Here is a 42,645-nt window from a genome sequence, read left to right on the forward strand (position 1 = left end):
CGGCGAGGCCGGTGTCGAGATGCTCGGCCAGGGGGCCTTCGACGCCGTCCTCATGGACTGCCAGATGCCCGTCATGGACGGCTACGAGGCGACGCGTGCGATCCGCGCTCTCGACGATTCGATCTCGAGGATCCCGATCATCGCCCTGACCGCGAACGCCATGGACGGCGACCGCGAGAAGTGCCTGGCGGCCGGCATGGACGACTACCTGAGCAAACCGGCCAAGGCCGACCAGCTGCGTGAGATGCTGCAGAAGTGGATTCCCGTTCGCTCCGCGGCGGGCTCGGACCCACGGTGAGCCGACGACTCCCCGCGGCAGGTATCAGACACACCGGTGACGAACGAGAGAGGGCGGAACCCTTGCGGCTCCGCCCTCCCTCTTCTCGCTGGCCGACCGGGCCACATGGTGTGGACGTGGTCACCGGTCGCCGTTCCTTCGAGCGGCGGACACTCCCTGCCCGAGGTCGCCGCGAGCCGACCGGGGCATCTCGTCCGGACGATGCCACCCGGCGGCATGGGTGGAGGAACAGATTCAAGCTAGAACCGGCGGCGCGTCCGGTCGATGAAGCGAATGCACCGTTTTGGGGCGCCGCCGTGCGTCAGCGCCGCCGCGTCAGCGCGACGCGGTGACCAGGCGCTCCCGCAGGTCCGTCAGCGCGTCCCGCTCGCCGGGGCGCATGGAGCCGGCGTCGATCGTCGATCCGTCGAGCGCGAGGGTGAGACGCCCACCGGGTCCGATCGTCCGCGTGGAGCCGTCCGGCAGCTTCGCCTGCACGTCCCCGTCGAGCACACAGATGCACACGGTGCCCGGCGAGTTCATCACGCTGAAGGCCGTGCCGGTGATCTCGAGCGTGGCCGCCTCGGTGTGAAGTGCGTACCGGGCCCCCTCGAACTCGGGACCGGTCGCGACCCGGAACGTACCGTCTCCCAGCACGTCCGAATCGATGGTCCGCGCGAACCAACGGCCGGGCGGCGTGGGAATGGTGACGTCGGTCCCTCCGTTGATCTGCAGGGCCATGGCGTCGGTCACGACCTCCATCTGTCCGCCTTCGGGCATCTGTACGCGGCAGCCCGGCTGGATCGCCGCCTGCAGCGGAGAGAGGTCGTCGCACGGCACGCGCGCGCCGTCGACCATCACGTAGTCGGTCCCGGCGGCGTGGACCACGGTCCAGTCGGCCGAGTAGTTCAGCACTCCGATCATGATCGCGAGGGCCGCGGCGACGGCGACCGGCGCAGCCCACGTGAAGATGCGACGCCCGGCACGGCGTCGTCCGCCGGCTCGGCGCGCCGGGCGCGCGGACTTCTGGAACTCACCGCGTACGAACTGCTCGCGCATGGCCGCCCGGAAGTCGGGATCGGCCTCGGCGACGGGAAGTGAACGCACGGCGTTGCGGCCGGCGCGCTGGGCGTCGGTCCACTCGTCGTGGGAATCGTGGTGCGTGTCGTTCATGCGTCCAACATCTCCCGCAGGATCTCACCGAGCGCCTGCAGTGCTCGCGAGTACCGCTTGCGGATCGCGGCGTGGCTGGATCCGAGGATCTCGGCCACCCGATCGTGGGTGTGGCCCTGGTAATCGTGCAGCACGATCACCTCGCGGGCCGATTCCGGCAGCCGCATCAGGGCCTCCTGGACCAGGGCTTCTCGCTCGCTGGCGAGCGCTCCCTGCTCCGGATCCGGACCACCGTCTCGCAACACATGGGCCAGTTCCGGCTGGTCGTCGATCGACGCGGACTGTCGCTCCATGCGGTCCGAGGCCGATCTCCACCGGTCCCGTGCCACATTGTACGTGATCGTCGTCAGCCAGGGCCCCGGATCCCGATCCGGGTCCAGACGATCGATCGCGCGGTGGACCTTCAACAGCACGTCCTGGGTCGCGTCCTCGGCCGCCGCTCGGTTCCCGAGCAGGCGCACGGTCAGACCGTACACGTACGGGAAGTAGCGGTCGAAGAAACGGCCCAGTGCGTCGGGGTCGCGGTCGCGCACTCGCAGCAGCTCTTCGCGCGGCGGGGGCTCGATGTCGCGTCCCGGCGCAGCCGGTCCGGCCTCACGTGTCTCGTCACGTTCTACGGATTCGTGAGACGAGTGTGTCGGGTCGGGTGACGAGGTCACGGGCTTCCAGGGGGCTCGTACCGACGGGGGTACGTGAAGGGACTCCATGGATTCTCCAATGTATCACGCAGTCGCAACGTGTCGACGCCGACAGTCGTCCTCGGACGCGTTACGGTTCCTGGGCCCTCTGCTCTTCGACTTCCACCCCTGTCACCCGATGACTTCGATGGAGGACCATTGATGCCCGGCCCCGCCGGCTCGCTCGCACGCCGTCTCACCGAACCCGTCCGCAGATACACCCGTTGGCTCCACACCGGCTGGCCCGCCGGTACCGTCGAGAAGCTCCCCGAGGCGAACGAGGACGGTTCCACACGCGTCCCGGGCCTCTACCTGGTGGGCGACCTCACCGGGATCCCGCTGTTGAAGTTCTCGGCCGACACCGGCGCCCGCGCGGTGCGCACGATCGCCGACGACCCCGACTTCCTGCCCACGCGCGACCCCGACGACGATGTCCGCGACCTCGTGATCATCGGTGCCGGCGTGGCCGGCATGTCGGCCGCACTCGAAGCGCGCGAGGCCGGTCTGGACTTCGTGGTCCTCGAGGCCAGCGAGCCCTTCTCGACCATCGTGAACTTCCCGCGGCGCAAGCCGATCTACACCTACCCCACCGACATGCAGCACGCCGGCGACATGCGATTCCGCGCCGACGTGAAGGAGGACCTGCTCACCGAGCTGCGCGAGCAGACGATCGAGCAGGGGATCGTTCCGCAGCCCGGTCGCGCGACGCGCGTGCAGCGCTCCGGCGGACGTCTGCTCGTCGAACTGGCGAACGGCGAGCCCATCCGGGCCCGCCGCGTGATCGTGGCGATCGGCCGCAGTGGCGACTTCCGGAAGCTGAACGTGCCGGGCGAAGAACTCGACAAGGTCAGCAACCGTTTGCACGACCCCAAGGACTACTGCGATCGCGACGTCCTCGTCGTGGGCGGGGGCGACAGCGCGGTGGAATCGGCCGTGGCCCTGGCCGAATGCGGCGCCCGGGTCACGCTCAGCTATCGCCGGGATCAGTTGACCCGTCCCAAGCCCGACAACGTCGAGGCCCTGGATCGAGCCAGCGAGGAGCACGGCCTACGTCAGATGCTCGGCAGCCAGGTGAAGCGTATCGACGAATCGAGCGTCGAGCTCGAGACCGCCGACGGCACCGAGACCATCGACAACGACAACGTGTTCACCATGATCGGCCGGGATGCCCCCCTGGACTTCTTCCGTCGCAGTGGCGTGCCGATCCGTGGCGAGTGGCGCACGTCGACCAAGCTGTCGTTCGTGGCCATCCTTCTGGCGGCGATCTTCGTCTACCACTGGAAGACCAGCGCGGGAATCCCGATCTACTCGTGGTTCCAGGAGAACGGCTGGTTCCCCTTCAACATCGGGTCGCCGTCCGATCCTTCCACGTTCCTCGGCACACTCACGCTCAGCGCCAAGAGCCCCGGTTTCTACTACACCTTCGCGTACTCGTCCGCGGTGCTCCTCTTCGGTATCGCGCGCATCCGCCGGAGGAAGACGCCGTACATCACGGTGCAGACCCTCACGCTGACGGCGATCCAGGTGATCCCGCTGTTCCTGTTGCCGTACCTGGTCCTGCCGTGGATGGGCCACAACGGCTTCTTCGATTCGGGACTCGCGAAGACCGTGGCCGACAACCTCTTCCCGGTGACCGAATGGGACGCCCACGGACGCGAGTACTGGCGCGCCTTCGGTCTGATCCTGGCCTGGCCGTTGATGATCTGGAACGTGTTCACCGACCAACCGCTCGTGTGGTGGCTGGTGATCGCCTTCGCCCAGACCTTCGTGATCATTCCGGCCATGATCTATTTCTGGGGCAAGGGCGCGTACTGCGGTTGGGTGTGCTCCTGCGGCGCGCTCGCCGAGACCGTGGGCGACACGCTGCGCGAGAAGATGCCCCACGGCCCGGTGTGGAACCGGGTGAACATGGTCGGCCAGGTCGTCCTGCTGGCCGCCTTCGTGCTCCTGTTCTTCCGGATCGTCGGCTGGGTATGGCCCGACACTGCCGTCGGCGAAGCCTTCCGGGGCGCGTACATGGCGGGTCTCACGGGTCGCGGCGGCGACTGGTCCGACCTGGGCTTCCCGATGAATTTCCTGAACTACGCCTGGATCGTCGATCTGACCATGGCCGGGATCATCGGCGTGGGTTTCTACATGCACTTCTCCGGACGCGTGTGGTGCCGCTTCGGGTGCCCGCTCGCCGCACTGATGCACGTGTACGCCCGCTTCAGCCGCTTCCGGATCCTGGCCGACAAGAAGAAGTGCATCAGCTGCAACGTGTGCACGAGCGTGTGCCACCAGGGGATCGACGTCATGAGCTTCGCGAACAAGGGCGAGCCCATGGCCGACGTCCAGTGCGTCCGCTGCAGTGCCTGCGTCCAGAGCTGCCCCACCGGAGTGCTCGAGTTCGGTCAGATCGATCGGAAGACCGGGCGCGTGATCGCCGTCGACGCGCTGGGGGCCTCGCCGGTGAAGATGCGCGAGGGCCACTGACCGGTCGGTCCCGTGTCCGGCGGTCCGGATCGGGGGTCCGGCTGGGGTCGGCTCTCGCCCTGCCAACTATTGACTGAATGATCAGTTATGATATTCTACGGGACGTCCCATCGAGGAGCGTCCCGTGACCGAGTCCCGCCAGAGCCGCCGAACCCGTGATCCCGAACGCAGCCGACGGGCGATCCTCGACGCCGCCCGCGACGAGTTCGTGGCACACGGCTTCACCGGGGGCCGCACGGGCCGGATCGCCGAGGCCGCCGGAGTCCCACAGGGTCTCCTGTACCACTACTTCGACAACAAGGAAGGCCTCTTCGACGCGGTCATGGAGGACACCCTGGCGCCGTACTTCAACGGGATGCTCGACATGCTGCAGTCGGCCGAGGTCCCCGACCTGGACCTGCTCGAGGACTCGGTCCGTCGCTATTTCCAGTTCCTGCACGACAACCCCCACGTGGCCCGCCTGCTGGCCTGGTGGTTCGCCGATCAGGCCTGGGAGGGCAAGCCCCTCACCCGGAAGCAGGGCGTGGCCGAAGCCGTGGAACTGCTCGGCGCGGCCCGGATCCGCGAGGGCCAGGACGCCGGCTTCGTCCGGCGGGACCTCGATCCCGCCCTGGTGATCAAGACCTTCATCGACATGTGCGTGATGTGGCACATGAGCAAGGGCCGACACATGCTCCACACGGCACCCGGCGAGGAGCAGGCCGACCTCGACGCCCGTTATCTCGACCACATGGTCGACGTCTTCCTGAACGGCGTCGTCGCACCGGAGCACCGCCCGCGCTGACGCGCGGGGCCGACGGACCCCGATACCCGAGGCAGGAATCCCGAAGTATTGACTGATTACTCAATCCAATCCTGGGGCGCGCCGCGCGCCGGTACGGCGGAGGCGCCCCGGGGCCACTCGGGCCCGCCATCGAGACCCGACCCCACGCCCCCGACCGGAGCGAAGGAGCCATGAGACCCTCGACCGCCCCACGCACCCGTCGCGTCCTGTCGCCCGCCGCGATCCTCGTCGCCCTCGTCGTGACCCTGGTGGCGGTGCCGCGCTTCGTCACCGGTCCCCCGGATCCGTCCGATGGCAGCGCCGCGGCCCGGCCGACTCCCTCACCCGAGGACGCCGTCCGTGTCCGGATCCACGAGGTGCGTGCGCACACCGGCCCGGCCTCCGTCCACCCCCTGCGGGCGAGTGGAACGCTCGAGGCCCGCCGTCACGCTGTCCTGGCCTTCGCCGTGTCGGGCGTGGTCGACGCGGTCCTGCGCGACGAAGGAGACGAGGTCACGCCGGGAACCGCCCTGGCCCGCCTCGACCCCATCCCCTTCGAGAGTGCCGTCGAACGCGCCGAGGCCCGGGTCGACCACCTCGAGAAGAGCCTCGCCCGCAGCCGCCGGCTGCTCGACCAACGAGCGCTGAGCGACGAGGAGTTCGACGCCCAGGATGCCGAGCTCACGGGCGCCCGCGCCGAACTGCGACTCGCGCGGTGGAATCTCGACCGCTCCGTCCTGCGCGCACCCTTCGCCGGACACGTCCTCGCCCGGCACGCCGAAGAAGGCGAGGTCGTCGGAAGCGGTGTTCCCGCCTTCGAGCTGATCGAACTGCGCTCCCTGGAGGTGGAAGCCGCGCTGCCGGCGAGCGATCTCTCCCTGGTCGACCTCGACGGACCGGTCACTCTCGTCGCCCGCGACGACCCCCGTCTGCGCGCCACCGGCTCGGTGGAACACGCTCCGCTGCAGAGTGACACACGCTCGGGGTCGGTGCCGTTGCGGTTGGTGGTCGACAACGAACATCGCCGTCTGCTTCCGGGCATGGTCGTCCAGGCCACCTTCAGTCCACGCCCGCCCACCGCCGGCGGCGAGGAGCTTCGCGTCCCGCTGAGCGCGTTGCGCATCGACGACCAGGGCCAGGCCGTGTGGCGCGTCGACGCCCGAGGGCGGGTCGAACGCGTGGATGTCGAGGTCGGTCCGGTGCGCGGCGACCGCGTGGTGATCACCGGTGGCCTGCGGGCCGGGGATCGCATCGTCGACGAGGCCCCCGATCGCCTGCGCGCCGGCGATGCCGTCGTCTCCGTGGAGCGCGGAGGTGAGCCCCGATGAGCAGCACCACCCTCGCCGTCCGCAACTACCGCTTCGTCGTCATCTTCACCCTGGCCGCGCTCACCCTCGGAGTACTCGGTTTCGTGAAGATGCCACGACAGGAAGACCCCACCCTTCCGGCTTTCGGTGGGACCGTTCGTGTCGTGTATCCGGTGGGAACCGCAGAAGAGGTCGAGGACCGGATCGTCGAACCGATCGAGGAGGCGCTGCACGCGCTCGAGGAGATCGACACGGTCGAGGCCACCGCGGCCGACGGCGTGGCCGTGATCACCGGCGAGTTCCGCGACGACGTCGACAAGGACGAGGCCTTCGACCTCTTCGCCCAGGCCGTGTCGGGCGTGCAGGACGACCTTCCCGACGGCGTGACCGAACTCCGCGTGATCGAACAGAAACCCAGCGCCGTCGTCGCGATCCAGGCGGCGATCCACGGCCCGGACGCCACCGACGCCGAGCTGCGCCACTGGGCCGAGGAACTCGAGGACCGCTGGAACACACTCGGCGATGCGGGTGAGATCCGGATCGAGGGAGCGCGGGAACAGCAGGTGCACGTGATGATCGATCCCGATCGGATGGCGGCGAGTGGGATCGCCCTGGGTCAGGTGAGCGACGCCATCGCCGCCGCGAACGGTGACCTTCCCGGCGGCAGCGTGATGAGCGGCGTGCGCCGCCTGAGCATCCGGCCGAACCCGCGCTTCGAGACCCTCGACGACATCCGCACCACGGTGCTCACGGCGGTCGACGGGCGCCCCGTGCTGCTCGGTTCCTTCGCGACGGTCCGATGGGGGAGCGAGGATCCGCAATATGTCGTCCGGCACCAGGGGGAGCCGGCCGTGGTCGTCACCGCCAAGCTCAAGGAGGGCCGCAACGTCCTCGACATGACGGCCGACGCGCGTCTCGAACTCGACCGTCTCCGCGCCGATCTTCCCGACCACCTGACGGCGTCGGTCGTGGTCGACCAGAGCGACGACGTGTCGGCGCGTCTGCGAACCTTCGGCTTCAGCCTGCTGCAGGGTGGGGCGATCATCGTCCTGTTCGTGGCGATCATCGTGGGTTGGCGGGCGGCCGTGGTGGCGATCACCGCGATGACCCTGGCCGTGGGCATCTCCTTCTGGCTGCTCGACGCCTTCGGCGTGTCGTTGCAACAGATGTCGATCGCGGGGCTCGTGGTCGTGCTCGGCCTACTGGTCGACAACGCCGTGGTCGTGTTCGAGTCGATCCTCCACGAACGTCAGAAGGGCACGCCGGCGAACGAAGCGGCGATCCGTGGAACCGATCGCGTGGCCAGCGCGGTGACCAGCGCCACCGCGACCACGGTGGCCGCCTTCGTGCCCATGCTGTTCATGGCCGGCTCGGTCGGGGACTTCACCCGCGACATCCCGACGGTGGTCTCGCTCGTCCTGATCGTCAGTCTGGGGGTGGCGCTGTTCGTCACGCCGCTGGTGGCGATCCGGCTGTTCGGATCGCCGCGCGCGGCTCGCCCGGCCGGCCTGCAGCCGATCCTCGACCACGTCGCCCGGCGCGGCGCCTACGCGCGGACTCTCGACTTCGTGCAGGCGCGACCTCGCGTGACCGTGCTCGCGCTGCTCCTCGCCGCCGCGGGTCTGATCGGGATCGGCACGACACTCGGCATGAACTTCTTCCCGCGCGCCGACGACAAACCCCTGTTCCTGGTGAGGGTGAAGGCGCCGCAGGGAACCAATCTGTGGACCACGCACGAGCGTGCGATCGAGGTCGAACGTTGGATCCTGGACCATCCGCTGACGAAGTCGGTGACGACGAACGTCGGCGAGGGCAATCCGATGGTCTACTACAACACACTGCGTGACATTCCGCGGACGAACTTCGCCGAACTCCTGGTCACCGTCCCGCGGGACGCGAGCATGGACATTCCCGATCTCGCGCGACGGATCCGCGACCGCTTCGCCGGCGATCCGCGCTTCCGGGTCGAGACGAAGCTGCTCGTGCAGGGGCCACCCGTGGGACTGCCCGTGTCGATCCGTATCGACGGCGACGACCTCGAGCGTCTCCGCGAACACGCCGACGCATTGGCGGACGCGCTGCGCGAGATCCCGGGCGCGATCAACGTCTCGCACGACCTCAGACCGGGTGCACCACGCCTGGAGCTGCACACCGATCCGGTGAAGATCCACAAACTGGGCCTGAACTCGGCACTGGTGGCTCGGGAGATCCGATTGGCCATGGCCGGCGGCAGGGCGACCACGCTGCGCGTGAACGGCGAGGACCACGACGTGGTCGTCCGCGTGGCGGCGGAGGGCGCCGAAGGCATCGACGACCTCGAGCGGGTGCGGGTCCCGCTGCCCGGCGGAACGCCGGTTCCCCTGGCACAACTCACCCGACCCTCGTTGTCGAGCACCTACGCCCGGATCATGCACACCGACCTCGAGCGTTCGGTGATCGTGGGCGCCGACACCGACGACCGTCTGGCGACGGAGATCGTCGCCGACCTGTTGCCCGCGGTCCGCGGCCTCGACCTCGCTCCGGGCGAGAGCTGGGAAGTGATCGGCGAGGACGAGGAACGCGACGTGGCGTTCCTGTCGATGCTGCAGAACGTGGTCGTGGCCATGGGTCTGATCTACGGGATCCTCGTCCTGCAGTTCGGTTCGTTCAAACTGCCACTGGTGATCTTCACGTCGATCCCCGTGGCGTTGGCCGGTTCGGTGGCGGGGCTGCTCGTGAGCGGCTGGCCGTTCGGCTTCACCGCCTTCATCGGGTTGCTGGCCCTGGTGGGGATCGTGGTGAACGACGCGATCGTTCTCGTCGACCGGGTGAACCAGTACCGCCGCGACGGCGAGACCCTGGACCGCGCGGTCCGTCACGCGGCCCAGTCCCGTCTGCAGCCGATCATCCTGACCACGCTGACCACGCAGGCGGGTCTGCTCCCACTCACACTCTTCGGAGGCAGCATGTGGGGACCCATGGGATGGGTGATCATCGGAGGGCTGAGCGCGGCCACGTTGGTCACCCTCGTGCTGGTGCCCGCTCTGTATCTGATCCTGGAGCGCGGCGGGGAACGCCGTGCGCGCCTTCCCGAAGGTGCGGTGGCCACGGCCACGGTCGTGGCCGTACTGCTGATCACCCTGCCCGCTCCGGCAGCCGCACTGGATCTCGGCACGGTCCTCGATCGGGTGGAAGCGGCGAATCCCACGCTGGACGCGGCGCTGGCCGACCTCGAACACGCCGCGGCCGATCACCGGAGCGCACGGTCGGGCCGTTGGCCCCGACTCGAACTGCGTTCGGATGCCGCGCGCACGAACGAACCCACCGAGACCTTCGGCCTCCAACTGCTCGACGTGTCCGGACCGGCGGACCTGCTCGCCTTCGACCCCGATGCCGCGGTCGACGTGTGGACCTCGAGTGCGCGGGTCGACTGGTTGCTGTGGGATTTCTCGCGCGAGGAACTGATCGACGCCGCGGCCAAGAGCGAACGCGCACGGGAGCAGAGCCATCGGGCGGTCGCACGGCGGCTGCGCCTGGCCGCCGTCGTGCGGTACTTCGAGATCGTCCAGTGGCGGCAACGACTGGACGTGATCGACGCCACCCTGGAACTCGTGGATCGTGAACTCACCGACGCCGAGTTGCGTCTGGAGGCAGGGCGCACGGTCGAGGCCGATGTCCTGGGTCTGCGCGCGCGACGGTCCCAGGTCCGCGCCGAACGCGCATCGATCGAGGCGGCACGACACGCAGCCCGCGCCCGACTGGGCGAACTCATGGACGTCGACCCCGTCTCGATGGGCGAACCCGACGCCGACACGACCGTCCCCACCGCCCCGTGGTCGTCGCTCGACGAGGTGCGCACCCGTGCGCGCGAACGGCGACCAGAGGTTCGCGCGGCGCGTCTGGCCGCGTCCGCCGGCGACGATCGCATCGGCGCCGCCCACCGCGAACGGCTGCCGCGACTCGTCGCGAGCGCGCGCGCCGTGACGGTCGTGCCGGAGTTCGACACCGATCGCGAGGACGCATCGATGCAGGCGGCGATCGGACTCCGTTGGAGTCCGTTCCAGGGAGGTCGGATCGGCGCCGAGGTCGATCGGGCGCGTGCCGACCGTCGCCGTGCCGAGGCCGAGCGCCGCGCGGCCGAACTGGAGGTCGAACGCGAGGCGATCGAAGCCTGGACCCAGCGGGACGCCGCGCACCGCCGCCTGGAGGCGGCCGGAATCCAACGCGACGCAGCCGAAGAAGCCTACCGGATCGTCTCACTGCGCTTCGCCGAAGGCCGTGACACCCTCGCGCGCCTGTTCGAGGCCGAACGCGCCCTGACCGACGCACGCACCCAGGGGGTCCGGGCTCGGGCGGCGGTCCAGATCGCCGAGGCGAGACTCCGCTGGGCCGCGGTGGCTCCCCTCGTCCCCTGAGCGACGGGGTGGCGCCCGCCAGCACCGCGCGGTACGATCAAGGGCGACACCGACCGAACCCCCTCGTTGCGGTCGTGGGCACGTCGGATCCGGCCCTTCGCCGTGCCCTCCTGTTTCCTGCCGGCCCGGTCCCGGCATGTTCCCCACGCTTCGCTTCGGAGACTTCGAAGTCGATCCCGTCCGCCGTGTCCTGACACGCGAGGGACAGGCGATCGATCTCCGCCCCAAGAGCTTCTCGCTCCTGTGGTTGTTGCTGAACAACCGCGAACGCGTCGTGCCGAAGGACGAGATCCTCGAATCCGTGTGGCCCGACGGATCCGGGACCGAGGCGAACCTCACCGTGAACGTCGCGGCCGTGCGCCGGGCGCTCGGCGAGAATCCGCGCGAGCATCGCTACCTGCTCACGGTTCCCACGGTCGGCTATCGCTTCGTCGGTGAGGTGCGGACGACCGCCGCCGAGAGCCGGGTCCCCCTCGATCACTGCCGGACCTTCGGGATCGCCGAACTGCGCGTGGTGACCGACGGAGCCGAGGACGAACTCCACGAACTCGCACGACGCGCCACCGAGTCGATCGCAGGGACGATCGCGGCACTCCCCGGCCGATCGGTCCGACGGGTCCTGGCGCCGACCGACCTGAAGCACGCCTTCGCGACCACACCGTCCCCTGCGACCGCGGGAGACATCGAGGCCATGATCCTCGGCTCGATCCAGGTCGTCGGCAGCGAACTGAGCGTGGAGATCGCCATCTTCACCGTGGCCGACGGACGGCGCGCCTGGTCGGGCCGGATCGTCCATGCGTGGCGCGATCGGGACTGCCTGCCGATCCGGCTGCAGCGACTCGTGTTGAACGCACTCCGGACGCCGACCGCTCCGGGAGGGTGGGCCGAGCGCGGCAACGAAACCGACGATCGCGCCGTGCAGGCGGCACTCCAGGGGGACCTGCTGCTCGAGGGCGGTGTCCCCGATCTCGACCGGGCCAGCGCCTGCTACCGTCGCGCGCTGCTGCTCGACGAACGATCGATCGCGGCCCACGTCGGTCTCGGGGAGTCGCTGCTGCTGCAGTGGGGTGCCCACCAGGTCACCGATGTCTCGGTGCCGGATCGTGTGCGCGAGCTGATCGAGCGGGCGATCGAGAGCGATCCCCTGGATGCCCGCGCTCGGGCCGTGGCCGGGCTGGTCCGCATGACCCTGGACCACGACTGGAGCGCCGCACGCGAGCAGCTCCTCGCCGCCGTGGACTTCGGGCCCCACCAGGCGATCACGCACGACCACTACGCCCTGTTCCTGGCCGCGCGACTCCAACCCGAGGCCGCCCTGCACGCCGCACAACGCGCGCAGGAGCTCGACCCCGACTCCCCGCGGATCCAGTGTCACGTGGCCCTGATCCACTACTTCGCGGGCGATCTCGACGCCGCTCTCGCCGTCCTCGACGACGCGCTCGCGCGCCACGCCAACCCCGCCTTCGCCCGGGAACTCCGCCCCTGGTGCCTGCTCGGTCTCGACCGACCGGTCGATGCCCTCGAGGCCCTTCGGGACGCGGGACCCAACCTCGGACCCAGCGCCACGCTCGGCGCGGTCCGCATCGCCGCTCTGTCGCGCGCCGGCGACCGGAGCCGCGCCGCCTCCGAGATCCCTCGACTCGAGGCCGGAACCCCGGACGCCCCGCCCCTGCCCGCTCTGGCCGGGGCCGTCATCCGCCTCTCGATGGACGATCCGACCGGCGCCCTGCTCGACCTCGAGCGGGCGGCCGAAGCCCGGGCGCCCCTGGTGGTCTTCGCCGAGGCCGACCCCTTCTGGCGTCGCCTCCACGGACACGCCGAATGGCCGTCGTTCGCCCGACGTGTGTTCGGTCGCCGCCGCGCGACCGGCGTCTGAGCTCATCCGTAGACACCGACCGGACGAACTCGACTGGCGAGTCAGCAGATTCGAACGTACGTTTGAAACGAACGTTTGAACTTTTGTCCGAGCCAGAGTCCGGGACGACCATGAGCGAGACCAGGACGCGCGAACGAATCCTCGACGTTGCCGAGAAGTTGTTCTCTGACAACGGATTCGAGAGCACTTCGCTCCGCATGATCACCGCGGCCGCCGACGTCAACCTGGCTGCGGTCCACTATCACTTCGGATCGAAGGCGGGGCTGCTGCACGCGACGGCGCGGCGGCGGATCGATCCGGTGAACGCCGAGCGGATCCGGCGGCTCGAAGCCGCCGTGGACGCCGCGGGCGGGGGAACGCCTCCGGTGGAGGCCATCGTCGACGCCTTCGTGCGACCGGCGATCGAGGCGTTCTCGGAGGTGGACCGCACCTGCCTGCTCGGAATGCTCCGCCTCGTCCACGGGCGCGACGTCGACAAGGCCTTCTTCGAGGACACCTTCGGCGAAGTCGTCCAGCGCTTCTCGATCATGCAGGACGCCGCTCCGCACCTCGGTCCCGACGAGCTGCAGTGGCGCTTCCACTTCATGGTCGGCGCCGTGCTGCAGGCCTTCCACCACCGCGTGCTCGAAGTGCACCCCGAGATCGCCGACTGGGACCCCTCGAGCGTGGCCGATGCCATCGTCGCGTTCGTGGCCGCCGGCTTCCGTGCGCCGGCGACCCACGGCGCGGCGTCCCCGCTACCCCAGGAGAACGCTCCGTGAGACGCCTCGCCGTGGCCATCGGGCTGTCGAGCCTCCTCGGATGCACCGCACCGCCCCCGCCGTCGTCCGAACCCCTCGACCTGACCCTGCCCGACACCTGGGCCGGCGACGCGGTCGCCGACTCGGCCGGGACCGACCCCTGGTGGAACGATCTCGCCGACGCCTCGCTCGACTCGGTCGTCCGGGAAGCGCTGCGCGCCAATCACGATCTGGACGCGGCCGCGGCCAACGTCGAGGCCGCGCGCGCGGCCGCCACCATCGCGGGTGCCGACCGCTGGCCGCAGGTGAGCGCGAACGGACGCGGCAGCCGGACCAAGCAGATCTTCGTGGGACTGCCGATCGGATCGGGCGTGTTGAGTTCGCTGACGAACAGCTTCGCCCTGTCGCTCGACGCGACCTGGGAGATCGATCTCTGGAACCGCCTGGGCGAGCGGGAACGCGCCGCCCTGGCCGACCTGCAGGCGAGCCAGGCGGACCTGGCGGGCGCGCGTTTGAGCCTGGCCGGACGGGTGGTGCGCACGTGGGTCTCGCTCACCGAGCTCGGCCGCCAGCGCAGCCTGGCCGCGCGCACGCTCGAGGCGTTCCGCCAGACCCTCGAGATCGCGCAGGACCGATACGACCGCGGATTGATCAGCCCCGTCGACGTCCACCTCACCCGCACGAATGCCGAGAACGCCGCGGCCCTGCTCGCACTGCGCGAGAACCAGCTGCAGCAGACCAGCCGCCAACTCGAGGTCCTGCTCGGCCGCTATCCCGAGGGCGCGCTCCGCGGCGCGGACACCTTCCCCACGACCGTCGGAGACGTGCCGGCCGGCCTCCCGGCCGACCTGGTGCTGCGTCGACCCGATCTGGTGGCCGCCGAACGCCGGCTCGTCGCCAGCCGGGCCCGCACCGGAGAAGCCCGCCGCAACCTCCTTCCGAGGATCAGCCTCACCGGGAGTACCGGCACCACCAGCAACCAGCTCGAAGACCTGCTCGACGGCGATTTCGGCGTGTGGTCCATCGCCGGGTCGCTGCTCCAGCCGGTGTTCCAGGGCGGGCGACTGCGCGCGCAGGTCGCCGCGAACGTGGCCACCGAGGACGCCGCGCTGGCCGTCTGGGCGCAGTCAGTGCTGAACGCCCTGGCCGAGGTCGAGACCGCGCTGGCCGCGGACGATCTCCTGACCGAGCGCGAGCGCCACCTCGCCGCGGCCGTCGCCGCCGCGACCCGCGCGTGGACCCTGGCCGAGGACCGCTACCGCCAGGGCATCGGTGACCTGCTCAGCGTGCTCGAAGCCCAGCGCCGCGCGCTGACGGCGGAGAGCGAACTGATCGCCGTCCGTAGTGCCCGCCTCCTCGCGCGCGTGGACCTCCATCTGGCCCTCGGCGGTGGATTCGATCCCCGCCGTGGCCCCATGGCCGACTTCCTCGACGTGGCCACGGCCGACACCGATTCCGACAGCGAGTGAGACCGAAGATGAACCCGACCGTCCGCAAGATCGTCCTGCCCGTCGCCGCCCTGCTGATCGGCGCCTTCGGCGCCGCGGTCATCGTGAAGGCCCGGCCCGAGGCGAAGCGCGTGCGCCCGCCAGAGATCGTTCCCGTGGTCGAGGTGATGCGGGTCGAGCGCGGTCCGCACGTGCACGCGGTCGCGGGTCAGGGCACCGTCGAGCCCCGAACCGCGAGTGCGTTGGTCGCCGAGGTTCCCGGTCGCGTGGTGAGCGTGAGCGAGGACTTCGTCGAAGGCGGCTTCTTCGACCGGGGCGACGTGCTCGTCCGCCTCGACGACCGCGACACCCGGGCAGCCGTGGCCCAGGCCGAGGCCCAGACGGCCCAGACACGTGTCGCCCTCGAGCGCGAGAAGGAAGAAGCCCGCGTCGCGCGCGAGGAATGGGAACGCTTCGACCGTGAGGGAGAGCCGGGACCGCTGGTGTTGCGCGCGCCGCAGTTGGCCCAGGCGCGGGCGGCGCTGAACGCGGCCGAAGCCCAGGTCGAACGGGCCCGCCGGGACCTCGAGCGCACCCGACTGCGCGCCCCCTACGCCGGCCGTCTGCGCGAGAAACTCGTCGACGTGGGCGACTACCTGCAGCCCGGCGCTCGGGCGGCGGCGATCTACGCCGTGGACTACGCCGAGGTGCGCGTCCCGCTCTTCGACCAGGACCTCGCATTCCTCGATCTCCCCCTGGGCGTGCGCGGCGAGGACAACGACGACATGCGAGGACCGCGCGCCGTCGTCCGCGGCACCTTCGCCGGCCGGGAACACGAATGGCTCGGTCGGGTGCACCGCACCGAGGGCGAGATCGACCCACGGAGCCGCATGGTCCACGTCGTCGTACGCGTGGCGGATCCCTACGGGGCCGCGGCCGGTCAGGCCGGCGTTCCCCTCGCGGTGGGCATGTACGTCGACGTCGAGATCCAGGGAACCCGTGTCGACGACGTGGCCGTGATCCCGCGGAGCGCACTCCTGTCCGGCGACCGCGTCGGCGTCGTCCGGGACGGACGCCTCGAACTGCGCGACGCCGAGGTCGTCCGGTCCACGCGCACGTCGGTGGTGCTCTCCGACGGCGTCGACGACGGTGACCAGGTCCTGCTCACGCGGCTCGACGTGCTGGTCGACGGAATGAGCGTGCGCGTGGCCGCCACGCGGGAGGCCGCCCGATGACGCAGCGCGACGACGGCTACCGCGGCCAGGGCATCGTCCACTGGTTCACCGACAACAGCGTCGCGTCGAACGTGCTCATGGTTCTGATCGTCGCCGCCGGCCTGGTGACGCTCACGTCGATGCGGCAGGAGGTCTTCCCGGAGTTCAGTACCGACACGATCAGCGTGTCGGTCCCGTATCCGGGCGCGACCCCCTCGGAGGTCGAGGAATCCATCGCGACCAAGATCGAGGAAGCGGTGCAGGGCGTCGACGGGATCGACCGTCTGACCTCGTCGAGCAACGAGGGCGCGGGGACCGTGGTGATCGAGGTCGAGGACGGCGCCGACGTGCGCACCGTGCTCGACGACGTGAAGTCGCGCGTCGACGCAATCGACACCTTCCCGGAGGACGCAGAGAAGCCGGTGATCCAGGAGGTGCTGATCCGCCGGCAGGTGCTGAACGTGGCCATCGCTGCCGACGCCGACGAGCGCAGCCTGCGCGAACTCGGAGATCGCGTGCGGGACGAGATCACCCAGCTGCCGAACGTGTCGCAGGCCGACCTGGTGAACGTGCGGCCCTACGAGATCAGCATCGAGGTCAGCGAACGCGACCTGCGCCGCCACGGCCTGACCTTCGACCAGGTCGCGAACGCGGTGCGCCGCAGCTCGCTCGACCTGCCGGGCGGTTCGATCAAGACCGAAGGCGGCGAGGTCCTGCTGCGCGGCATCGGCCAGGCCTACCGCGGCGACGACTTCGAGACGATCGTCCTGATCACCCGGCCCGACGGCACCCGCGTGCTGCTCGGCGACGTGGCCACGGTGGTCGACGGCTTCGCCGACACCGACCAGGCGGCCTACTTCGACGGCCGACCCAGCTCCATGGTCAAGGTCTTCCGCGTGGGCGAGGAGGACGCGATCCGCATCGCCGACCAGGTGAAGGCCTACGTGGCCCAGGCCGATCGGTGGCTGCCCGAGGGCGTGCGGCTGGTGATCTGGGACGACAGCTCCGAGATCCTGAAGCAGCGCCGCGACCTGCTGCTGCGCAACGGCTTCTCGGGGTTGGCCCTGGTGATCCTCGTGCTCACGCTGTTCCTGCGGCTGCGACTGGCACTCTGGGTCAGCCTGGGCATCCCGATCAGTTTCCTCGGTGCGATCGCGCTCATGCCGGTCTTCGGCGTGACCATCAACATGATCTCGCTGTTCGCGTTCATCGTGGTGCTGGGCATCGTGGTCGACGACGCGATCGTGGTGGGCGAGAACATCTTCACGCACTACCGCCGCCACGGGAACGGCTTCCGCGCCGCGGTCGAGGGCACGCAGGAAGTCGCCATGCCGGTGACCTTCGGCGTGCTGACCACGGTGGTGGCCTTCATCCCGATGTTCTTCATCCCGGGGCTGACGGGGAAGATCTTCGCGGTGATCCCGGCCGTGGTGATCCCGGTCTTGCTGTTCTCGCTGGTCGAGAGCAAGACGGTGCTGCCCGCCCACCTCAAGCACCTGAAGGGCGAAGGCGGTGAGTGGGGCTGGGGCATGAGGATCGCGGCCATGGTCGTGGCCGCGCTGATCCTGCTGCTCTTCTACCGCGTGGTCGATCGCGTCGCGGGCATTCCGCTGCCCACGGTGATCTACGTCGGCATCCCGGCCGCGATCGCCGCGGTGATCATCTCGCGATACCAGAAGGACATCGGCCGGGCGCTCGAGCGCTTCGTGCAGACGCGCTACCGGCCGGTGCTCGACCTGGCCGCGCGCTATCGCTACTTCACCATTGCCGGCGGCGTGGCCACCCTCGCGATCACGGTGGCCCTGGTGGCCGGCGGCCACATCAAGGTGCGCCTGTTCCCGAACGTCGAATCGGACTCGATCGTCGCCCGGGTCGACATGCCGCTGGGCACCCCGGTCGAGACGACGCGTGAGGCCGTGGCGCGCATCGAGCGCGCCGCCTCCGCGGTCCGGGCCGACCTCGAGGCCGAGCTGGGCGACGAGGGTGCGGGCATCTTCCGCCACCGCCTGACCTCGATCGGCTACCAGCCGAGCCTGGCCGAGGGCGGTGGACCCATGGGTCCGGCCGACGGCAACTTCAGCGGCGGCCACCTCGGGGAGGTCGCGATCGAACTGACGGGCAGCGAGGACCGCACGATCAGCTCCACGGAGATCTCCCGGCGCTGGAAGCAGGAGGTCGGGGAGATCCCCGGCGCGGTCGGGCTCTCGTTCGTGGCCGATCTCTTCGACGCCGGGGCGCCGATCGACATCCAGTTGGCCTCGACCGACATCGACGAACTCGAGTCCACGGCCGACGCGATCAAGGCCGAGCTCACGAACTTCGCCGGCGTGAGCGAGATCACCGACTCCTACGACACGGGCAAGCGCGAGCTACGGGTGCGGATCCGGCCCGAGGGAGAGATCCTCGGCCTGACCCAGCTCGACGTGGCCCGTCAGGTGCGCCAGGCCTTCTTCGGCGAAGAAGCCCAACGGATCCAGCGCGGCCGCGACGAGGTGAAGGTCATGGTCCGCTACCCCGAGGACGACCGCCGCAGCCTCGGAGACTTCGAGAGCATGCGCGTGCGCACCCCCGACGGCACCGAGGTCCCCTTGCTCCGCGTGGCCGATGTGGAGAGGGGCCGCGGCTTCTCGACGATCCGACGGGTCGACCGTCAGCGCGTGATCAACGTGACCGCCGACGTCGACGACGAGGTGGCCAACGCCAACGAGATCCTCGCCGCGGTCGAAGCGAACGCACTCCCTCCGATCCTGCGCGACCACCCGCGCGTGAGCTGGTCGTTCGAGGGAGAACAGAAGGAACAACGCGACAGCAACCAGGGCCTGATACGCGGCTTCCTGCTGGCCCTGCTCGTGATCTACGCGATGATGGCCATTCCCTTCCGCAGCTACGTGCATCCGGCGGTCGTGATGAGCGCCGTACCCTTCGGCGTGGTCGGGGCGATCTGGGGCCACATGCTCATGGGCGAACCTCTCAGCCGCCTGTCGTTCATCGGCATGATCGCGTTGCTCGGCGTGGTGGTGAACGACAGCCTGGTCATGGTCGACTACATCAACCGCCGTCGGCGCGAGGGCGCCGACATGCACGAGGCCGTGCTCATGGCGGGGCCGGCCCGCTTCCGCGCGATCCTGCTGACCTCGATGACCACCTTCATGGGCCTGCTGCCGATGCTGCTCGAGCAGAGCCTGCAGGCGCAGTTCCTGATCCCGCTGGCGATCAGCCTTGGCTTCGGGGTGGTCTTCGCCACCGTGGTCACGCTGTTCATCGTGCCGTGCAGCTATCTCGTCCTGGAGGATGTCCTGGCCATCTTCGCGAGGGGGGTCTCCCGGCTCCGCGGCCGCGACGCGACGCCCGCACCGATACCCGCTCCCGAGCCGGCCCGGAGCGCGGGTGCCCGGGCCGTCGGCAACGCATCCTCCGAGGGGGGTCCCGGCGAACATCACCGGTGAGCGGGATCGGTCACGCCCCCGCCCGCCGAACCGTAGGCCATGGTTCGACGACACCATCCCCGGGAGGACCCCCATGCGCCTCTGGATCACCGTGCTCGCCCTGACCACCGCCACGGCCGGCGCGGCCGCGGAGATCGCCGGCAGCGGCGCAACGACCGCGCAGACGGCACGCTACGCCGACGAACGCTGGGCGGCGCTGGAGGACGTCGACGAATTGCTCACCGTGGGCAAGTACGAAGCGGCCGTCGAGCGCCTCGAAGAGCTGGTCGCCGAGGATCCGGACGACATCGAGGCGGCCTGGCGTCTGGGCAAGGCCTACGTCGACATCGGCGAAGTCGAGGCCGAGGTCGGCAGCGAGGACGAGACCCGCGATTACTACCGCCGCGGCGTCGATCAGCTGCGCGCCGCGCGCGCGCTCGACCCCGAGCACCCCGACGTGAACTTCAATCTGGCCATCGCCATCGGGCGGCACTCGCTCATGGGCGGCAACGGGGACAAGGTCCGCGGCTCGCGCGAAGTCAAGGAACTGGCCCTGAAGACGATCGAGATCGACCCGGACCACGACGGTGCCTATCATCTGCTCGGCCGCTGGCACCGCGAGGTCGCGTCGCTCGGTTTCTTCACCAAGGCGCTGGTCCGGGTGGTGTACGGTGGTTTCCCCGATGCCAGCTACGAACAGGCCCTGGAACACTTCCGTCGAGCCTACGCGATCGAACCGCGCATGGCCCACCGGCTGGAGATCGGGATCGTCCTCGACGAAATGGGTCGCGAGGACGAAGCGCGCGCGGTGTTCGAAGAGGTCCTCGAGATGGAGAGCGACCACGTCGACGCCTGGCTGATGCGTGCCGAGGCCCAGCGCCGCCTGTCGAGCTGAAGGCGGCCGAAACCCTCCCGAGGTCCCCCTGTGCAGAACCTGGCCGTGTTCATCGACTACGAGAATCTGGCCCTGGCCCAACCCCAGGGCCGGAGCAAGTTCGAGATCCGACGCATCCTCGACCGTCTGGTCGAGAAGGGAAAGGTGGTCTCGAAGGTCGCCTACTGCGACTGGAGCCGATTCCGCAAACAGACCAGCACTCTCCACGAGTCGGGAGTGGCGCTGGTCGAGATCCCGCACCGCGCGATGACGGGGAAGAACTCCGCCGACATCCGCCTGGTGGTCGACGCCATGGAGATGTGCCACACCAAGGATCACGTCGACACCTTCGTGATCGTGTCCGGCGACAGCGACTTCTCGCCGCTGGTGAGCCAGCTCAAGGCGAACGGGAAGACGGTGATCGGAGTGGGCATGCGCGAGTCGACCAGCGAGCTGCTCGCCGAGAACTGTGACGAGTTCCTGTTCTACGAGGACCTCGTCGAGACACCGAAGACGACGGCGCGGGCCGGAATCCCCGACGACAAGAAGGACGCCTGGGCGCTCTTGTTCGAGACCGTCCGCGCGCTCCAGAGGGAGGGTCACGATCGCCCCCAGGCCTCGCTGGTGAAGGACACCATGCGCCGCAAGCGCCCCTCGTTCAGCGAGACGGCGCTGGGGTACGACGCCTTCTCCGACCTGCTCGAAGACGTGCGCGACGCCGGATTCCTGGAACTCGAGGAGGACCCACGGAGTGGAACCTGGGTGGTGACCCGGATCAAACGCCGGCGCAACCGCCGGTCGAGGTCCTGACCCGCCCCGTAGCACCGCCCCGAAGAGTTCACCCCCCGGACGCGAGTTGCGATGTCGAAGCGAATCCCGACCCTGTTCCTGGTGCTTTCGGTCGTCACCGCGATCGGCTGCACCCGGGCAGAGGCCACCGAGTCCGACGAGACCCCGACCGACACGCCCCGATGGGAGGCCGCCGCCATGAGCGACTACCAGAAGCCGAGCGACGAGGAACTCCGTGAGACGCTGGACGACCTGCAGTACCGGGTCACGCAGGAGAGCGGGACCGAGGTCGCCTTCACCGGTGAGTACTGGAACACCAAGGACCACGGAATCTACGTCGACGTGGTGAGTGGCGAACCCCTGTTCAGCTCGCTCGACAAGTACGAATCGGGCAGCGGCTGGCCGAGCTTCGTGCGGCCGCTCGACGCGGATCACGTGGTCGAACACGACGACCACGCCTTCGGCATGATGCGGACCGAGGTCCGCAGCCGTCACGCGGATTCACACCTGGGCCACGTGTTCGGGGACGGCCCCGAGCCCACCGGCCAGCGCTACTGCATCAATTCGGCGGCCCTGCGCTTCGTCCCCGTCGGGTCGATGGAGAAGCAGGGCTACGGCGACTACCTGAAGCCCTTCGTCGACGCCGGTGTGTTTCCCGCCGGTGCCCCGAACGTGGCCGACACCGAGGCCCTGACCCAGGACGTCGCACTGCTGGCCGGCGGCTGTTTCTGGGGCGTCGAGCACCTGCTCCGTGAGCTCGACGGTGTGATCGAGACGCGGGTCGGGTACACCGGCGGTACGAAGAAGAACCCCTCCTACCGCGACGTGGTCACCGGTGCGACCGGGCACGCCGAGGCGGTCCGGATCGTCTTCGATCCCTCGAAGATCGGATACGAGGAGATCCTGGAGTACTTCTTCCGCCTGCACGACCCCACCACCCTGAACCAGCAGGGCAACGACCGGGGCACCCAGTACCGGTCGGCGATCTTCGTCCGCGACGACGAACAGCGCCGCATCGCCGAGCGCGTGCGCGACGAGGTCGACGCGTCGGGTGCCTGGAAGAACCCCGTCGTGACCACGATCGAGGACGCGGGCGCCTGGTACGACGCGGAGGACTACCATCAGGACTACCTGGTGAAGAATCCGGGCGGGTACAACTGCCACTACCTGCGGCCCCCCATCGAGTCGACGGCCGGCAGCGAGTAGTCCGGGAGCTCCGATCGAGTCCTCTCGAGAGCCGGATCCCGGGGCGGGGTCCGGCTCCCGGCGTGTCCGGGGACCGCCCGGCGGGCCGATTCGGGGTTGCATCGGGGCTCGTTCCGGGGTTGATTTGGCAGGTTGTCTCGACACCGAATCCGCGAACTGCGCCCGCCCGTTCCCCACGAACGCGTCGCGGGCGTCCGGACCCGCCGGAGGTGCGCCGTGTCCCGCCTGATCGCCCCCGTCCTCGTCCTCGCCGCGCTCGTCGCGCTGGCGCCCCCCGCGGCGGCCTACCCCGACGGCGAGCGGGTCACCTTCACACCGAGCATCGGCTACATGCTGCTGTCGGAGCGCTCGAACGTGGATCCGGGTGTCTTCCTGGGCGGGAGCGTGGGCTTCATGTTCAACCGGAACTGGGGGATCGAGGGCACCCTCGGCTACGTGCCCGGGACTTCGCTGCGCGAGTTCTCACCCGAACCCGATCTGCCCGAGGGCAAGGATGTCGACGTCCGCTACCTGAGCGTCGACCTGCGATACCAGGTCTGGCACGACCGCAACGTGACACCCTACGCCATGGCCGGCTGGCAGGAGCTGCGCTTCGAACCCGACGACGTCCGCGGCCTGCAGGAGGAATACGAGGGCTTCCAGGCCGGCCTGGGCGCCATGCTCGAGCTCAGCGACGGCGACTACCATCGGGTGCAGGCCCGGCTGGAGGGGCGCTACCTGTACAACGATTTCGACGAACCCTTCGTCGACTCGTCGCAGACCGGCCACAGCTTCCTGGTGACCGGCTCGGTCCAGGTCGAGATCGGTGACAACTGGCACCGCGACACCGACGGTGACGGAATCATCGACCGCTTCGACAACTGTCCCGACACCGGCGAGCGCGTGGTCGTCGACGCGCAGGGCTGTCCGATCGACAGCGATCAGGACGGCGTGTTCGACGGGATCGACATCGCTCCCGACACGCCCCTCGGCGCCGAGGTCGACTCGCTCGGCACGCCGATCGACAGCGACGAGGACGGCGTCTACGACGGCATCGACCAGTGCGTGACCCCGCCGGGCGCGGTCGTCGACGAGCGCGGCTGCGGCATCGACTCCGACGGCGACACCGTCTTCGACGGCATCGACCAGTGCCCCGGCACCCCCTCGGGCGTGCCCGTCGATCGCGACACCGGCTGCCCGCGCGTCACCTCGGACGACGAGCGGGAGTTCTACGAGACCGGCCTGTACGTGCTGAGCGAGATCGAGTTCGAGAGCGGCAGTGCCGAGATGCAGGCCGGAGGAACCGCCCTGCTCCGCCCGGTCGCCCAGTGGATGCGCAAGTGGCCGAACCTGAAGATCGAGGTCGGCGGCCACACCGACGACCGTGGTTCGCTCGAGGTGAACCAGCAGCTGTCGCAGGAACGCGCGCAGACGGTGGTCGACTACATGGTCGACAACTTCGACTGGATCTCGAGCGAGCAGATGGTGGCCGTGGGCTACGGCGAGGAGAAGCCGATCGCCGACAACGCCACCGAAGAAGGCCGCACGCAGAACCGCCGGGTCGAGTTCCAGATCCTCGAGGGCCGACCGGAGCTGCCGGAAGAATAGCCCGGAGACCGATCCGGGTGCTCGAGAAGGCCGCCCCGCCGAAGTGGGGCGGCCTTCGTCCATCCGGATCAGTGCTCGTGGCCGCCGTGCCCGTCGTCGGATCCATCGGCCCCGTCGCCGCCGATCTCTTCGCGAAGACGGTCCCGCGTCGACGTGGCCCACGTCACCAGCCGCTCCCGCTCCGCTTCGGTCATCTGCGCCTCGGGATGCAACGGCAGGTACACCGGCAGTGGCATCTCTCCCGACTCGACCACCTCGGCGATCTCGTCGAGGCAGTCCTGCGCCTCGTAGGCCGTCATCTCGCCCCAGCGGTCGAAGTCCACGTACTCGCGGCCGTGGGTGGCGTGGTGGGCGACGAGCCACGAGGCCGGGGCCACGTTGCTGTACCACGGCCACTCGGTGCCGTGCGTGTGGCAGTCGCCGCAGGAACGCTCGATCAACGAGAGGACGTCGTCGGGGACCTGCAGATTCGCCCGGAGCGTCTGCGAGGGGTCGACGGGTGGATTCGGACGATCGGGGCGGTAGAACTGGGCTCCGACGAACACGACGGCCAGACCGATCAGGGTCCGCTTCAGGACGGGCTTCATACCGACTCCGGACTGGAACAGGGGTGTTCCCGGGCCGAACCTCGGACCGGTCCGGAAACGATTACACCCCCGACAGGTGCGCCGCCACTCGGCGCCGATGCCCGTGATCACGATGTTCGTAGACGAAGACACCCTGCCAGGTCCCGAGCGCGGGTCGGCCGTCGAGCACGGGGATCGACAGCGAGATCGGTGTCAACGCCGTCCGCACGTGGGCGGGCATGTCGTCGGGACCTTCGGCCGTGTGGCGGAACAGTGGGTCGCCCGGTGGAACGGCCCGGCGCATCCACCGCTCCAGGTCGCGCAGGACCTCGGGGTCGGCATTCTCCATGATCAGGAGCGACGCCGAGGTGTGCCGGCCGTGGAGGGTCAACAGGCCTTCGTCGATTCCGCACGAATGCACCCAGTCGACCACGTCGTGGGTGAACTCGTGGGCACCGGGACCGCTGGTCCGGACGGTGAACTCGTGAGTGTACTGCTTCATGACCCCGATCCCTCCCGGCGCCGCACCCAGCGCTCGAAGACCCAGCCCTGATCGTCGACCGGGCTCGCGTGGACACGCTCCATGGTGTGGCGCAGCGTCGTGTCGTCGGGCAGGTCGCCCGCGATCAGATCCTCGTCGAGTCGATCACCCGTCCACCGCGACAGCAGCAACTCGTCGACAGCCCCCTCGGGCTCGTACAGAGGCGACGCCGTGCTCGGGCCGGCCTCGATCGAAATGCTCGCGCACTCCCGTTCGCGGCGGAGCCAGTCCAGAGCGCGCTCCAACGAGGGAGTTTCGTCGCCGCACACCGTGATCCAGCGGAAGGACGTCAACCGCTTCCGCACGAAGTCCACCCGGTCGTCGGGAACGTAGAGGACCACGCGTGCCGGGCCCTTCAGCGCGGGATGGTCGAAGTCCAGCGCACCGTGCGTGAGGATCAACACGATGGGCGGGCCGAGTTCGTGGACGTCCACCCGCCAGCGCATGAGCGCGCCGGCGCCCGGGCCCCGCAGGTCGAAGCGCAGCGTGGGCTCGGCGCGCAGGATCGCGCCGGTGGTGACGATCGCGTCGGCACGGGCGCGGCCCAGGCCGAGCACGAAGCGATCGGTGTCGCTGCGTGGACCGCGCGGATCGATGCGCAGCACGTGGCGGTGGCGGTCGTCGGGAGACCACACCGCCGCCACGTGGCTCAGAGCGGGACGTTCGCGGAGCGGGGCGCCGAACAGCGCCAGCGCCGCCCGCTCCACGTCGTCGCCGCGGACCAGCAGGTCGGGGTCGAAGCGCACGCCTAGCGGGCCTCTCCCGGCTTGGTCCAGCGATCGATCCACCCGATGACTTCCTCGTGCCACATGAGGGAGTTCTCCGGCTGCAGAACCCAGTGGTTCTCGTCGGGGAAGTACAGCAGGCGGCTCGGGATGCCCCGCCGCTGCAGTGCGGTGAAGGTCTGCAGCCCCTCGCCGATCGGTACGCGGTAGTCGAGCTCCCCGTGGACCACCAGCATGGGCGTCTGCCACTTCTCGACGTGGTTCGACGGGCTCCAGCGCTCGTAGGCGCGACTGTTCCAGGGCTGGCCGCCGAACTCGCGCTCGGGGAACCACAGTTCCTCGGTCGAGTAGTACATCGACTCCAGGTCGAACAGACCGTCGTGGTTCACCAGGCAGGTGAACCGCTCGGGCCAGTTGCCGGCGATCCAGTTGATCATGTAGCCGCCGTAGCTCGCGCCCAGCGCGGCGACGCGTTCGTCGTCCATCCACGGGTAGCGCTCCAGCGCGGCGGCCAGGCCCTTCTGCAGGTCCTCGAGCGGCCAGCCGCCCCAGTTGTCCTGGATGCTGTCGGTGAAGTCCTGCCCGTAGCCGGTCGAGCCGTGGAAGTCGACCATCACCGAAGCGTAGCCCGCCCCCGCGTAGGTCTGCGGGTTCCAGCGGTAGTGGAAGCCCTGCCCGAAGCTGCCCTGCGGTCCGCCGTGGATGAGGAAGGCCACCGGGTAGGTGCGGTCGGGATCGAAGTTCGCCGGCTCGACGATCCACGCGTAGACCTCGTCGCCGTTGGCCCCGGTGAAGGTGAACTGTTCGGGCTCGCCCATGGCGACCTTCGCGAGGCGCTCGGTGTTGAAGTCCGTGAGCTGCTTCCGGTCGCCGCCGTCCTCGTCGATCGAGAAGATCTGCACGGGGCTGCGGAAGTTGTCCTCGGCGAAGTAGATGCGCCCGTCGCGGTGCTCCTCGCTCTTCACCGAGCCGCCGTCGACCAGGATCTCGGACTCGCCGGTGCGGGCGTCGATGCGGAACAGCGCCCGGCGCCCGAGGTGGTTCGCGTGCGACAGGAACGCACGGCCCTCCTCGGTCCAGCCCAGCGAGTAGGCCGATCGGTCCCAGTCCTCGCTCACCCAGTGGCGCGGACCGACCTTCGGCTGGTTGCCCGTCGACTCCCAGTTCCTGGTGACGATGCGGTAGCGGTCGGCCTCGTAGTTCGGAACGCGCATCGACAGGAAGGCCAGCGCCGATCCGTCGGGCGAGAAGACCGGCGTGGTGTCCCAGGCCTCGTTGTCGGTGGTCAGGTTCTGCGGACGCGGGTCGAGGATCAGCGAGTGGTACAGGTCGAAGTTCGTACTCCAGGGCTCCTGGGCGCCGGCGTTGCGCGCCGTGAACACGATCCCGGTGCCGTCGGGCGTGAAGGTGTACTCACTCGCACCGCCGAAGGGCTTGCTCGGTGAGTCGGCGTCCATGTCCGGCATGACGTCGATCGGCTCGTCGATCGTGCCGTCGTCGAGCACGCGGGCCACGAACAGATGTCGGCGGCGGCCGTCCTTCCAGGTGTCCCAGTGGCGAACGAAGAGCTGGTCGTAGACCATGCCGCTGCGGTCGTCGTCCTCCCGCTCCTCGAGGCGCTCGGTCGTGCACTCGAGGTCGGGGCAGTCGACGAAGACCTCCATGGAGAAGGCCACCTGGCGTCCGTCGGGCGAGAGCTTCAGGTCGCCCACGCCGAGCGGCAGGTCGCTCACCGGCTGGGCCTCGCCCCCGTCGATGCGGATCCGCCAGATCTGGCTGCTGCCGGAGCGGCTCGACAGGAAGTAGATCCACTGCGAGTCGGGCGCCCACACGGGATTCCAGTCACCGGCGGGGTCGGCGGTGAGCCGGCGCAGGTCCTCGCCGTCGTTCTCCATGAGGTACAGATCGGTACGGCCACGGTTGGCCTCGCGATCGGTGTGGCGCACCACGAAGGCCACGTGCTCGCCGTCCGGGGACACGGTCGTCGACGAGATCCGGTCCATCATCACCAGATGCTCGGCGGAGAAGGGCTCGACACCGGACTCCTGCGCCCGGACGGGCAGCACGGCGGCGGCGAGCAGGACGATCGACAGGCAGAGGTTCTTCATCGGCATCACCACGATCGGAGGGCTCGGGGAACGGGCGCGGACCGGGGAGTATAGGCCGCGATCGGCGCCGGGAAAAGCTACGGGAATTCAGCGCTCGGAGCGCTCGAGATCGCGCACCAGGACCTTCTGCGCGGCGTCGACCAGCATGGCCACGCTCCGGGCCTCCACTTCCTGACCGCTCTCCCGCGCCACCAGGCATCCCTCGCGGTCGAACACGAACACGGTCACGTGTTCCTCGCGGGGCTCGAAGTGCTCCTCGAACACGCCGTCCCAGTCGAGCACGGCCCAGCGCTCGGGCTCCTCGGGGAACGAACCCCGGATGCGGCCCTTCACGAAGAAGGGCGCGCCCTTGGTGTGGGCCCAGCCGCGGATCTGCACCAGATCGCCCTCCACCTGACCGCGCAGGGCGGCCGTGAGCATGTCCCGCCAGTCGTCGGACCACTCGCGGGCGTCGCGGTCGGCCCAGATCAGCACGCTGACCGTGCCCAGCACGTCGTCCTGCGTGCGCTCGTCCTCGAACTGGTCCTCGAGTTCGAATTCGGGCAGACGTTCCTCGCAGGGCAACTCGACGGCACCCGCCCCGGCGGCGATCGGGGCGAGGAGCAGCGGCAGGATCAGTCGGAGCATCTCGGTTTCCTTCCTCGGCATCGGTGAACGTGTCCCGACGTCACGATTCGTTCACGAGCAATGGTGTCCCATCGATGGTGGCCCGCCGTACGCCACGGTGACGCGATGATCGAACCCCGAATCCGAGAGAGAGCGAAACCCCATGAGCCGATTCGACGTCCCGACCCGCGAGCAGGTTCCCGCCGAGAGCCAGCAGATCTTCGACCAGATCGAGCAGAAGTTCGGCACCCTTCCGAATCTCTACGCCGTGCTCGGGCTGTCCCCCGTGGCCCTCCAGGGCCTGCTCCAGTTCCAGCCGGCGCTGGAGGAATCGAGCCTGGAGCCGCGCGAGGTGCAGGCGCTGCACCTGGCCACCTCGCAGGAGAACGGCTGCGACTACTGCCTGGCCGCCCACACCATGCTCGGCACGATGGCCGGTCTCGACCAGGCCACCACCGTGGCGATCCGCCGCGGCGAGGTCGAGGACCCGCGTCTGCGTGCCGCGTCGGATCTCGCACGCGATCTCGTGCGCAACCGGGGCAAGGTGAGCGACGACGTCGCCGACGCCTTCTTCGACGCCGGATTCGACAAGCGCCAGTTCGTCGACGCGGTGGCCCTGGTCGGTGCGAAGACGATCAGCAACTACATGCACAACGCCGTGGACTTCCCGGTGGACTTCCCCGAAGCGCCGGCTCTCGAGACGGCGACGCGGTGACAGCCGTGGAGGGCGACACGAGGCAGGACCTGCGCCGGAACCTCCTGCGTGCGGCGGCATGGCTGCGGAGCGAGCTTCGCGACTTCCTCGAGCCCTTCGGGCTCACCCCACCGCAGTACGAGATCCTGCGCATCCTGCAGAGCAGTGCGCCTGAACCCCTGAGCACCCTGCAGATCCGCGAGCGCGCGGTCGATCCCGCGTCGGATGCCTCGCGCCTCGTGGATCGCCTGGTGAACAAGGGACTGGTGGAGAAGGCGCCCTGCTGCGGCGACCGCCGGCTGGTCGACGTGACGATCACGCCGGCGGGCGCCACACTGCTCGAGCGGATCGGGGCCGAGCGGGAGCGTCTCGACGCCCCCCTGCGATCGCTCGACGACTCCGAAACGGAACGGCTCGCCCGGCTCCTCCGGAGTCTCCTGGACCGCGCGGGCGTGCAGGTGCCCGAGACCTCGGGCTAGCGCCGGCGTCGGATCAGCGAGTACACGAGCACTCCGCTGATGATCGTCACGGCCGCGGCCACCCACTCCCACGGCTTCTCCCACGCGGCGAGGACCCCGAGACCGATGGTGGCGACGACGTAGAACGCAGGGAGTCCGATCGACCCCGTCACCGGCACCGCCTCTGCTCCCTGCCGTCGGCGCAGGACGAACAGACCCGACACCGTCAGCGCGGCCGACAGCGAGAGCGTCAGTCCGAGGTACGACAGCAGCGATTCGAGGTCGGAGACGACGATCACGAGCACGGCCGCAGCCGCCTGTGCCCAGATCGCCTTGGCGGGGAGCTCTCCCCGGAATCGCAGCGAGGCGGGGAAGAGGCCGTCGTCCGCCATGCGCGCGAAGACCCGCGGCCCGGCCATGACCATCGACGACACCGAACTCAGCAGCGACAGTCCGACGACCGCCCGCACCAACTGCGCGCCCGTCTCGCCCATCAGCGCACGCGCGGCGGCGAACGCGACGTCGGGCCGGCCGGAGACGGCGTCGTGCGGAGCGAATCCGACGAAGACGGTGTTCAGGGCGAGGTAGACGAGCGTGACGGCGACCGTCGCGCGCAGCATGGCCCGCGGAACCGTCCGCGCGGGATCGCGCGCCTCACCGGCCACGTACACCGCCGCATTGAAGCCCGAGTAGCTGAGGGAGATCCACACCAGGGAACTCGCGAACACGGTGATCGAGAAGGGTCCCGGCGCGGGAGTCCCGGGCGCCCAATCCGCACCGCCCCGGATCCACAGGACCACGCAGATCCCGACGAAGGCCACGAGGACCACGAGCTTCAGACCCACGATCAGATTCTGGGTCCACGCTCCCGGCCGCACCCGGACACCGTGCAACAGCGCCGCCAGCAACACGGCACCGATCGCGAGTCCGTGCTCGGGAATCGCCGTGTCCTGCGGCCGTACGTAACCCTCGAAGGCGTGGGCTGCGAAGGCGATCGCTCCGGTGAAACCCGCCAGCAACGAGATCCAGCCGGCCACGAAGCCCGCGGCCGGGTGCACCACGCGCGACAGGAACAGGTACTCACCACCCGATTGGGTCAGTTGCCGCGCCAAGGCCCCGTATCCGATCGCCCCGCAGAGCGCGATCAGCCCGCCGACCAGCCACGCGACCAGAACGCGCGCCGGCGAGCCCAGGTCGGCCAGCGCGTAGCCCGAGGTGGTGAAGACCCCGGCGCCGATCATGTTCGCGACCACCAACGCCGCCAGCGTGGTGGGTCCGAAGTGGCGCCTTTCGTCCTCGCTCACGGACGGCGATAACGATGGAAGAAGTTGTCGACCATGCCTTCGATCTCGACCTCCTCCACGAACTCGAAGCCCGCGGCCTCGATCTCCGACCGAAAGGTGTCCTTCGAGTCGCGCACGTGGCTCAGGATCCACTCACGCGACTTGCCCTCGACCCGGTCGAAGTCGACGACGATCATCTCGCCGCCCGGCACCAGGGCGTCGTACATCGACGCCAGCATGGCCTCGTAGTCGTCGAAGTGATGGTAGGTGTCGATCGTGATGATGCGGTCGACCGAGGCGGTCGGCAAGGTCGCCGAGGTATAGGAGCTGAAGACGGTCGTGACGTTGTCGTGGCCGGCCTCGTTCGCGCGCTCGCGCAGGTGCTCGACGAAGCGGATCGAGATCTCCACGGCGTAGAGGTGGCCTTCCGCGCCGACGGCTTCGACCAACTGGTCCATGAACGCCCCGGTGCCCGCGCCCACGTCGGCCACCACGTCGCCCGGCTCGAAACCGGACACCTCGACGATCTCGTCGCGCAGGGAATAGACCTCACGGGTCTCGCGCTCGAGCCGGCTGAGCATGCGCTGCATGTCGAGATCGGGGTCGACGTAGCTCTCGTTGCGGGACTCGGCGGGCACCTCGGCACCGGCGGTGGCGACCACGAGCGCCACGAGGACGAGCGTCACGAGCGGGATGAGTTGGCGAAGCCGCACGATGGAATCTCCGGGAAGGGGGGCCGGGGGAGCCACGCGGCAGTGCCGGCGCTTCTCTCCGGATTCTACGGCGGAAGGCTCCTTTCGGGACCCGACACACCGTGCGAAGGGGGTTCGTCCACACGGGCCGGATGGATTCTGCCAGCACACTGGTCCTTCTCGGGACTTCATTCCGGGCAAAATCCAGGGGTGGACCAACTCCCGAGGCCCGTTAGACTTCTCCGGAACACGGCAAGTCCCCGACCGAGGAGCCGGCTCATGCGTCGATACATGGTGGTGAACGCGAAGGGCGGGTGCGGGAAGTCCACGCTGGCCACGAACATCGCGGCGTACTTCGCGTCGCAGTGGGAGAACGTGAACGTCAGCCTGGCCGACTTCGATCCCCAGCAGTCGAGCATGGACTGGCTGGCCGTGCGGCCCGAGGACCGTCCCCCGATCGCCGGGATCGACGCGCATTCCGAAGGGCTCAAGAAGTTGAACCCGCACACGGACTTCCTGGTGATGGACGCGCCCGCGTCCACCCACGGGCCCGAGCTGACCGCGATCCTCAAGCACGCCGAGACCGTGATCATTCCGGTGTTGCCGTCGACGGTCGACATGCGCGCCGCGAGCCGTTTCATCGAGGAGATCCGCAACGTCGGCAAGGTCTCGCGCAGAGAGGTGAAGATCGGCGTGGTCGCCAACCGCGTGCGCGAGCACTACTCGATCTACCGCGAGCTCGAGGAATTCCTGAAGACGCTGAAGGTCCCCGTGATCGGCCACCTGCGCGACGCGCAGAACTACGTGCGGGCCTACGGCAACGGTCTGGGCGTGTGGGAGCTGGCTCCGTACATGGCCTGGCAGGAATGGCAGCAGTGGGAGCCGATCGCGCAGTGGCTCGAGTCGAAGCGGTCGCAGCCCTGACGACCCTTGTGCCCGGCTCCCCTCGGCACTAGCCTCGTGCCTCGGCGAAGCTGGGGGTGCCCCGACGGATCGACGTCGGTGCTGAGAGAGTCCCCTGGAACCTGATCCGGTTCGTACCGGCGCAGGGAAGCGACGCACCGTCTTCCGTCCGGAACGGACGCGGGCCACCGGCTTCGTGGATCTCCATGTCTCCCCGAGCCGAGGTGGTCTCCGCATGCAGTCCCTGCCGCTCTCCGAACAGGTCGTCGTCGTCTCCGGTGCCAGCCGGGGTCTGGGCGCCGCGATCGCCCGTGCCTTCGGGCGCGAGGGCGCCCGCGTGGTCGTGAACTGGTTCCGCAGCGAGGAGGCGGCGCACGCGGTCGCCGCCCACATCGGCGACAGCGCCCTGCCCGTCCGCGCCGACGTCCGCGATCGCACCGAGGTCGACCGGATGATCGAGACGGCGCGCGCACACTTCGGCGCTCCCGTCTCGACGTTGGTCCACAACGCCCTGATCGACTTCCGCTTCGACGCCGCGAACCGACCCACCGCCGCCGACATCACCTGGGATGCCTACCGCGACCAGGTCGACGGCGCGGTCCACGGGGCACTGAACCTCGTGCAGGCCTGCCTTCCCGGCATGCGGGACCTCGGATCCGGTCGTGTCGTCGCGATCGGGTCGAACCTCGTGCACAACCCGGTGGTCCCGTACCACGACTACACCACGGCGAAGGCCGCGCTGCTCGGCTTCGTCCGCAACATGGCCGCCGAACTCGGACCGGAGGGCATCACCGTGAACATGGTGTCGGGCGGACTGCTGCGTACCACCGACGCCAGCGCGGCCACGTCCGACGCGGTCTTCGACATCATCGAGGGGTCCACGCCCCTGCGTCGCGTGACCACCCCGGAGGACCTGGCCGACACCGCCGTGTTCTTCGCCTCGCCGTGGGCGCGGGCGGTCACGGGGCAGGACCTGGTCGTCGATGGCGGGCTGGTGATGCGCTAGGGACGACGAAGGGCCCGGCCGGAACGACGCGGCCGGGCCCTTCGTCGCCGAGCGGGCGGCGCCTACTTCAGCAACGTCATGCGCCGGGTCCGCTCGAAGTCCCCGGCCCGCAGGCGGTAGAGGTACACACCGCTGGCCACGCTCCCGCCGCGGTCGTCGCGGCCGTTCCACTGCACCGTGTGCTCGCCGGCCTTCCACGGCCCGCGCGCGAGCGTGCGCACGCGACGGCCGGCGGCGTCGTAGATCGTCAGTTCGATCTCGCGGGCCTCGGGCAGGAAGAACCGTAGGCTCGTGCTGGGGTTGAAGGGATTCGGCGTGTTGGCGAGCAATGCGGCGCGTCGTGGGGTCGGCGCGTCGACGCCGGTCGCCGTCACGGTCGCCGCCTCGCTCTCGTTGCCCGCGAAGTCGACGGCCGTGACCGCGTAGTACACGCCGGGCCCCGCGGCCTCGGTGTCGGTCCAACCCGCGCCGGTGGTCGAGCGCACGAGCACGTCGGTGGTCGGTTCGAAGTCCGGGGTGCTCGAACGGTACACGCGGAAGTAGCGGAAGTCCTCGTCGAGCGATTCGTCCCAGGTGAGCGTGTTGCCGCTCACGTCGTAGCTCACGGACAGGTTGGCCGGCACGTTCGGCGCGAGGTCGTCGACCGAGTAGCCGCTGTCGGGCGCGGAGTCGTGGAAGACCGCCGGGGCACCGGTCTGCGCGCGGACGAAGAAGGTCGAGAGGCAGACGCCCGACTCGGTCGAGTCGCAGAGCGTGGTCGCCAGGGCGCTGTAGTCCGCCTCGGCCGTGGCCGGAACACTGCGCACGAAGTCCCACACGCCGGGCGCGGTGGCGTGGCGCGCGGGCTCGGCGTCGCGGGCGAGCGCGCCGTCGTCGACGCGGCGGTAGATCCCGTACGACACGATCGGTTCGGTCGATCCCGCCGTGTCCAGCCGACTCGGACTCCAGCGGATGCGCACGCGGCGGCCCTGGTCGTTCGGCACGTCGACGATCGCCAGGATCACCGGATCGTTCACGGTCTCCGGCGTGTCGTTCGGGTCGAGCGGATCGGAGCCGGCGGTCGTCTCGGTGCCGTCGCCGAAGCCGTCGCCGTCGCTGTCGTCGTCGATCGGGTCGGTCTCGTCGGGGTCGCGCACGCCGTCGCGGTCGGCGTCCTCGGTGCCGTCGTCGAGGCCGTCACCGTCGCTGTCGGGATCGAGGGCCAGCGTGGTCGTGGTCGGGTCCCCGTCGGGGACGAAGACCGCGGGGTCGGTCCCGTCGAAGGGCACCCCGCTGCCCCCGCTCGTCCCGCCCTCGATGCCGGCGGTCAGACCCAGTTCGAGACCGTCGTCCAAGCCGTCGCCGTCGCTGTCCGGATCGAAGGGGTCGAGACCGGCATCGGCTTCCGAACCGTCACCCAGACCGTCGTCGTCGCTGTCGGCGTCGAGGGCGTCGGTCGGACCGGCGATCTCGGTGCCGTCGTCGAGACCGTCGCCGTCGCTGTCGGGATCGAAGGGGTCGGTGCCGTACACGTCGCGCTCGTCGCCGTCGTCCAGGCCGTCACCGTCGCTGTCGGTCAGGGGATCGAGGTAGTCGGGCGTGCCGTCGCCGTCGGTGTCGCCGGTCGACTCGCTCGCAGTGGGAATCCCGTCGCCGTCGTCGTCGGAATCCAGGTAGTCGGGCGTGCCGTCGGAGTCGGTGTCGTCGTCGGCCGCGGTGCCGTTGCCGTTCACGTCCTCGGCCACGGTCTCGATTCCATCGCCGTCGTCGTCGGTGTCCAGATAGTTCGGGGTGCCGTCGGCGTCACGGTCCTCGGCGGACTCGGTCGCGGTCGGCACGCCGTCGCCGTCGTCGTCGGTGTCCAGATAGTTCGGGGTGCCGTCGGCGTCGGTATCGTCGGACAACGGATTGCGGTCGAGGTCGACGTCCTCTTCGGCCGTCGCGATGCCATCGCCGTCGTCGTCGGTGTCGAGGATGTCCGCCAAGCCGTCGGCATCGCTGTCGACCGGATTCCCGCCCGGCGCCTCGTCGCCGTCGCGCACCAGATCGCGGTCGCTGTCCGGATTCGCCGGATCGGAGCCGATCGCGACCTCGACGTCGTCGTCGAGACCGTCGCCGTCGCTGTCGACCGCAAAGGCCGGTGTCGTGGAGAAGGCGAAACAACAGAAGACGACGAGGAACGACAGGAACGATGCGCGCACGGCGACCTCCGGGCTCGGATTCGGGCGTTCGACGGGGGGAAGATCGAAGTGGTCCCGTGATCCTAACAGATCCGGACATCCCGTGTCGGCGTTCAGACTCGCTGCAGCGCCGGACTGTTCGCGAAGTCCTCGGTCATGACCGTGCCCTCGGCATCGCGAGGCACGATCTCCACGCCCGCGCCTTCGCGGTAGGCCTCGGCGATCAGCTTGCTGCACCACACGCGGTTCTTCTCGATCCGCGCGACGGGTTCGCGCAGCCGGAACCAGCGCGCGGGGATGTTGGCGGCCAACGCCACCGGATCGAGCTCGCGTTCCAGCGACGCGACGGCGTGGTCGACGACCTTCTCGCGTTCGGCGTCGGTGAGCCCCGGCGCGCGGTAGATCGCGTAGCGTTCGCGGTCGAAGAGTTTCCGGGGGATGCGGCCCATGACCACGCCGTGGCGCGTGGTCGTGTGGATCATCCGGTCGGAGCCGACGTACAGCATACTGTGCACGTAGCGCGAACCGAGCAGCAGGCGGTACGCCAGCGCGATCGGCGACAGGCGTACGAGCCGGGGGCTGGCCAGGACGATGTCGCCCTTCTTCATGCGGGCGAGCACGGCGCGCCGGCGCACACGTCCGGTGATCCGCTCGACGAAGCTCGCCGAGGAGCGGAACCACCGACGCGGGTCGAACCAGGGTCTGGATCGCGTGCGGGCCATGGAATGAACCTAGCGACAGGCGGGCCCGGCGACCATGCGCCCGGGACGGGTCTGGGGGATCTCCCGATACAACCTCGGCGCCGCCTCCGCGATTGCTCGTAGCCGTCCCGTCTCCCCGCAGAAGGAACGAACCCATGTCCATGGAGACCCTGGCCGAGGCCATGCAGCGGCTGCAGAAGAGCGGCTACACCGAAGCGTTCCGCGTCGAGGACCAGCGGCTGGTGACCGCCAGCGGCGAGCAAACCTTCGATCCCACCGACCTGCACGTGGACGAGACGGTGCGCTTCGAGGGCGAGAGCAATCCCTCGGACATGTCGATCCTCTTCGCGCTGAGCGATCCGGGCACCGGCGTGCGCGGCACCTGGTCGTCGAGCTTCGGCGCGGAGATGGCCGCGGGCGACGCCGAGGTCGTCCGCGCGCTCGAGGGACACTGACGCACGCTTCGGTGCTGACGCATCATTCGCAACGGCGCGCGCCTCTGCTAACCTCTCCGTCGTACGCCGCGTGGCGAAGAGACGGTCCCTTCTTCGAGGCCGTGCGGCCCTTGACCGAGACGTCGTCCGGTCGTCCTGCCCCTCCGGTCCGCGATTCCGTCGCGACCCCCGTCCCGGCCGGCCACCGACCCCGCCGTGCCCGCCTCCCGCGCGGCCCAGCCGGGAGATCGTGTCATGCTCCGTGGCATCGTGGCCGTGTCGATCGTCGTCTTCCTGTTGCTGTTGCCGGCCGTCGCCGCCGCCTGGCAGTCCGACGGCACGCCCGTCTGCACCGCCGCGAACGACCAGTACGACCTGAGGACCCGTCCCGACGGTTCGGGGGGCATGCTGCTCACCTGGGCCGACTTCCGCGCGATGGCCTTCGACGCCTACGTGCAACGCCTCGATCCAGCCGGCAACGGCCTGTGGGGAACGGACGGCATCGACGTCGATCCGACCGGGCCGGGGCAGATCCATCCGGACGTCTGTCCCGACGGCGCGGGCGGGGCCTGGGTCGTGTGGCAGCGTGGGATCATCACCCCGATCGACGTCCACGTGCAGCACTTCGACGCCGACGGTGATCCCGACCTGTTCGGCGACGGCGGAATCGTCGTCGCCTCGGGCGGCGCCTCGGCGAACAACCTGCGGCCGGTGTGCGTGACCGATCGCTTCGGCGGCGTGATCGTCGCCTGGGTGCGCGAGAAGGTCGGGGGACACGAGGTCCGCGCGCAGCGCGTCGACGCGAGCGGCACGGTCCGCTGGGCCAACGGCGGCGTCGTGATCGGCACCGACCCCGACGCCTCCGCCGAACTCGAAATCATCTCGAACTCGAGCAAGAGCTACGGCGCCTTCGTGTCGTGGATCAGCGGCCTCCGCACCGGACGCGTGCAGTGGGTCGACGTGACCGGTGCTCCGCGCTGGGGCGGAAGCAGTGGCACGCACTTCGGCATCGTCAATCCCGGCTCGCGCGTCCGTCTGGCCGACCGCGACCGCAGCAGCGGCGGCGTGTACGTCGCCTACCGCTTCACCGCGTCGAGTTCGATCCCGTGGGGCGCCGACCGCCTGGCCGTCGCCGCCATCGACTCGTCCACCTACGGCTTCTGGACCACCGTCGTCGACACCGACACCATCGACGACCGCCGCCCGGGACCCGATCCCCGCATGATTCCCGACGGCATGGGCGGCTGCATCGTCGCCTGGGATCGCTTCGACGCCACGGGCGACGGGGCGGGCGTGTACATGCAGCGCCTCGATCCCCTCGACGGCGAGGAACTCTGGAGCGGCGGGAACCCGAAGCTGATCTCCGACGAGGAGGCGGGCAACCACGCCCCGGACCTGGCCATCGACCACGGCGTGTGGGGGAGCTACGTCACCTGGCTCGACGACGACGTCGACGGCGTGTCGCGCGTGCGGTTCTGCTACGTCGAACGGCAGTACGGGTGGCCCGGCACCGAAGCGCTGGTACCCGGCGGGTATTCGTCCGAGCGCCCGCACGTGGTCGCCGAACCCGGCGGTGGCTTCGACCCGATCGTCGCCTGGGAGGACGAGCGCAAGGGCACCGAGACCGACGTCTACGCGGCCGGCATGCAGCAGAGCGGAGCACCGAGTGCGCCGAACCTGATCGTGCGCAGCGTGAGCTTCGCCGACGACCCGGCCGAGGTCGGCGAGACCACGACCAGCCGGATCGTCGCGGCGAACGTGGGCAACGTGGCCAGCGGCGCCTTCGACCTGGCCTTCTACCACGACCTGTCGTCGCCTCCCTCGCCCGGCCAGTTGCCCAACGGCCCGATCTTCGAACATCCAGGACTCGCCCCGGGCGACTCGGCCGCGTTCACCGGCGACATCCTGAGTCTGTACGAGACAACCTTCCGGACCTATGCCTTCGTCGACTTCCGCGAGGACGTCGACGAGATCGGCCACGAGGACGACAACATCCTCGGGCCCGTCCCGCTGCAGTGGGTCCTGCGCCCGAACCTCACGGTGACCTCGTTCACCCTGAGTGCGGCGACCCCGGCGGTCGGCGAGACCGTCACCGCGACCATCGAGATCACCAACGACGGCCACGCCGCGGCGAGCGTCTTCGACGTGGACTTCTACGAGCACCGTCCGTCGACCCCCGTGCCCGGCGTGGCCGGCGACCAGTCCCGCCGGATCGGCGGCATGGACGTGGGCGAGACGGTCACCTGGGAGACCGATCCCTTCACCTGGCCCGACGTCGTCGTCCGGCGGGCCTGGGTACGGGTCGACACGCAGGAAGAGGTCGACGAGTGGAAGGAGGACGACAACGTGGCCGGACCGCTGGACATCGAGTGGTCGTATCCGCTCGAGCAGGGCTGGCCGGTGAACGTGAGCGGCATGACCACTTCGCCGGCGATCGCCACGCTCGCCCGCGACGTCGCCGGACCGCGCCACGTGGTGTTCGCGACCGCGACGGGTGAGGTGCATGCCCTCGACGCCCGCGGCGAAGCGCTGCCGGGCTGGCCGTACACCTCCGACGAGGTGTTCACGGCGGCCGTCGCCGTGGGCGACGTGGTGACCGGCGGAGGGCTCGAGGTGGTGGCCGCGAGCGAGAGCGGCGACGTGCTCTGCCTGTCGTCGACCGGCACCCTGCTGTGGACCCATCCGATGAAGGACACGATCACGGCCACGCCCGCCTTGTTCGACCTGACGGGCGATTCCGGCTGCGAGGTGATCGTGGGCACGCACAGCGGTGCGCTGATCGTGCTCGACGGCGACGGCAACGCCGTGAGCGGATGGCCGGTCTCGCTCGGCAGCGGCGTCGGTCTGCGCGCATCGCCCCTGGTGGGCCGCCTCGACGGTTCGACGCCGATGATCGTCGCCGTCGCCACGCCGGTGGTGAAGCATGCCCCGCAGTCTCGGGTGCACGTCCTGCACGCCGACGGCACGAGCATCGGTGCGCCGTGGCCGCTGTCGTTGCCGACGGAGGTCGTGTCGTCACCCGTGGCCGCGGACGTCGGCGGGGACGACACGCTCGAGTTCTTCTTCGGCGACCTGTCCGGACGACTGCACGGCTACACGCTCAGCGGTGGCACCGGACCCTTCCCGGTATCGCTCGTGGGCGCCATCGCCACGAATCCCGGCGTGTGGGATGCCGACGGCGACGGCGATCCCGAGATCCTGTTCGACTCCGAGGAACTCGTGGGCGGCTTTCCGAGCTACCGGCGTCACCACGCCTGGCTGGTCGACGGCGACGGCCTCGTCGTGGCCTCGTGGCCGCACAGCTGGGGATCGACCTTCCACGGCGAGGGCTGCGCCGGTGGTCCGATCGATTGGGGCCACGGCAAGTCCGGACGCGCGGTTTTCGGCAGCAGCCTCGGTACGTGCCACGTCCTCGACCCGAACGCGAACGAGCTGCCGTGCAGCGTGTTGAACGTCGACGCCCCTGTGGCCGGTACGCCTGCCGTGGGTGACCTCGACGGCGACGGGCATCTCGAACTGGTGATCGCCGGTGACGGCGTCGTGACGTGCTTCGACCTGCTCGCCGGCAGCTACCAGGCCGCGGCGCTGCAGTGGCCGATGGACCGCCACGATCCGCAGCGCACCGGCGTGTACGGCTTCGCCACCGCGACCTCGGTGACGCCGCCGGTCGTGACCGGACCGTCGCACCTCGACCGCGGACGACCGAATCCCTTCAACGCCAGCGTGACGCTTCCCTACTTCGTCGATCGCGCGGGACGGGTGACCATCGACGTCTACGACGTGAGCGGCCGCTACGTGGCGACCCTGCTCGACGCCGCCCGCGGACGCGGCGACGGCGTCGTGCACTGGACGGCGGTCGACCACGCCGGCCGGCGCGTGGCGTCGGGAGTGTTCCTGGTACGCCTGCGGATCGACGGTCGGGAGGTGGACGTGGGGAGGGTGACGTTGGTGGAATAGAGCGCGCGGTGACCGGCCAGAAGTGTGATCTGCCCACGCGCCGATCTTGGCCTGTCCGGTCGGCCACCCTAGTCTCGGCGTCCGAAAGGACGTCGCCGTGCTCCGATCGATCCTCGTTCTCTTGACGCTCGTCTCGACGGCGCAGGCCGCATCGTGGACCCCGAGCTTCGACCTACGGGTGCGCGAGGAGATCCTCGACGGCGTCTACCACTTCGCCCCCGAGCCCGATCGCGACTGGGTCCGCGTGCGCGCCCGGGTGGGGCTGGCCTACGAGACGTCGGCCGTGCGGGTCGAGGCGCGCCTGGACAACGAGCATCGCCACCTGCGCACACCGCGGCGCGAGCCCGACTTCGACGAGGTGATCGTCGACCGGGCGTCGTTGTCGTGGACCCCGAGCCCGAGCACCAGGTGGACCGTCGGCCGGCAGGACATCCTCTGGCCCGGCGGCTTCCTCGTCCTCGAGGGACACCCTCTGGACGGCAGCCGCAGCATGTACCACGACGGCGTGCGCATCGTCCACGACGCCGGCGCCTGGGAACTCGACGGCGCGGTCGTCCACAACCGCAAGCGCGACGACTTCGTCCTGGTCGACGACGTCGAACGGGCCCTGACCGATGCCGACGAGACCGGCGTGATGCTGCGCGCCGCGCACGGGAGCTGGGCGCTGTCGTTCATCGGCAAGTTCGAGTCCGATCCCGACGACGCGCTGGAGGACCTGGGAACGCTCACCCTGGGCGTGCGACGCGTCCGGGAGCACTGGCACGTGGAGATCGCCGCGCAGCACCAGAACGGCACGGTGCGCGCGGCGGCGAACGACGCGGTCGCGCGCGGCACGGGCTTCGCCTTCGCGGGCGAGGGCGCGGTGCGCTGGCCCCTCGCGGGCGACTGGACGCTGGAGACGGGCGCCTACACCTACTCCGGACTCGACGGGGATCTCCGCCCCTTCCGCACCCCGTGGGGACGATGGCCGAAGTGGTCGGAGATGTACCTGTACTCGCTGATCGGCGAGAGTACGCCCGGGCGCGTGCACGTCGCCGCGTGGGAGGACCTGGCCGCACCGCGACTCGCACTCGAACGGCCCTTCACCTCGCGCTGGACGGATTCGATCCGCCTGCGCGGCGTGGTCGACGCGATCTGGTCGCCGAGCACGGGTGATCCACGCGGCGTGCTCACCGAACTCGCGCTGGACGCCGACTTCGGTCACGGCCTGACGGGGCACCTGCTGTGGGAGCGCCTCGATCCCGGTGCCTTCCACGACGGACGCCACGGCCTGCCCGCGATCGACGGTCCGGTGCAGTTCTTCCGATGGCAACTCGGCTATTCCTGGTGATCCCACGGATCGAGGTCTGGACATGCCCCTCTTCGGACTCCCCTGGTCGACCTTCGCGGCATTCCTCGTGTTGGCCGCCACGATCGTTCTCGCCGTGGTCTGGGCCTACGCCGACGGGCGCCGGAACCGGAGGAACGACCGATGAGCGTCTACGTCGGCGTGCTCGTCGTGTATCTCGGCATTCTGGCCATGATCGGTTTGATCATGGGACGGCGCGGGCGGACCGCGGAAGGCTTCGCGATCGGCGGGCGCTCGGTGGGTCCCTGGGTCACGGCCCT

The 42,645-nt window shown here is 69.6% G+C and carries 33 protein-coding genes and 1 riboswitch; of the genes, 22 read left to right on the forward strand and 11 right to left on the reverse strand.

All coding sequences use genetic code 11. From position 1 onward, the window contains the following. A partial coding sequence (locus VKA86_11115) for a response regulator (GenBank protein ID HKK71758.1) occupies nt 1–298 on the forward strand: 298 nt, incomplete at its 5' end. A gap of 315 nt (nt 299–613) precedes the next feature. On the opposite strand, the gene VKA86_11120 is transcribed toward VKA86_11115, so the two are convergent. Both VKA86_11120 and VKA86_11125 read right to left on the reverse strand, forming a co-directional pair. Beyond that, nucleotides 614–1,450, reverse strand: a complete 837-nt coding sequence (locus VKA86_11120; protein HKK71759.1) for a hypothetical protein — start codon at nt 1,448–1,450, stop codon at nt 614–616. After that, nucleotides 1,447–1,983, reverse strand: coding sequence for an RNA polymerase sigma factor (locus VKA86_11125; protein HKK71760.1), 537 nt, complete (start codon nt 1,981–1,983; stop codon nt 1,447–1,449). The genes VKA86_11120 and VKA86_11125 overlap by 4 nt, the downstream gene beginning before the upstream one ends. A gap of 306 nt (nt 1,984–2,289) precedes the next feature. On the opposite strand from VKA86_11125, the gene VKA86_11130 reads away from it, so the two are divergent. From VKA86_11130 to VKA86_11190, 13 genes are all read left to right on the forward strand, one after another. Beyond that, complete coding sequence (locus tag VKA86_11130) at nt 2,290–4,602, forward strand: NAD(P)-binding domain-containing protein (GenBank protein ID HKK71761.1); 2,313 nt, start codon at nt 2,290–2,292, stop codon at nt 4,600–4,602. A 124-nt stretch (nt 4,603–4,726) separates the two neighbouring features. Then, nucleotides 4,727–5,386: a TetR/AcrR family transcriptional regulator gene (locus VKA86_11135; protein ID HKK71762.1), complete on the forward strand. Its 660-nt coding sequence runs from the start codon at nt 4,727–4,729 to the stop codon at nt 5,384–5,386. A 170-nt stretch (nt 5,387–5,556) separates the two neighbouring features. Beyond that, the gene (locus VKA86_11140; protein ID HKK71763.1) at nt 5,557–6,693 is read left to right on the forward strand and encodes an efflux RND transporter periplasmic adaptor subunit; all 1,137 of its coding nucleotides are present in this window, start codon (nt 5,557–5,559) and stop codon (nt 6,691–6,693) included. Further along, entirely contained in the window at nt 6,690–11,066 is a 4,377-nt protein-coding gene (locus VKA86_11145; GenBank protein ID HKK71764.1) for an efflux RND transporter permease subunit, read from the forward strand. The genes VKA86_11140 and VKA86_11145 overlap by 4 nt, the downstream gene beginning before the upstream one ends. Nucleotides 11,067–11,202: 136 nt before the next feature. Further along, on the forward strand, nt 11,203–12,942 hold the full coding sequence (locus VKA86_11150; protein ID HKK71765.1) for a winged helix-turn-helix domain-containing protein: 1,740 nt from the start codon (nt 11,203–11,205) through the stop codon (nt 12,940–12,942). Between the two features lie 110 nt (nt 12,943–13,052). Then, the gene (locus VKA86_11155; protein HKK71766.1) at nt 13,053–13,703 is read left to right on the forward strand and encodes a TetR/AcrR family transcriptional regulator; all 651 of its coding nucleotides are present in this window, start codon (nt 13,053–13,055) and stop codon (nt 13,701–13,703) included. Beyond that, nucleotides 13,700–15,151, forward strand: a complete 1,452-nt coding sequence (locus VKA86_11160) for an efflux transporter outer membrane subunit (protein HKK71767.1) — start codon at nt 13,700–13,702, stop codon at nt 15,149–15,151. The genes VKA86_11155 and VKA86_11160 overlap by 4 nt, the downstream gene beginning before the upstream one ends. Before the next feature lie 8 nt (nt 15,152–15,159). Then, nucleotides 15,160–16,344: an efflux RND transporter periplasmic adaptor subunit gene (locus VKA86_11165; protein HKK71768.1), complete on the forward strand. Its 1,185-nt coding sequence runs from the start codon at nt 15,160–15,162 to the stop codon at nt 16,342–16,344. Continuing rightward, entirely contained in the window at nt 16,341–19,769 is a 3,429-nt protein-coding gene (locus VKA86_11170; protein ID HKK71769.1) for an efflux RND transporter permease subunit, read from the forward strand. The genes VKA86_11165 and VKA86_11170 overlap by 4 nt, the downstream gene beginning before the upstream one ends. A 73-nt stretch (nt 19,770–19,842) precedes the next feature. Next, entirely contained in the window at nt 19,843–20,643 is an 801-nt protein-coding gene (locus tag VKA86_11175; GenBank protein HKK71770.1) for a tetratricopeptide repeat protein, read from the forward strand. 30 nt (nt 20,644–20,673) lie between these two features. After that, nucleotides 20,674–21,432: an NYN domain-containing protein gene (locus VKA86_11180; protein ID HKK71771.1), complete on the forward strand. Its 759-nt coding sequence runs from the start codon at nt 20,674–20,676 to the stop codon at nt 21,430–21,432. A 51-nt stretch (nt 21,433–21,483) separates the two neighbouring features. After that, nucleotides 21,484–22,617 (forward strand): bifunctional methionine sulfoxide reductase B/A protein, encoded by a 1,134-nt coding sequence (locus VKA86_11185; protein ID HKK71772.1) that lies wholly within the window; start codon nt 21,484–21,486, stop codon nt 22,615–22,617. Nucleotides 22,618–22,833: 216 nt separating this feature from the next. Next, nucleotides 22,834–24,204 carry an OmpA family protein gene (locus VKA86_11190; protein HKK71773.1) on the forward strand — a complete coding sequence of 457 codons (1,371 nt, stop codon included), beginning with the start codon at nt 22,834–22,836 and terminating at the stop codon, nt 24,202–24,204. A 68-nt stretch (nt 24,205–24,272) separates the two neighbouring features. On the opposite strand, the gene VKA86_11195 is transcribed toward VKA86_11190, so the two are convergent. From VKA86_11195 to VKA86_11215, 5 genes are all read right to left on the reverse strand, one after another. After that, nucleotides 24,273–24,791 (reverse strand): heme-binding domain-containing protein, encoded by a 519-nt coding sequence (locus VKA86_11195; protein HKK71774.1) that lies wholly within the window; start codon nt 24,789–24,791, stop codon nt 24,273–24,275. A gap of 61 nt (nt 24,792–24,852) precedes the next feature. After that, the gene (locus tag VKA86_11200) at nt 24,853–25,272 is read right to left on the reverse strand and encodes a secondary thiamine-phosphate synthase enzyme YjbQ (protein ID HKK71775.1); all 420 of its coding nucleotides are present in this window, start codon (nt 25,270–25,272) and stop codon (nt 24,853–24,855) included. Then, nucleotides 25,269–26,057: a hypothetical protein gene (locus VKA86_11205; protein ID HKK71776.1), complete on the reverse strand. Its 789-nt coding sequence runs from the start codon at nt 26,055–26,057 to the stop codon at nt 25,269–25,271. The genes VKA86_11200 and VKA86_11205 overlap by 4 nt, the downstream gene beginning before the upstream one ends. A gap of 2 nt (nt 26,058–26,059) precedes the next feature. Next, nucleotides 26,060–28,144: a S9 family peptidase gene (locus VKA86_11210; protein HKK71777.1), complete on the reverse strand. Its 2,085-nt coding sequence runs from the start codon at nt 28,142–28,144 to the stop codon at nt 26,060–26,062. A gap of 87 nt (nt 28,145–28,231) precedes the next feature. Next, entirely contained in the window at nt 28,232–28,771 is a 540-nt protein-coding gene (locus VKA86_11215) for a hypothetical protein (GenBank protein HKK71778.1), read from the reverse strand. 142 nt (nt 28,772–28,913) lie between these two features. Here VKA86_11215 and VKA86_11220 point away from each other — a divergent pair, with 142 nt between their 5' ends. Together VKA86_11220 and VKA86_11225 are read left to right on the forward strand one after the other, a co-directional pair. Continuing rightward, a complete protein-coding gene (locus tag VKA86_11220; GenBank protein HKK71779.1) occupies nt 28,914–29,465 on the forward strand; it encodes a carboxymuconolactone decarboxylase family protein in 552 nt (183 codons plus the stop codon). Then, nucleotides 29,462–29,923, forward strand: a complete 462-nt coding sequence (locus VKA86_11225; GenBank protein HKK71780.1) for a MarR family transcriptional regulator — start codon at nt 29,462–29,464, stop codon at nt 29,921–29,923. Before VKA86_11220 ends, VKA86_11225 begins: the two co-directional genes overlap by 4 nt. On the opposite strand, the gene VKA86_11230 is transcribed toward VKA86_11225, so the two are convergent. Then, nucleotides 29,920–31,206: an amino acid permease gene (locus tag VKA86_11230; GenBank protein HKK71781.1), complete on the reverse strand. Its 1,287-nt coding sequence runs from the start codon at nt 31,204–31,206 to the stop codon at nt 29,920–29,922. The two genes, VKA86_11225 and VKA86_11230, sit on opposite strands and share 4 nt — an antisense overlap. Continuing rightward, the gene (locus tag VKA86_11235; GenBank protein HKK71782.1) at nt 31,203–31,898 is read right to left on the reverse strand and encodes a class I SAM-dependent methyltransferase; all 696 of its coding nucleotides are present in this window, start codon (nt 31,896–31,898) and stop codon (nt 31,203–31,205) included. Before VKA86_11235 ends, VKA86_11230 begins: the two co-directional genes overlap by 4 nt. 258 nt (nt 31,899–32,156) lie before the next feature. Between VKA86_11235 and VKA86_11240 the strand changes: the two genes are divergently transcribed. Both VKA86_11240 and VKA86_11245 read left to right on the forward strand, forming a co-directional pair. Then, nucleotides 32,157–32,801, forward strand: coding sequence for a ParA family protein (locus VKA86_11240; protein HKK71783.1), 645 nt, complete (start codon nt 32,157–32,159; stop codon nt 32,799–32,801). 42 nt (nt 32,802–32,843) lie between these two features. Next, a riboswitch (TPP riboswitch) is annotated at nt 32,844–32,946 on the forward strand. Nucleotides 32,947–33,015: 69 nt separating this feature from the next. After that, nucleotides 33,016–33,786 (forward strand): 3-oxoacyl-ACP reductase, encoded by a 771-nt coding sequence (locus tag VKA86_11245; protein HKK71784.1) that lies wholly within the window; start codon nt 33,016–33,018, stop codon nt 33,784–33,786. Nucleotides 33,787–33,848: 62 nt separating this feature from the next. On the opposite strand, the gene VKA86_11250 is transcribed toward VKA86_11245, so the two are convergent. Further along, on the reverse strand, nt 33,849–35,966 hold the full coding sequence (locus tag VKA86_11250; GenBank protein HKK71785.1) for a FlgD immunoglobulin-like domain containing protein: 2,118 nt from the start codon (nt 35,964–35,966) through the stop codon (nt 33,849–33,851). Nucleotides 35,967–36,058: 92 nt separating this feature from the next. Next, a complete protein-coding gene (locus VKA86_11255) occupies nt 36,059–36,667 on the reverse strand; it encodes a hypothetical protein (protein HKK71786.1) in 609 nt (202 codons plus the stop codon). A 134-nt stretch (nt 36,668–36,801) separates the two neighbouring features. Between VKA86_11255 and VKA86_11260 the strand changes: the two genes are divergently transcribed. From VKA86_11260 to VKA86_11275, 4 genes are all read left to right on the forward strand, one after another. Then, nucleotides 36,802–37,101 (forward strand): hypothetical protein, encoded by a 300-nt coding sequence (locus VKA86_11260; protein HKK71787.1) that lies wholly within the window; start codon nt 36,802–36,804, stop codon nt 37,099–37,101. 234 nt (nt 37,102–37,335) lie between these two features. Continuing rightward, nucleotides 37,336–41,037 (forward strand): CARDB domain-containing protein, encoded by a 3,702-nt coding sequence (locus VKA86_11265; protein ID HKK71788.1) that lies wholly within the window; start codon nt 37,336–37,338, stop codon nt 41,035–41,037. A gap of 97 nt (nt 41,038–41,134) precedes the next feature. Then, nucleotides 41,135–42,367 (forward strand): hypothetical protein, encoded by a 1,233-nt coding sequence (locus tag VKA86_11270; protein HKK71789.1) that lies wholly within the window; start codon nt 41,135–41,137, stop codon nt 42,365–42,367. 22 nt (nt 42,368–42,389) lie between these two features. Continuing rightward, a complete protein-coding gene (locus tag VKA86_11275; GenBank protein ID HKK71790.1) occupies nt 42,390–42,512 on the forward strand; it encodes a hypothetical protein in 123 nt (40 codons plus the stop codon). The last annotated feature ends 133 nt before the right edge of the window (nt 42,513–42,645 follow it).

This window comes from Candidatus Krumholzibacteriia bacterium, assembly GCA_035268685.1.
Classification (GTDB): Bacteria; Krumholzibacteriota; Krumholzibacteriia; order JAJRXK01; family JAJRXK01; genus JAJRXK01.

Excerpts from the sequence above, each read along its gene's own strand:
- VKA86_11120 (HKK71759.1), bottom strand. The coding sequence starts at position 1,450 with ATGAACGACACGCACCACGATTCCCACGACGAGTGGACCGACGCCCAG.
- VKA86_11130 (HKK71761.1), top strand. The coding sequence starts at position 2,290 with ATGCCCGGCCCCGCCGGCTCGCTCGCACGCCGTCTCACCGAACCCGTC.
- VKA86_11140 (HKK71763.1), top strand. The coding sequence starts at position 5,557 with ATGAGACCCTCGACCGCCCCACGCACCCGTCGCGTCCTGTCGCCCGCC.
- VKA86_11145 (HKK71764.1), top strand. The coding sequence starts at position 6,690 with ATGAGCAGCACCACCCTCGCCGTCCGCAACTACCGCTTCGTCGTCATC.
- VKA86_11150 (HKK71765.1), top strand. The coding sequence starts at position 11,203 with ATGTTCCCCACGCTTCGCTTCGGAGACTTCGAAGTCGATCCCGTCCGC.
- VKA86_11155 (HKK71766.1), top strand. The coding sequence starts at position 13,053 with ATGAGCGAGACCAGGACGCGCGAACGAATCCTCGACGTTGCCGAGAAG.
- VKA86_11165 (HKK71768.1), top strand. The coding sequence starts at position 15,160 with ATGAACCCGACCGTCCGCAAGATCGTCCTGCCCGTCGCCGCCCTGCTG.
- VKA86_11170 (HKK71769.1), top strand. The coding sequence starts at position 16,341 with ATGACGCAGCGCGACGACGGCTACCGCGGCCAGGGCATCGTCCACTGG.
- VKA86_11175 (HKK71770.1), top strand. The coding sequence starts at position 19,843 with ATGCGCCTCTGGATCACCGTGCTCGCCCTGACCACCGCCACGGCCGGC.
- VKA86_11185 (HKK71772.1), top strand. The coding sequence starts at position 21,484 with ATGTCGAAGCGAATCCCGACCCTGTTCCTGGTGCTTTCGGTCGTCACC.
- VKA86_11195 (HKK71774.1), bottom strand. The coding sequence starts at position 24,791 with ATGAAGCCCGTCCTGAAGCGGACCCTGATCGGTCTGGCCGTCGTGTTC.
- VKA86_11200 (HKK71775.1), bottom strand. The coding sequence starts at position 25,272 with ATGAAGCAGTACACTCACGAGTTCACCGTCCGGACCAGCGGTCCCGGT.
- VKA86_11210 (HKK71777.1), bottom strand. The coding sequence starts at position 28,144 with ATGAAGAACCTCTGCCTGTCGATCGTCCTGCTCGCCGCCGCCGTGCTG.
- VKA86_11215 (HKK71778.1), bottom strand. The coding sequence starts at position 28,771 with ATGCTCCGACTGATCCTGCCGCTGCTCCTCGCCCCGATCGCCGCCGGG.
- VKA86_11220 (HKK71779.1), top strand. The coding sequence starts at position 28,914 with ATGAGCCGATTCGACGTCCCGACCCGCGAGCAGGTTCCCGCCGAGAGC.
- VKA86_11240 (HKK71783.1), top strand. The coding sequence starts at position 32,157 with ATGCGTCGATACATGGTGGTGAACGCGAAGGGCGGGTGCGGGAAGTCC.
- VKA86_11245 (HKK71784.1), top strand. The coding sequence starts at position 33,016 with ATGCAGTCCCTGCCGCTCTCCGAACAGGTCGTCGTCGTCTCCGGTGCC.
- VKA86_11255 (HKK71786.1), bottom strand. The coding sequence starts at position 36,667 with ATGGCCCGCACGCGATCCAGACCCTGGTTCGACCCGCGTCGGTGGTTC.
- VKA86_11260 (HKK71787.1), top strand. The coding sequence starts at position 36,802 with ATGTCCATGGAGACCCTGGCCGAGGCCATGCAGCGGCTGCAGAAGAGC.
- VKA86_11265 (HKK71788.1), top strand. The coding sequence starts at position 37,336 with ATGCTCCGTGGCATCGTGGCCGTGTCGATCGTCGTCTTCCTGTTGCTG.
- VKA86_11275 (HKK71790.1), top strand. The coding sequence starts at position 42,390 with ATGCCCCTCTTCGGACTCCCCTGGTCGACCTTCGCGGCATTCCTCGTG.